The sequence below is a fragment of the Candidatus Methylacidiphilales bacterium genome (assembly GCA_025056655.1).
Classification (GTDB): domain Bacteria; phylum Verrucomicrobiota; class Verrucomicrobiia; order Methylacidiphilales; family JANWVL01; genus JANWVL01.
In genome coordinates, this window is the sequence record JANWVL010000148.1 from 1 (window position 1) to 41,455 (window position 41,455).

A 41,455-nucleotide genomic window follows, 5' to 3' on the forward strand; every position below is an offset into this window, starting at 1 on the left:
GCCATGCCTATAGTAAACATGAGCTGTATAGAACCTTCGCCGAACTCTTTTATAGCCTTACATCCACTCAAATAAGACGCAGACAGCAAGAGCATCAATTTCCATGGCAACTTCATCATACTTGTAATATTATATCACATCCCTGGCGAAGCAAAAAAGATACATAAGTCAATAAATTACAATCTAGCTGTTATTGCGCGTATTTATTAAAAAATAAAAACTAATAAATCGAGGCTCAAATAATAATGAATATCAATTTATAGAGCGATGTTGAATATAAAGCAAATCATGTCGGCATAAAGTGTAAGACGTTTTCACAAAATTACGGAAATATTATTTTAATCTCTGATTTATTATTTTTTATCACAATAAACGACAAGTTATCCTCCAAAAATATACTAATCTCATCCTTGTTTTCTTTTGTACAAGTAAAAGACCTCCCTTTTTCGTCTTTATTTAGCGAGACCCTTTCTTTATATTTACAACTCTCAGGTATTGTGACGCCATCTTTAATTTCAAGTGGAACTGTATACTCTTCTAATTGGATTAATCCTTTATTGCAATCTAAATAAAAAGAAACACTACTATAAAGATCAAAAGGCATCACATATATTTTATCTTCTACATGTATTACATCATAATATACTTCCTTGTTGTTTTTATTCAGCGCGGTTAATTTTTTGTGGCCTTTTAATTTATTACATAGCTCTGTTTTGTAATTTTTGGGATCATCTATTTGTAAAACAGGGGTTAGCTCAATAGGCTGGGATGTCGGAAAGGTATCGGCAGTTGAACGAATTATGGCCATGTGTGATTTGGCTACCGGTGTTTGATCATTATTAATAACATCCTGCGATGAAAAGATATCGGCACTTTCCAAATTAAATGCAGAGGATAAAAAAAGTAGTATAGATAAAGTGATAAGAACCACGCAAGATAAAATAGTCAATAAAGCAACATACCTCTTGTACAAAAACTTATTATCGGTCATGCACTTTCACCTCGATGACTTTACCGTTTTGGCTATTTACATTCATTATACTATTCATTATACCATTATGAACTGCCCAAGTAAGTCGCATTCTGTACTGGCTTGGCGCTTGATACCCGCCATAAGGTATTGCTTCTATAGTCCATATAGAATTTAAATCTATATATGATTGGCTTGATATGTGAATATTAAACATCACCTCTCTATCTATAGCACTACTAGCCCATTCGTATAAGTATACACGTTCTCTGCATCCCTGATGACATCGGAGCGTAATCAGAGTGGGCGCTTCTGTAAACATGCTAATACTATAAGTATAAGTCACTGGTGTCGAAGATATAGGTCTTGTAAGCACAAATTTTGTCCAATCTTTATGACTACCTGCGTATAAAACCAGGTTCTTTGTTTTTACTGTGTCCATAGCTAACGTACTGGCCTGGCTAAAATTATTGTCCGGTTCATACTGATCATGGTATTCACATGTATGACAAATAAGAGGTAAGTATGCTAGCCAAGGCTTAGCTTCAGTTGGTAATGAAAACCATACGTTATCTATATCATGAGCATATCCCATCAAATCATAATATGTAAGTTGCATGATCAAACGAAGCGGATATCCATTTGGATGAGTAAGCAACAAAGATGGAACTTGTATTTGATCTGAAATATAAGTGCTACCTGTAATAATGATTGTGGGCGTATTCTTCCAGTTGCCAATAGGCGGATATAGCATAGATACATTTTGCGGCCTATACCATACCTGAACTGGGATTGCAGTACTGAATGGATAATCGATATGAATAGTAATTGGTGCAGTTGTGTTATACCTGACAAAAGGTTGCTGAATTACTGCCGATAAAGTTAATACTTTGCGTGGATCTATCCCTTGAATATGCCACGGTTCTCCTCCCTCTGCATCTGTGTAATATATACAACCCAAATCGCTGCACAGACGTATCGTCCATGTTACAAGCTCACCTCCTCCAATAGTGCGAATTGCAGATAGCGTATGAGGTGAAGAGTGCTGACATATATTGCGATAGCAAAGCCGAGTATGATGGATAAAGGTGCCATGTGAGGCAGTCATTATCCAGGATAAATTTAGTGATCCGGACGGCACATTTTGCCAATTAATCGGAGACAACCGAGAGATATATGGATATGGAGGGTTCGGTGTAGGTAAACCGGATAGCGCCTTGCCGAAATAAACGGAATGCGATGGTTGGACTGCAGTTAAAACAACTGATTCAGGAGTCGTAGCTGAAAATCCATGTGGTGTCTGTGAAGAAACTGTATAAACACCATGTGGAAGACATCCAAAATGATAAGCAAAATTAGTTCTATTTTGCAAACCATTACTTGTTGTTACTAATACGGATAATGGTAAAGGCTTATCAAAACCATAGACAAATACGCCGTTATTGAGCGTATCTGAATATACGATGCCGCCGATTGCAGAATATCCGCTAGGACAGCTGTGGAAAATTGGTATATCTAAGCGTATCCCGTGGCTGTGATCCGATAGCCATAATGGCATCGGCATTGGAATCAAAGTTTGCTCAGGCCCTGATAAATTTACCATTATTGTGAAATAATTCCCATGAGACAAAGGAAGCAGTAAAGCGTAATACCCGTCATTTCCGCTGGTAGTTGTAATAATATTTCCGATCGGATCCGTTACTGTAATTATGCGCGATAACGGCATATCTGTGGTGGCGTCATAGATCCACTCACCTGGGTTTATTTGTCCATCTTGATCCGCATAGACAAAACCGTAAATCCATTTGAAACCGGATGGGGGTGTTGTGCAATGGATAAGACCTTGGCAAGTAGCGAACCCAAAATGATGTGTATTAGAATTTGAGCTATTGATTGTGAAGCTAATAGGATTTTGTGTTGTCGGCCAGCCGAAGCCAGAAGGAATTGGTGAACTTATTATCACAGTAGTCGAGACAGGTGCAGTTAAAATATATCCGCCGTAAAGATTGGTTGTATATATTTGATTACCCCAAATAGTATGACCTATGAGGGGGGTATCTACTGGTGGATTGTAGTATCCATCAGCGTTTAGGTCTGCAAATGCTGTACCTCTTATGATTCCATAACTAGTAGATGTCGAAAGCGCGTAGAACAATAATTCATAGACATGTCCTGATCTAATCTCATCAAGCAGAATATGAGGACGATCAACGACAATGTATTCATCAGTCAAATATGAGATATAAATCAGAGCACTTTTCTTTTCATTTTCATCCAAAAATTCTACGTAAAACTCTGCCCATCCATCTTCATCAGTAATCCTAGTTTGTGCAGGTGATATCATAGAAACTGGTACACCAGTAATAACAGTATGAGTGTCTAAGGCTAAAACCTTTGCCTTAATCAGTGCATAATGTGAGTTGTTTATGTTACTATGTATACTTGGAGCTTGAGCGACTAGCGTACTACCTGAGTAAAGCAATGCGTTATGATAATGCATAATATGCGGTGAATTTGTTATTCCCATCGTCCAAGTAATATAAACGGTCTCTGATGGAATAATTTGGCCTGTCCAGATTAATTCTTTAGTAGAAAATTGATAGCTTAAAATATCCTTTGATGCAGCATGTTGGCCGGGTAGATAATGAGCATGAGTTGCCAGTGGTGATCTTAACACTAAGACAGGCGAGGTAATTAATCCGGTATTCGTAATTCTTATGAAATAGGTAATCGCACTGGTGGATATCTTCGCTTCTTTATGTAAGATTAGGCCGTAATTACCCTTTATGATGGTATGGGCAAATGCATTTAGTGCTGTTGAACTTCCTATGTGTGTGGCGGTAATATAATTGAAGACTTCGGTAGGTGTGCCAGGTGCTTTAGCAGTGATCACAAATGAAATAACTTGATTAGGAGATAAGTGACCGGTCCAAGTTGCACTATTTGAAAGAATATTTAACCCTCCAGTTGCAGATAAAAATGTAATACTCGAAGGAGCTACGTCGCTAATTGTTATACCTGGCACGTTGAATCCTGAATTATTTTTGATTGTGATAACGTAACTGTAAACATCATTTACGTTCACCTGAGACGGGATGGACTGCTTGATGAGCTGCACAGAATTTAATGGCGATAAAACATTAAGGTACGCACAACGTTGTGTTACTTGATGTCCATCATCTATGTCCGCACAGTTAGTGAGTATCCCGTGACCAGATGTGATAGTGGCATTCAACGTCATTACTCGTCTGCTATGGGGTGGTACTTCTGCGGTTGCTGTCAGTGTCCCGGAAGAAAATAAATATGAAATACCAGCTTCTGCGTTTATCGTATTCAATAACATTGTAGGAGGGATGACATCCGTGATTCGCACAAATGTAGTTATTCCGATGTGATTACTCAAAACGATAGTAAACGTCACGGGTGAACCAATCAATGTGGTTGTAGGGGTCACAGTTTTTACGCTTGATGATAGATTGGGTATTATAAAATTCGCAGATGCGTTTAACTCGAATTCTGGGACACTATTATTTTCAGAAACGATCAGAGCATCTATATTTACACTCGTAGCAGTATTTGTAGTTGCCGTGAATACTAAGATCTGTTGTTGGTTTGTTTCTAAGGGTATACCTAACCATGCAATTCCACCCGGGGGCATTACAATGGAGCCGCCAGTTGCAGATATACCAAGCAAGGATAGATAGGATGGTATGGGGATCTGCACGAATGTTGTCACTGGTGATGTCCCCGTATTGGAAAGTGTGAGTGTCCATTTTACGCCACGACCTACGATCTGATGAAGAGGTGTGGCCGAGAATGTACTATTTTGCAACGCGGGTGCACTTTTAATAGTAACTCCATCTGAGAACACTGGCTCAGAACCTTTACCATCTGTGTATACTGCGATGACTTCAGCAAAATATCGTTCATCGTTAATCAAGTAGCCGAGTATATCTGGGTAACATATTTCTACCTCATAAGAAGTTGCAAAAGTATCCGTGATCATTTTATATTGATTCAACATAGGGGCACCGTAAGCATCGCGCAACATCAGGTTGTAGTGAGAAATAGACTTTGAAGTCAGTGGGCGTTGCCAAGAAGCCTGATAACATAACCGCGATGACTGAATATCAATATCGGAAAGGCCGATGCCATCCTTAAAGTTACGTGGAGAGGGGTAATCGAAACGATCAACGAAATGTAGGCCGAAAAGATCGCCGTTTTGAGTGAGGGCATAGATTTCAGCAATGCCGTCACGATCCAAATCTGCTATGGCTATACGTGCCAAGGCGCTGAATAGTGGATATGAATACAACAAGTCAATCGTCTTCGGAATAGTGGCGTTAACTCTAAAAACATATATTAAGCCGTTAGCGCCTGCGCTGACAATAATCTTATTGTTGTTTGTCGTGGATATAATCACACTTTGTACTACAGGCCGAAATCCACCGATTGCAGCGCATCCAGGGATCTGACGAATATGGTCAGCATCACTTCTTCTTATGATATTAGGCCTTTCCGGATAGCTATATATACAGTATCCGTTCTCGATCAGGAGAGCATAGCCGATATCAAAAGCGATATCACGAACTATTCGTATCCCTTCGGGGGATGAGTCTTGATCTATACGATAAAGAATAAACCCAAATTCAGATGGGACGATAATTTCACCAAGATGTCCGGCGGCTGAGTTGAAGAATAAATCACCAACCGCTAGATCATAATTTCGTATATCATGATCGTAGCGTGAAACAGTCGCAGTAAATGCTGTTTGTATGTTAGCGATGTTAAAATCTATAGCAGATACAGTAGGGGCATCTCTGCGATATACTTGGATTATTCTATTTTTATTTGCCCCTGGATATGGATCAACGATGAAATCTGTATTATATGAAAATAAAACATTGGGGTGGCCTGATGTGAATATGTCAGATCCGGTTAATCCGTTAAGGACGGCAAAATAAGGATGAGGCAGGCCGATACGAATGAGATCAGGGATACCATCGCCACTCCAATCGTGAAGCGGGGAATACAAGATGGTGTTTGCGCCTATTCTTGATCGCCACAACAGAGATCCACTACTGCTGAAAGCGAACATGTTCAGGGCGTCTGGTGATAAAGTAAAGTTTGAGTAAGCATTAGGAAAACCTACGACAAGACGATTTCCTTTAATATGAGCAAGAGGAATGACATTTAGTCCGTATGTGCTGCTATAAGGGTATATTAAAAGAGAAGAGGAGGTCGGTGATAGATTTACAAGGTGTAGAAGAGATAGACCGCTATGATGTGGATTATGTTCTGTGGCAAGATATTCCAAGCGTCCATCTGCGTTCAGATCGGAAATGCTGAAGTATGGTTGCCCTCCTATGTGGTAGTAATATTTCTGTGGTGAATTCAGGAGATTAGCATGGGTCACGCTGATAAAGCCAAAGGGATGAAGAACAAACGCGTCTGATATGACGCGATTATATAAACTATTAACCGCATATATTGGGGCATTATATGCCAGTGTCTTTTCATAATGTTGCCACTCTTCGTCTGTAATGGCATCAACAACACGATTCCCATCAATCAGTGTATGATATCTTCCTGAAAAGGCAGCGAGATGGTGGTTGATTGTGATTGTTTTTGTTTGCGTGAAAACAAAAGAGCCGTGATAACCGATCTCATATATCACGGCTTGCTTACCGGTAGAAATCACCTTGGTCAGCGCAATCACGGGATTAGTCTGACCGCTGACACGGATAGGGAACAAGCTGGCTGATTGTGTTGGCGTGGCGTAATCATGTAGTACATCGATATATTCATTCGCATTAAATGGCATCACTTGTATCAGGCTGGATCCACTCAGATGATATGCCCCTCGTCTTGTGTCAGCGCAGAAAAAGAGTAACCCTGGCCTTCCAGGCCAAAGTAAATAATAGGGAGCGCTTCCATGAACGCGTATGAATTCCATAACAACATGGTCGGGGCATAATCTATTTAAAGCAGCGTTGCTCATGTCTGCATCGGGAATCACCTGTGCCCATGTTGGTGAACCATTCGTTGCATATAACCCTGTATATAGGGTACCGGCAGAGTCTTTGAAAGTAACAAGGATGTCACCGATGCCGTCGGCGTTTAGGTCTGGTGTACCTAAGGATAAACTCGCACCTACTATTTCACCTGTGACGGGGAGGGAATGTATTAATGTGTGACTTAGCGGTGCAAGGTTAATTACATATAATAAAAATGGTGATGGCTTAGCTACGGGGGAAAGGGCAATAGCATCGTGAGTCGAACTTACTTTGATAACAGCAATAATAGGCGGGCCGTACAGCCCGCTGATATTATAAATATTCGGCGTAGCCGACAAATTAGATAAGGGCAATAAAGCAATGCCGGAAGGATGAACTGCATCTGAACTGAGAGCAAATACTAAGTGAGGTGTGCCACTAACTGAAGCTCTAAGCGGGGGTCCTACGATTAAACGGTTGAAATTGACGACATGTGAGTTCAAAGTGCGATCTGGATTAAATTCCACGATGGGGTATTCTGAGGCATAAACAGAACCTTGATATATTTCGCAGTGGTTATCTCCGTCAAAATCAGTAACAAATACGCTACGAATTTCTGTTACATGGGGCGATTTGTAATTATATCTCGCCTCTATCTTTCCGTTGTGAATGCCGATGAAGAAGACATCGAGAGTGTTATTTTGGACTGAAACAGCCGCGATTACAGGATCGCCGTTGTCCCAGCATCTCCCTATGTTAGCTATTTCTGTAATTGGCTTGAGGATGGGCGATCGCCAGAGAACATCGCCAGTATTTATATCATAACGAATGATTCGATCTTGTGTCGCAAGGATAACAGATTTGTAAACATCATCTTCGTAAATATATGCCCTAGGGAAGTTAGAAAAAGCATTTGGGTATACCCATTTTTTAGTTAGCTTAAAATTATTGAAATTGGCAGGAATTTTTGGTGCGGCAGGCTGAACCGCCATATTATTAGAGTTCAGATGATCGTATCTGGGGTACCACCATTCTGATGGAGAGGGAGTATAAGGAATTGGCGATGACGCGAACGCGCCGGTAGCAGTTAAAAATATAAATAATAAACTTATCGCGATTTTAACTTTCACAGGTATCATCTATTTTCCTCCACTACAACAACCGCGTCCCATTTGAATTCTTCGATAATTTGTCGTTGCTGCGGGTTAAAACGTGAGGTTGATTGAATCACTACGCGAATAATTCGCCCATTATGATCTATTGTCCAACCCGTTTTACGAGCGAACTTAAGTTTAGTTGGTGTTAAATGGGCCTTACGATTTTGCTCAGTCTGATTAGGGCGATCATTTTGGGCCCATGCGTTTGCTGGTGATAATATTGAAGAGAGTAAAGATGATAAAAATAGGCACATGAGGATTAATTTTCTCATGGGCGTATTTTATCACTCCATATATAAACATAACAAGAAAGATATGCGACATAATATATAAATTATTCGCTATTCGTGATGTATAAATAATTTACTCTTCGTATAAAAATTGATAGACGGATCTCCTATTTTCATATATTGTTTCGTCGAAAATAATGCCATGATGAATTGCTAATTTTATATTGCGTGTGATAGGAAAGAGGCTATATCCCCAGATATCCTCTTTGAAATCATAATCGCAGTTTATATCAACAACATCATTAAACACTTTCCGATTAATTATATACTCAGAGTTACTGCGGCTCAAATGACAAGTAACCAAAATATTTGTCAAGGGATCATTCGTTTGTAATTTATAATGATAACGGCCTTCTTTATAAACCATGAAAAGACCTTTTGCCTCGAAGACGGTGCCTGAAATAGATCTATAAGAAAAAATGGATAGATTATCTTGCTCATTACAGACAAGAAAGAAAGCCTCATCACCATTATATATGGTAACAGCCCCACTTTTTATTTCATAAGCTACTCGCTTATGAATTGACTCTTTATTTCTATCCCCGTGAGATAAGACCAAGATAGACCGTGTTTTGTCCTGAGGAAAGTATTGCATTAAATCACTACATCTTTCTTTTTTATGAAATGAAGCGCATGATGATAGAGCGAGAGTACATGATAAATATATAGAGATTACAAGTACGGTTATCTTATCTCTTATCAACATAATTGACGTAACTCTTGGCTATACCTTCGAAGTTTCTGGGATATCCATCAGGACGTGATTCTATGAAAACGACACTGACAACTGTACTATGCAAGGCATTTTTAGTCTTTGCGACATAAGTCAAACATAAAATAGAATGATACAACCCATTATTTTTATCTTTTAGGATAGTATAAAAGTAAACACTTTCATTCCCCTTTATCTCTCCGCCCTTTTCTTTAATATACCCTCTATCTATGAATATTTCTATTAATTTATCATGCAAGCCGGATATCACTTTTTCATCTCGATTGATATTGCTGATACTATTGACTATATAACTTAATGTAGCGCTAATTTCTTTCTTCTTGTCCAGTGATATCTGGACTGTATTATATCTCAATTTTCGAGCTATAGCATTCGGAGGGTAGTATAAATCGGCGCCTAATAAAGTAAACGATTTCCATTCTTTCATTTGCATATTAGACGACCAGTGAGAAAGAATGTCCTTAGCATTATTGTCATCATTATCTTTTATTGAGATATAGGGGGTTGGAGAGACAGATGGTGTTTGTTGAGCTTGAGTAGGAGTTGGTGTGAGTGTTGTTTTGGGCTTCTTGACCAATTTAGGTGTTGCCTGGATATTTGCAGAATCTGCAAAAGGATCTTCTACTTGTCTCGGGTTAACACATCCACACAGGATCGTGGCATATATAGATGCGATAATAGTCAAATTTCGTAGGATAAAGCTATCCATACCTCACTTTCAATCAACACATCGATGCCTTTGAGGTTAAATATTCGACTGATGATGTCGCTAATGATAGCGGCGTCATCTTGTTGAATTTTTTGAACAGTTCTCCGACTATACGTTTTCATGAGATCATCCTTGTTTTTATCTTCATATGATTTGATGCCATCCGGCGTAGACAATAAGATTATTTTTTCTTTACCACTACGCGCGACACCTCTTAATAACAGTGTTGGTTTATCTTCATCATAATCCACAACTTCCATCGTTACCTTTCCAGCAAGATATACGCGATGGTCAGATAAGATTCTTTTAATTCCAACCATAAACGATCGCAGGGGGTCTTGCGCTTCTTGTGTAGAGAAATATGTATGTCTTAGTATTAAATATGTAGCGTTGATCAAGTGCCGTATACGTCGTAGGTGCCTAGACAATAGAAAATAAATAATAGCCAACAAAACAATTAATATAATCCATGGCATTATCATAAATATAACCAAATTCTCTAATTCCATCGTTTGACGTTCCGCTGTTTTAGATAAAACAAAATCAACCCGTCCTCCTCCTTCCCTATAGCGTTGACCTTCATATTCGGCAAGGTTTAAGAATATACCGCCGTTTGCAACTATTTCATAATAACCTGCGGCATTTGTTTTCGTTCTGCTCAATTTATAGTCTTGATCAACATATAATATTTCTACATCATTAAGTAATGTGTCATCTTCCTCGCAGGATTCTTTTTGTATCTCGGAAAGACATACGTAGCCATAAGTTTGCATTGTTGGGCATACCGTAATAGTAATTGGAACTAAACGAATGACTGGTTGTTGTGTAATGATTTGCGTCACGATTCTTGTGCTTTCTACAGTGACCGGAAAAGAAAATATAGGAATAACAAAAGGCGTAGGCGTAAATGTAGGGAGCGTATCGGTAGCGCGTATGGGTGTTGGCGTTTCCGTAGCCGTCGAAGTCGGCGATGGGCTTTCTGTCGGATTAGGTGTTTCAGTAGGTTTTTCTGTAGGTGTCGGAGTGGGCGTAAATGTTGGCGTGGGTGTTTCTGTAGGTTTTTCTGTAGGTGTCGGTGTGGGCGTAAATGTTGGCGCGGGGGTTTCTGTCGGTGTTGGTGTTTCAGTTGGAATGACAATAATTATTGGAGTATTAGTAGGAAGTTGATTGGGTATTAGCAAGGATAAATAGGCATTAGGCAAAGGCGCAGATGTAGGATTTGAAATAATTTTGGATGTCGGTGATATCGCCGTTTTAGCTAATTTCTGGATCGAAGAATCATGCGTTTCAGTTTTGGCGACAAATATTGAAGCATAATCATTGGCAAGTGATTTGACATAATATAAATGAGTAATGATCGGAATAACTAAGCCAAGAAGTGTAACCAAAACGTAGCGTTTGCGAATAAGCATCATAGGATTTAGTTCGATATCTGGCAGTAGGCGGTGAAAGATCCTTGCCCTTTTGCGTGATCGCGGGATTGAAAAGCATCTGTATAATATTTATAAGATATATCGTAATTTAGTTTGCCAGAACCCAACATATCTGGCGCACTTCCTTTTGCGTTTAAAGTAATGATATTTTTCCTTTCGTCTCTTAATAGTCTATATCTTATTTCTTGATTTTCAAATCTTCCCATGTCTATTTGCTTAGATCGATTATAGGCTATGGTACCTGTGCGGCAAGCATTGACGCTATTAAGATTGAGAATTGACCATCTCATGGCTGATGAGATAGTTTCTTGTACACGAATATGATACTGGGTGGTAAACTGAATCCTCAGTATCATATACGCAAATATCATCATTATTAATATAAAGACAGGTGGGACAATAAAAGCAGCGGTTCCTTTTCTTCTCATGCACATCATTGTATCATATTTGTAGAAGAGAATGTAGTATTGGGCTAATCTTACATAGAAGCTCCCTGCGCAAATTCATCTAGAAAATCATTATTATTATTTAGACGGCTTTGTTTTTTATTCAACCGATTAGTTTGATTATCGCGCATGTCCTGCGTATGAAGTGTAATGCCTTCATATTCTTTGATCTCATGATTGCGCATACCTGTGCCACAAGGGATCATTTTGCCGATAATCACATTCTCTTTCAGGCCGGACAGAAAATCTACTCTTCCCTCTATGGCTGATTGTATAAGCATTTTTGTTGTGTGCTGGAAAGATGCTGCCGATAAAAAAGAATGAGTCATTAGAGCAACTTTAGAAATACCCAATAATACCGGCACGCCAACAGCAATATTCTGTCCTTCATTCTGCAATTTCTTGTTTATTTCATCCAGGACAAAATAATCTACATAATCGCCGGGCAAAAAGGGAGAATCGCCAGGGCTAACAACCTGAACTTTAGAGGTCATTTTTCTAATAATAACCTCGAAGTGTTTATCATGTATATTCACGCCCTGAATCCTATATATCTTTTGTATTTCAGATAGAATATGTAATTGGCACGCTACTCGCCCTTTATATTTCAGAACAAGATGGGGATTTTTAATCCCATCTGTAATGGCATCCCCCGCTTCGACATATGTATTTTCTTGGACGGTCAAACGGACATGGGCAGGAATTGGATAAGTGGCCGTGCGTAGCTCCTGCGAATGAACACGTAAGATTCGCCCTACTCTTTCGATGATTCCGGCATGCTTAGTCGTAATCCTACGTGCGCCGGATGTAGCTAGAAGATCGCCAGTCGTTACTTTTTGTCCTTCCGTGACCTTGATGGAATACCCATTAGGTATTGGATAATCATAAGACCCACCATGGCTTTCTACTACGACATATAGTTTATTATTTGGTTCTTTCTTGAGTGTAATATTTCCGGATATCTCGCTTATAATTGCCTCACCCTTTAGGTTTTTACGAGCTTCGAATATCTCTTCAACACGGGTTAGGCCTTGCGTGATATCGCTGCCCATAGCTACGCCCCCCGTATGGAATGTACGCAATGTAAGCTGAGTTCCTGGCTCACCTATAGATTGTGCGGCGATAATACCGACGGCTGCACCAATAGCAACCATATTGCCCCTTGCTAGATCCATTCCGTAGCATTTCTTGCATATACCATGCTCTGCGCGGCAAGTAAGCGGCGATCGCACATGAACTTCTTGGATATTCAAGCGCTGGATCTCTTCTGCCTTTGAAGCATCTATAAGAGTTCCGGCCGGATAAATAATGCCAAGCTGAGGATGTACAACATCTGAAGCGAGCACTCTGCCGAAGAGACGATCGCGCATCTTTTGCCCGAATGCGTCGGTAGCTCGGATGTAGATGCCCTGATTTGTGCCACAGTCATCCGTGCTAATGTACACATCTTGTACAACATCAATGAGACGACGGGTGAGATAGCCAGCATTTGCTGTGCGCATAGCCGTATCGACCAAACCTTTACGCTGGCCATGTGTGCTAATAAAAAACTCTATACTACTCAATCCTTCTTTAAAGTTTGACTGTATCGGCATCGGGATAATCCGTCCGGATGGATCAGCCATGAGGCCTCGCATACCTGCGATTTGCGTAATAGGCACAAATCCGCCCTTTGTTGCGCCGGAGACAGCCATCATGCTCAGATCATCATCAGCCGCCATCGATCTTTTTACAGCAGCGGCGATTTCGTCCTTAGTCTCGCTCCAGACACTGATAGTTTTGTTTTCGAGTTCTTCTTCAGTCATGAGCCCTCGGCGATATTGTTTGTTTAAATCATCTATTTTCTTATTTGCCTCAAAGATGAGCTTTTCTTTGTCAGTTGGTGTTTTGATATCGCCGAGTGAAAATGTAATGCCGGATTTTGTAGCGAAATGAAAGCCCATGTCTTTTACGGCGTCGGCAAATTGCACCATACGATCCCGTTGTTCTAATCCAAAAATACGATATGCTTCGGTTAGTAGTACCTGGAGGTCGCTCTTATTCAGCGTCCTATTGATATATTGAATTTCCTTAGGTACGATATCGTTAAAGATGGCACGGCCTACGGTTGTTTCGATAATTCTTTTCCTTGGCTTGTTATCTTGGTAGCGAACATTGTTTTCATCATAATAAGTCTCGGTATAAAGTTTTATGCGTGCGTGGATATCGACTTGCTTGAGATGATAGGCCGCAATAACCTCATCTATGCTAGCAAAGGCGCGATTATCTCCTTTGTGAGGTTTTTGGTCATGAAAAGTAAGATAATATATGCCCAATACCATATCTTTAGTCGGATTGACAATAGACTCACCATCAGCAGGCTTAAGCAAGTTATTAGTGCTCATCATGAGCTTCCGCGCTTCTTCAACTGCTTTCTGGCTTAGTGGGACATGCACAGCCATTTGATCGCCATCGAAGTCAGCATTAAAGGCTTGACAAACTAGCGGATGCAATTGAATTGCTTTTCCTTCAGTGAGGATTACGTCAAAAGCTTGTATGCCGAGGCGATGCAATGTGGGGGCGCGATTGAGCAAGACGGGTCTTTCCTTGACAACATCTTCCAATATATCCCATATATATGGGTCACCTCGTTCTATAATTCTCTTGGCGCCTTTAACGTTATATGCGTATTCACGCTTAATTAATTCCCTGATGACAAATGGCTTGAACAATTCAATTGCCATGACTTTCGGCAGACCACACTGATTGAGCTTAAGGTTTGGTCCGACGACGATGACTGATCTACCGGAGTAGTCTACGCGTTTGCCGAGCAGATTTTTTCTAAATAAGCCCTTCTTTCCCCTTAACATGTCACTGAGCGATCGGGGGGTTCGTTTTATATCTTGTGTGCTTCTGCGTACTGTGCTACTATCGATGAGTAGATCAACGGATTCCTGCAGCATGCGCATTTCATTGCGCAAGATGATTTCCGGGGCACCGCTTTCGATGAGTTTTTTCAGTCGGTTGTTTCTATTAATCACTCTTTTATAAAGAACGTTGAGGTCAGATGTTGCATAACGCCCGCCATCCATTGTTACCATTGGGCGCAAATCCGGAGGGATCACTGGTAATACAAACAAGATCATCCATTCAGGGCGCGCATTTGACTTTCTGAATGCTTCTACTATGCGCAATTTTCGGATGCATTCTTTTACCTTGATTTTGTTTTTACCCTGATCTATCTCTTGTCTTAGGGACTTAGCCATTTCATCGAGATTACATCTTTTCAATATTTCATATATTGCATTGGCTCCAGATCCTGCCTTGAATATGTTACTATATTTTAAACTTAATCTTTGATACATAGATTCTGTAAGTATTCTGCCGGTATAGATCTCATTAATCTCCTCGATTTCTTTATTGTAATTTTCCTCCAATTCATCGGCTTTTTTACTGAGATCTTCAAGAGATTTTCTGAGTTCTACATTTACCTTGAGTTGCAAGTTATTGATTTCTTTCTCTATTGGAGCGATCAATTCATCTTTATCCCTCTTCATCTTCTCCTCTATATTTTTAATTATCTCATCACACGTTGTTTTAACTTTATTTAAACATTCCCTAGTAATTTCTTGACCTCCTTCGACAATGACACTATCAAACAAGACGAGGGGAGTATTAATAGTATGGCCAATATTCTTTTCTATTTCTTGTTGTACAACTTGTGCCTGACCCATGAGGTGATTAACCTCATCTATTAATTTCTTATCATACAAAGTATTAATCTCTGATATTTTTCTTTTCAATTCCAATATCTTATCAAAATTCCGGCTACCTTTCCCTTTATTATACCGTTTGGCCTCTTCTTTAATCTGTTCAAGTTTGAGTTTGTATTCATCGTTTAGTCTTTTAATTTCCTTTTTCCTCTGATTTTCGTCTATGTCATATATAATATAGCGTACATGATATATTATTTGCTCTATATATTTCTTTTTTATTCCCAATAATATACTGATTGGGCTGGGTGTTCTTTTGAAATACCAGGGATGAACAACTGGAGCTGCTAAGCGGATGTGGCCCATGCGCTCACGCCGCACGCTATTATCGTTTACTTCAACACCGCATTTATCACATACAATATATTTATATTTAGGACCTTTGTACTTTCCACAACTGCATTCATAGGGCTTTACCGGCCCGAAGATGACCTCATCAAATAATCCTCCCCTTTCCGGCCGCTGGTTACGATAATTAATTGTTTCTGCGCTTGTCACTTCGCCGTGTGAAAGTGAAAGGATGCTTTCTGGGCTAGCTAAAGATATCCTTAATCCTCGTATATCTCTCATACCAATAATATTATATGCTACTTCTACGCTAGATCAACCTAGAGGAGAAAATCTTCCGCTATTTTTTTGAACAAATACTCCTCCAATTCATTGAAGGTATACAAAGTATTATATTGCTTCCATGCTGCTTGTAATACTGGTATCGGTTAGGGCCTCAGAGCTTACGAATCACATAAGCTGATAATCCGGCACGAGTGACGAGATACCTCCAGCTATCAAACTGCTCTTCAAACACACCAGGCCGATCCAAGACTTTCGCCGCGACCTCAGCAAGCGCACTATCCGATGTGGCATATGGCCATCCTTATCGTCGTCGGCAGCGCTGATCGTTGACTGGGCGTCGCTGCCTTCTGGCAAGCTTGCCCTACCTTGAGTCGGCAGCTGTTTGGGCACGACCCAAGACACCCTTGACCACGACACCTTTCGGCAGGTGTTTGTGCTGTTGCCGTTTGCTAGCATTCAGCGCTGTTTCAGGGACTGGCTGGCAGCGATGCAAGCGGCTAGCGTCTGCGGCTGATCGATGAAGAGGGGCTTGCCGCCGACAGCAAGGTGCTGCGCGGCAGTCGTGAGCAGAGCACAGGCAAAGCCGCCTTGCAGAGGGTGACCGTGTATGGCCTGTATAGGCCATGTATGCCACTCAGACAAGCGTGGTGCTAGCGCAGGAAGTGGCACGCGCGGAAGCAGCCAGCAACGAGATTGCCACGTTGCCCAGCGTGCCAGCACAAGTCGAGCTGCTCGGTCACGTCGTAGTGACCGATGCGGCGCACGCCAGAAGCACAATGCCCGTGCCATCACCACGCGCGGGGGCAAATATGTGTTTGCCTTGAAGCACAATCATGCGCGGCTGTTTGAGGCACTGCAGCAAACCTAGTAGCGCGAGCAGCCGAGGGGTTTCGTCAGGTGCAGCATGAATACTCGCACACCGAAGAGCACGAGCACGGGCGTTGTGACCGACGCGAATGCTGGCTGGTTGCTGATGTGGAGTATCTGAGCTATTTCGCTCCGCAGGTGGATGCCCGGCCGAATCTTGGCGCGGTTGGTCTTGTGCGCCGCTGGCGACGGGTCGGGGAGAACGAACGTGAACGGGTGAGCTTCGACCAGTCTGAAGCAAGAGGTCAAGCGTTTTGCGCGCGCCGGAGCGCGCCTACTGGCGGATTGAGACCAGCCAGCACTGGGCGTTAGATGTGGTGTTTGGCGAAGCTCTGAGTCGGGTGCGCACTAGGCACAGCGCAGAGCACTTTGCCGCGTTTGCGACGGGTGGCATTAAACATTCTTGGCAGTGGGCAGTCTGAGGATGAGGAAGGGGGAGTCGCCATCAAAGCAAGGCGCTTGCGCGTAGCGACGACTTCTTGCTCACGGTGCTGGCTTGCACCGCGCAGAACCTTAAAATTCTTGATGCGTAAGCCATGGTTAGGGCCTTGTTACAGAATTGATAAAGGACAGTGTGCCTAAAGCCAAATATGTGCCTAGTCCTGCAGGTAGCTCGGATAACTCGGAGGCGCTTAGTTGAGGCGCTGCCGTCGGTTTCAGCAGCCCAACCGATCGTGGCAACGCTTCCACACCGGTGTACCGTCAAGCACTCGGGAAGAGCAAGGGCTGGATTCGCTAGCGCTACATTCTTTAATCGCCTAGCAACTGCCTAAGCAGCCTGCCTTGCTCTGCAAGGAGCGCCTGCTGTTCTTGAATGAGTACCTGCTGCAGTCTGGCGAGCCGGTCATAGCTCTGCAAGATTAGCTGGTATTTCCTCTGCAGCGCTTCAGCCGCCTGTTGTTGCTGCTGCTGCAGACGCCGCAGCACCAACGCAGGACGAATGAGTTGTAGACGGCTGATGGTGAACGATCCGGTTAGGGTCAGCGGATACAGCAGACCGTCTTCTCCTTCGAAGAAGTGATGCCCGGCGAGCTCGGCGCGTGGGTTCCATAGATGGGGGTCATTAGGGCTGATAGGAGCATAGTCGCCATTGTAACGATTGGGACATGAGCAGGAGTAGACCAAGTTTTCTGGATCGTCTGTCCAGCCTGGCTTTGCAGAACGAAGGGGTCAATTGTGAGGTTTCCACATGCTTCCAGTTCGCTGACACCACAATACTCATACCGAAAGGCGGCGCGACGACGAACAAACTCTCGCTGCGATGCTGTCAACGCCATGCACGTTCAGAGGCCAGATAGGCCCAGCCATGGTGAACTTCATGCAGTTTGCTGCTGAGCAATGCGTTTGGCGAGTTGCGCACGCAAGTGCGCGTTCTCTTGCCGCAGCGCTGCGTTCTCTGCCTCTAGCCGATCAATCGTTGTCAGCAGCTCCGCCAGCTGCTTCAAAGTCCGGCGCACTTGGTCCTGCAACGCGACGATATCGGGCTGAGGGCTCAGATTCAGCGCATGGAGCTCATCCTGTTGCTCCTGCACATACCATGCTTGTAGGGCTGCTTGCTCTTCTGGTGTCAGACTCTCGCCGCGCGTAAAACGGTCGTGAAGTTCTAATCCGATCTGCGTCACTTCACCCGAACGCATTCTCAATCTTAATACTACCATGCTTTCACTCCGCAAGGAGTTAAAAAATCCAACATGAGCGAGCTTTCGACGCGGCGGGCAACATCGAGTTGTGTCTGGCAAGTCGCAGCCCTGTTCGGTTGAGGCAGATCTCGCCGAGTTGCTGCACGATCTACCACGCTTAGCCCGACGAACGCGGTGCCTTTCACGGTGTGTGGAAGAGTTGCGGCGGTCGGTTGCGTCCTTTGTTCCATGCTGGAATCAGCAGCAGCTGTTAAAGCGTGCACATCTGGGTTATGCGAGCTATCCGCGGGACTACGCAGGTACTTGGTTCTAGGCATTCCTGTAAAGGAGGCACGCAGATTTGACACTATCATCGCACTCACCAGAGATGTTAACTTCTAGAAGTAAGGTGTGTTTCTCCAATAGAGTGTGGGATAACTGCGTAACCTGCCTAGTGATAGAGAAGTATGGGAGTATGTCGTGATGATACTGCTATGCCGAGATAAGTTGTCTGTTATTTATTTCATGATGAAAAATCATCAGCACATACTGTAAATTTTCCAGACTGGCCATATTTCTAGGCAGCTTCATTGGCTGCAAAAACATCATTCAGTAGGATCTGCGCCTAATTACGTGGTGCATAATATAGAAAATTCGGGTTAGAGACAGGGTGGATCTAATCTCAAATACTTTTTGGATCGTTTTACTTCTATATTGCTATTTTGATTTATGGGGTAGTATAATATGCCTATGCTTAAATTTTGGAGAGCCTTCTGTCTGATTATCTTAACATCTTTTTTACTATATCATGATAGGGCATTTGGACAAGGAAATGTTGTTTTCTATGTTAATGTAAAGAGGTTGAATTTTAGAAAACAGCCAAATCTCAATAGTCCAATTATAGGCGTATATCAATGTGGAGAAGAGGTTAGTGTGACGGGAGTGACCTCTGATGGATTATGGTATCAAGTAAAAATAGGAGGTAAAACAGGATTCATGTATTCTAAGTTTTTGTCTTCCATACCAACGTGTGATGGATCTTATCATACTCTCACATCGAATAATACTAAAACAGAAAATACGCAATATCCTATAATAAAATCAGTTGTAGCTAAGCTTACGGTCTATCAACTACCAGATAACAGAAGCAAGATTGTAGGTTTTATCATGCAAGATGATAAGATGTCGGTCACGGGATACACACACGATTTGCGATGGGCGCGTATCTTATACAAGGATCAAACGGCATTTGTATACATCCCACATACAAATTTGATGGATCTGGGAATTATTCCAGTAGTAAACAACAGAAAATGAGCGACTCAATCAACATGACAGGTTCAATTAGGAAACTCTATGATTATTATCAAGGATTATTAATTGACGAGGGAGAGGATCGATCTCTACAGAAAAAATATCATGATTTTACCATCGAAAGCGTGATATCTTATAATAATCATATTCAAAGGTTAACCATGCAGATGCCACCGATATGGAGATATCGAGGGGCGCGCTACTGGTTGCATGATTACCAAGATTATCTGAACCTATTATCATGCATGACGCCTGAAGAACAAGTGCTAATTCTACCGATATTATCGAGGATTTATCCACACATTGTTGATAAATATATTTACTCCATTCCATTATTATATCGCTTTTCTGCATATCTCTTCTCGCCGATGACGATCAAGATAGATTATATTGACGAGCTCATTCAAGACGTAATCAAAATCAGCGCCTCATCTGATCGTAAAAATGATCTTGCCGATATCTGCATTCGTTGTGCGATAGAAAGTGCCGATCTATTATCTGAAGAAGCTGCTGAATCTGTGTGGATCCATTTAGTGAGAGACAGTGAAGATGCTGTCATCTTTTTAAATAAACGCGCTCAAATAAAAAGAGATTTTTTGCTTAAAAAAGCGCATGACTTCATGGCCGAAAATAAAGTAGTGGATGCTATCTTTTTAGAGCTTATCGGTGGATACGAGACATCATTTTTGAATGAAAATATGCCGCGTATTATGAATATGAGATTAAGTCCAGATTTCTTAATACAAAATTATAATATAATCAAACCAATCATTGAGCGTAAAATAAGTGGAGAATACGATGATGATTTTTTATTTAATCAGATCGATGGTCATGTAAGAGATTGGTTAAGAAAAGCAGGAGTAGTAACAAAAAATAAAATTGAACACGATTATACTAAAGGAGGACTAACTCAAGATATTTATCTTGTCAAGGAAAATGGCATAGATGAAAAAGGTTTGATCGAGTATATATCTAATGATATAGAGAGATTAGATGAGGTCAGTGAAGAGATGTATCGGCATGGGTACTTACACGATTGCCCTGAAGAGTTAATCATAGAAAACATAGATAAATTAAAGAATATTTATTATTTAATAGGCAGTGCCATTTCAGTTGGAAGAGATTTCATTGAGAGATATGAACATATAGTAGAACGGCACTTAATGCGAATGCCAATTGACGATATGGCAGAGGAAGTGGCTCGAATTCTTCAGGGTGGGTATATGCCTTATTCACATATCAATCAAGGGCGAATGTCTTATAAAACGACACGTTGGGCTGAAATAAAGCCTTCTACGAAAGTAAAACTATTTATATCGAAACCTGTGAGTATAGAAACCAGGAGGTTATGTTATCGTATCATTTCAGAAGAGCTTATGAAAAGTGGCATCATTTTTGACGACATTCTATATTCATCTATCTATCAATACAATCAAGACAAAAGAGAGCCCTAGGATGACAAAGAAACAAGTTGAAACCAGAAATGCCACATAAGGATCAAAGCTAATTTCTTTCTCCGGATATAATTTAATATTTTTATCCGCATAGGCTACAGTAGCAGACACGTCAGCGGTATTTTGATGAGAAGTGTGGGGTTTCTGTGGCTGAGATGAAGGTGCTGGCTGTTCTTCTGCAATATACTGGGTTTCTGGGAAAGCTGTTTTGTGAATATATTTCCTCGGTTTTGTTCTTGATCTTAAATATATAATTATAAAATGCTCTGCATGATAACCACGTATGGGGACTAATGCAATTAAAAGCGCAGAAACAGCTATTCCGACTACAATCAATCCGGTTATAAAAAATCCAAGAATATCTTTTAAGATAAAGAAAGAGACAAAGCAAAAAAATAAAGCTCCACCTAGAATAATAATTTCCCTGAGGCTGATATCCTTTGTTAATCTGAAAGGACTTATTTTCAGCCTCTCAGGGAATGGGATAGTTTCACGATTCATTTAATTTAACCCTATAAGAATGCGTCATGGTTTCATGGGATTATAGAATTGAATATTACCGCTGCCAGTAGATATCTCTCTAGCAACGTCTGGTATGACGGATGGCCCGATGATGGCAACGGCAAGGCCGACGATTGCGATTCCGATGGACATGATCAGCCGAGCGATGGCTTGGCTGTTGTTCAGCGCGCTCTGTGCGATTGTGGTGACACCCTGATAGGTTACCACGACGGCGGTCAAGACACCAGCCACGAAGATCATCAAGCGTATGCCTTGTATTGCGAACTGCTGGATGATGTTCTCGATTCTTGAGAAGCATCCGGTTAGCATGAGCGCGCTAACCAGAAGAAATACAACTAAAGCAATTCTTCTGCCGTTCATACTTTATATTATACCCATCAATGTGGCATTTCTCAAGCTTTAGAATTTAAACATAACAAGAGATTGCTTTTATCTGCAACATCCACAACTTAAATCCATATTATCGCACTCAGCGCCTATTTTATTCTGCTTATTAATGATATCTGACAAGGATATCAATAACAGCTCGATTTCATAGTCTATAAGTGAATTAGAGTTTGGGTTGAAAGCATCCGGATTGTCAGCAAGAAAGACTAGGCTATCTCTGATTTCACAATTTTCGCTGATCAATTGATGTACTGCGTTAGAGACAATAACATAGACAGTATATGGATCTGCATTTTTAACGTATCCATTATTAATCAATATCTCACATAAAGCTTCGATAATTCTCTGGATCTTTTCATGTGAGAGGTAATGCATTTCATATTCTTGACCTATATCTAATGGAGAATGGTATAAGTTACGCTGCGTTGGAGGAGCCGAATCCATAATATTATGCGTATTCGCGTTCACGATCATATTCTTGCTCATATTTATATTTTAAGCTTGGCTAGACAAATTATCGCGCGAATAAAGTTATGTTTAATATTGTATGCTAGATACTAGCATTATGCCGAGTCAGAATTGATATCGTTAATAAGTCTGTCCTATCACTTTTCTAGTTTTGGACCCAATGCCCTTGAGCATATATCCAACTCCCTTGTCTGTTAATAAATATTGAGGCTTCGAAGGGTCGGGTTCAAGTTTTTTTCTGAGATAAGTCACGTATAGACGCACATACTCGGGTTTATCTGTTTTTAAATATCCCCAGACGTTAGCTAAAATTTCCTCTATTGGGACATACCTGTTAGCATTTTTCATTAGATAGAGTAACACATCTCTTTCTTTACTTCTTAGCGGAAGAGTGACGCCGTCTTTTATCACGATATTTTTGCTTATATTAATAGCGAGATTATCACTCAACCGAATGATATGATCTTTAGCTTGATGTTCGATTCTGGATCTTCGAACTAACGCTGAAATTCTTGCCAACCATTCTTGGGCGCTGATATCTCGTTTAAGATATAAATCAGCGCCTGAATTAATAGAAGATATCATCTCATCCTCATTCGTTACATCGTTGTATGCAATTAATGGCGATAATGTTTCTTTTCTTGTTTCGTGGACGGCTGCGATATTTTTAATCTCCGGATTCCCTAAATCTATCAGAATGCAAGACGGGATAATATCTAATACCTTTTTTGCTAAATCATGATAGTTCTTGGCGAATAAAATCAACGTCTTTTCACAGATATTAAGTTTGAACAAGGGATGTGTTTTGGGATTACGATCTAAAGCCACAACGGTAATTTTATCGTTCATTTCCATGGTACTATTATAACAAACATTAGCGCGCCATTTTTTATTTCAAGCCATGAATAGTTAACAGAAGCTTAAATATTTAAATAAAAAAGTATACGCCTAAACTCATTATATTCATTTGCAACGTGAAATATATAATCAAATCAAGTACTCGACAGATCAATAAGTTCTTACCTCATGATTATTTCTAAAACGGATTTTCTTATTGTTATTTCAGGCATGTTTTGGATAACCCAGTACAAGAAGGCGCTCATTTTATGAGGCACAAGATATTTAAAAACCTCCAAAACATCATAGAACCTCTCTTGATTTTGTTTAATAAAAACACAAGAGGCAATTAAAAAAGCATTATCATCTATTAAACTGTCATTGTCTTTTATATAGTCGTATTTCTTGATGTAATCTAAAAACTTGTCTGTGTTTTTTAATATAAAAAAATAAGCATCTCTATTTTTAAGACAAATAAGAAATTCGAGGCATGCTTGCATAATTAAAGGAAAGTGTTTATTCTGATTAACGATAGCATCAATAAAAGGCAAAAAATCATTAGACATGAATTCGGTTAAATATCGGATGAGATTCGCTCTGATATCTTCTTTATAATCTTGATCTAAAATGATTTCTTCGATAAAAAGCAATGCTTTTTTAGCATCAAGGTAAATCATAGCGTCCAAACATTTCAATATTATGTCCTCATCGTTCCTATACACAAGCGCGATGTGCTTGATTATGTCATGATATATCTCTTTATTTTCTTTATTTATTTTGCTTATCAAGTAAGATACATCTTCCCTTTTGAATATATAATCACTCTTTTCTCCTTCTTTGCCGGATATGGAATTAGATATACAGCATCTTATGAGCTTTGGGTTAAATTTACATAGTATGTCAATTGATCTTCTTCTTTCAAATTCATCGTGAAGTGATAGTCGGCTCAGAAGAAATTCATCTATGATCTTCTTATATTCTGGATTGATCTTGTTATAAATTCTCAAGATATGTGGATACCAATCCCCGTATTTTCCAAGAATTAGGGCATCAAGAAGCGGTGCCAATGGATGATTCATTAAATTATGTATTATTAAGTCAGCATAGAATCCATTATTATGTGGATCAACTTGTTTTATTTTATTCAGATATGGTATTAACCATAGCTCTTGTGTTCGATCGGCTAATTTTACAACATAAGAACAAGTCCTCGGTTTATCTTTAAATTCCATAGATGATAAAAGCGATGGTAAGAGCTGGGGATATTTCCTCACGAACAGTTGAAGAATTAAGAGTTGAGAATGATCTGATTTATTCTGCTTTGCTATTTCTATAGCTTCTTCCGGGGTGATTAAATGAAAATGCAAAAGGGCAAAAAGTGCAGCTGATCGAACCTCTTCATTATGATGATTGATAAACTGCTTTAATTTATCTATATTATTTAATCGTTCGAAACGACATAGCGATCGTATGGCTGCTACCATTACACTTGTGTGCTCATCTTCTTTTTCTAAAATACGCTCAATCTCGTGTAACTTTTTGTAGTATTTAAGCGCGCCGATATATAAGATCGCAAATTTTCTTATATTTTCATAATCATCGCGGATAGCGATATCGATTAATTGATCTGCCATGCTCTTATCCAGTTTCAGGGCGCATCTCATTGCAAAAAACCTGACGGATCGGTTCTCATCGCGAAGCATGGATAATACAAAATCCATGTGGCGCAATAAATTAAGATCTGATATATGCGACAAAAGAATTATTTTTATATCTTCGCTCTCTGCTTTTATATTTTCTACGCATCCGTAATATTCAAAAACATCTTGAATACATGTGCGGCTCAATATATAATCTATGATGTTATATCTAGTATGTTCGTCACAACTTTTAATAAGGTCAAAGAGTTTATGCTTGCACTCTAAAACACCAGATTTATATAATTCAACATAAGCTTTAGCCCTCGTTTCATTATCATCATAAACAGAGTATTTTGAGAATATGTTAGGAACAGGTGAAGCTTTTAAGCCTTTCAATCGTTTGAACAACTCTGTAGCCAAGTCAACGGATAACTTCTCCTCATATAACATTTTGAGGAGGTAAAAAAGAATTATTCTATATTCCGCCGAAGACTTTTCATGTGAAAAATATCTGTCGGCGATAAAATTTAAATAATGCTCATCTTTTTCGGCCATGAGTAAACTTCCCATTAACGTGCGCATACTATGACAGATTATATCACTTATTGAATATAAGGCAAAGCAAAGGGGTAAATAAACTAGGCATGGCGCATCAGCGTAAGGCACATCAACACCTTCAGAACCACTATCTGCTTGGCTTCACCAGTGAAATCCTGCTTATCGCGAAAAGCGTTCAGCTCCTGCTGCAGGATGACGATGCGCTTCCCGTAGCCCTGCGTAAAGTATTCCGACAGGTTGGAGTTGTAAACGGTTGTGGCGATGTCGTGCGGGCCGGTGAAGGTCGCCGAGAAATTGAACAGGAAGCCATTGCGAGAGAGCATGGAATAGATGTGCTGCCGTTTCGACTCAGCTCGGTCTCCTCGGTGCGCTTCGTCCAGCAACACATACCACTGCCCATCGTTCTCATATGTGCGAAAGTCAATTATCTTCTCCTTCTGCTCGTCGCTGAGGTTGTCTACGCGATAGTAGAACACTGTCACCTCGACCTGTGTAAACAGTGATGGGTACATCCGTTTAGCAAGGTCGTATTCGCTCAGGTTGTACAGACTGATGCGAAAGTTAGTTTGCGCCGCGTTGAACTCGTCGATATGGCGGTGAAGCTGCTCAATTAAGTCGTCGCGGTGCGTCAGGAACAAAATATCGTGGGGGGGTATCTCGCCGTGCTGGATGATCGTCCAGAGCATGTCGATAAGCTTCACAATCACCAGCGTTTTGCCGCTGCCTGTCGCCATCCAGATATTCATGCGGTTGATGAACGGTTCGTAGGAGTCACCTTTGAGGTCATAGCGTTCGCGGAGTAGCTGCAGGAAGCGTGGGTTCAGTTTGCTCGCTTCGAGGCGCATTGTGTGTTCGTCGACGCCGTTGTCTCTGTACCACTGCCAGAGAAGCGCTTTGCGCCATTCGTTGGTTGTAAGCAGCTAGTCGCGCTGATTGTCGCGCTGATAGACGACGAAGTCTTCTTAGTACTTCCACAAGATGTTGCGTGCATTGCGCAGGGCGGCTTGCTGATACTTGCGCATCGCTTTGGTGTGTGAGAAGGTCTCCACGTCCAGATTTGTCCATGTTTCGGGCAAGCTCGACGAGTGTATAGCTTCCGCCATCAGCTGCAGCAGAATCGATACAACGGCAAATCAGCTCCGTTTGTGTCGTCGTCGCGGCATTAGGGGCGACATTCGGACGCCTGCAGTTTTATGACCCCTTTCTTCCCCTATCTCTGCCTTAGTAAGTGTAAATGGCAGCGCAGCTCCTTATCGCACCAATGAGCTCACCACCAAATAAGCGGTTTAATAAGACGCCAATCTGGATTTTGTAAATCCACTTCGCTGCCGTCTGTAAAGACCACCTTTCCATGACGAGTTGGGTCAGTGAGGTCAGGAACGATCCGCTGGATCGGCTTGCCTTGCAGGTTGGAGAGGGTCTCAGCAAGGTCGATATTTGGGTATAACCGATCCAGATATATCTGCACGGCGTTGTCCTTTATTTGAAGCACATTCGTTTGCTTGGTATCGCGCAGGAACAGGTAGCACAGTGGTTCGTTGGGCGTGACCGGGTCATAGTCTGCATAGTGCGTGCGCCGCAGCGTGTCTTCAAACTGTTCGAGTTCGTAGTATTTGAAGAAACCTCCGCCCTTCCAACCTGGTTCCGCAGATACACCTGATTGTTCTTTGTACACAACAGACTTCATGCGCCTTAACAGCACAGTCTCGGAATGATTTCCAAACTCAATCGCTATATACCGACGCATCATTTTGTGGGCGACTGCTGCGGTTGTTCCAGAGCCAGCGAAGAAATCAAGGCAAACATCTCTCTGCGAGGCAATGCCGACCACGCGATACAGGAGATGTTCGGAGTTCTCTGTCTTAAATCTCCACTTGTTCGAGTAACCCTTTATGTCTAACCAGTTGTTGTCCACAACCACTGTTTCACGAGGCGGTATCCAGTACTTGACAGCTCCAATCCCCCAATCCTCTTTCTTTATGAACTCTAAACGCTTACCCGTACGCTCCCAGTAGTTCTCTAAGCTCTACCCCGTTGCCTGCGCCATTTTTAAGTACTCTTGGTAGTTTTCTACCGCGCGCAGTGCACGGTGCTTTTCCCACATCCATTGCCCTTTTTGTGGTAGCTCTCCAAGCAACTGATATCGCAATGTCGGACGATCCTCTGCTTTCCAGAAGGAGTGCCACTGAGCTTTAGCATGCTTACTACTCGCAGGTTTGACAATGTGAGGGAACCTTGTCTCCGCGTTCTTGGAGTACCAATACAAGTTGTCGTAGTTAACAGTGAGTCCTTTGATACTATCAAATTGCTTAGTAAACTCTCCTTTCGATTCTTCTGCACGACGAACTATTATTTCGTTTCTGTAGTTTTCGCGCCCAAAGACCAAGTCCATTAACAATCGTACAAGCATGTTTCCGTCATGACCAACCCTAAAGAATATCGAGCGTGAGACTGACATCATTTCGCCAGCGATCATCAGCCTGTTTTCAAGCATGGTTAGCCAAGTGGAATCCTTGTAATTCACTTCGTAGTCATACTCAGCTTTCTTGCCCAGATTGAATGGCGGATCGATGTAAATACATTGCACCTTTTCCCTCCATTTCGGCAAAATCGTGTTCAACGCCTGATAGTTCTCACTTTTGATGAGCCAGCCGTCCAGCGCATCATCAAGATTGTCAAACAGCCCCCGAATCCACAGCTCCAAATCTTTGAAGTAGCGCGTGTCAACTGGCAAATACTGATAGCGCGGGTTGAGCCAACGCCCACACATCAGGTCTTGCTCAACAAGCTGCACAAGCGTAAAGGTGTCATCCACCATGCCCAGCTCGCGCCACTCCTGCACCTGCCGATCAATATTCTGGTGCTTTAAAAGCTTATCCAGCACTTTCCAACCCCCTTCACGCGCCACAATCCTGTCCAGCGTAATCACATAGTGGCTGTTCAGCACAAACTTGGGCTTTTCCCAGATTTTGACCAGGTCATCCTCAAACGCAGCAATGTAGACGATCACGCGATACGCAACGCGCTTGAGCGCTTGCAGTTGCTTGAGACGCGCTTCTGTCCATTCTGTGTTCGGCTCCTCGCCTGGCTTGCCCAGCAGGTACTGCCACAGCCACAGGTCAAACTGCTCGCGCAGGAAGCCTTTCGCGTCCTTGCAGAGGAAGTAGTCCACTTCACTTTGCCGCTCGAACACGCGGAATGCCCGCTCCAGCGTTGCCTCGGAAGGCACAGCGTCGGTGTAGCGCGTGAGTCCAAGTGCGTTGCGGATTTGGCGGCGGATTTCAACTAGGTCAGTTTGCCTACCGCGTTCCGAGTAAGTCATTGTGAAAACCAGCGCGCCATCGCTCTGGCGTATCTCCTTGAACTCAAATACTAGCTCGCGTTTCTCGTTCGCCTTCTTATGCTCCAACGCAGAGGCATCAAAGTAGAACTTGAAGCCGTCAACTTGGGCTTCCATACTGCGGAACAGGCGATCGGTCTTCGCGTAGTAGAGGCGTTGCGTCTTCCAGAAATGGCAACTTGACTAACGCCACGTCTAGCTGCCTCGCCATGCCGCCTGTGTTTGTCAGCGGCAGAGGGTGATAGGGCATCATCTCCCATGCGGGGAGGCTGTCCCTCAACCCGAATTGTTGAGACATGCTCCAAAGGCTGACTTTAAATTAAATTAGGCTCGGTAAAGCACAATCAAAGTGGCAGAAGGTGATGAGGCTTTTGAAGGAGATGGCGGAAGTCTAGGACGCAGCGATGGGCAAAGAGCAGCAGATGATCGTGTCGAGCCTGTTCGAGCGTGTGATTGTAGGTCCAGACGCATAGCAGATTGTCGAGGTTGTGCCGGTGGAAGACTGCTCCGTCTTGCTCAAGGCGGCAAGTATGCCAACTGAGGAAGCGATGGGTGGATCATACACTCCATTCGCGACAAGCCTCACCCTCTGCCGAGAGCAAATCTGCCTTGTCAACGATTGATAACACTGCCATTTGTCGTTCACGAGAAACGCCATGACCGACACCTTATCGATCACCCATCATCGCCCGCAGATCCCACCCTGTGCGCCCGGCTCGAACGCTTCCTCTTCGCCTCCAAAGCCGATGCCACCCACCGCGCCTACGCCACCGCCTGGCGCGAATTCGACACTTTCTGCCGGGCCAACGGCTACGAAACCCTCCGCGTCCCGAACCCTGTCAAGCTCCCTGTCATGCGCACCACCATGGCCGGCATCCGCCGCGCCCTCGGCACATACTCATACGGCAAGGCGCCGCTCCTGCAAGGTGTGAGTGTCGAGCAGCACCTTCATCACATGTATGGCTCAAAGTCCTCCAGCGGCGCATCAAAATCGTCGGGCATCCAAATCATGTCCTTGTCGCTGCCGAATCGTCGGCGGTGCTTCCTGACCGACAAATGCAGCGCAGTGCCGTCCTCGGTCACGATGACGGCCTCTTCTCCCTCCGTGCCGCCTCGACCAGTGCAGGCAGATTCGCCTAGGCTTCCTCAAGCACAACTTGCACCATGTGCCTTCACCTCTGCCCTCTGTATATCACCTCGTTGCCACCCCGTCGCAGCAATGTAGCTACACTGACGCCCCAACCCATCGCTTAGTGCTTGCGGCTGTTCGGCTCTGCCCTGCGCGACGACCTTATCCCCCACCAGCGACGTTGACCTACTGGCATCGTTCATCCCCCAACGCTCGCCGAACCCTGCTCGACCTTGTCGCTGCCGAGCAAGTACTCGGCCACTGGCCTAACTGAAAGGCTGCGCCGTCCCAAGCAGGACGGCGCATGCGACGACTGCGGAAGCGACGGGATTCGAACCCGCGGTCTCTGCCTTGACAGGGCAGCGTGGTAGGCCTCTACACCACGCCTCAAGGCTCAAATTGAGCAACGAGAAATCTACCCTATCTCCGTCTTTTGCTTGCGCTTCATCCACATCAGGCCAGGGCTTAATCAGGCCAGGGCTTACGCACCACATAAGGTGATCATAAGGTCTAAGCGACGAGACCCCTTTGGCTATCGAGCTGCTCGCGGAGCACGCTAAGCAAATCCAGGACTTCCGCCGCGACCTCGGCAAGCGCTACCCGTTGTGGTATGTGGTCGTCCTCGCCGCCATGGCCGTTGTCGGTGGCGCTGACAGTTGGCTGGACATTGCTGCCTTCGGGCAAGCCCGCCCTGCCCTGCGTCGGCAGCTGTTCGAGCATGAATACGGCACGAACAGCCCACGACACCTTTCGACGCGTCTTTGTCTTCTTGCCGTTTGCCAGCATCCAGCGCTGTTTCAGGGACTGGCTGGCGGCGATGCAAGCGGCTAGTGTCTGCAGCTGAGCGAAGAAGAGGTGCTTGCCGCTGACGGCAAGGTGCTGCGCGGTAGCGCTGAGCGGCGCACAGGCCAAGCCACCCTACAGATGGTGACCCTGTATGGCCTGTACAGGCCATGTACGCCACCCAGACGGGCGTCGTGCTAGCACAGGACGTGGTGCGCGCGGAAGCAGCCGGCAATGAGATTGCGGCATTGCCCAACATGTTGGCGCAGGTTGAGCTGCGCGGTCACGTCATGGTGACCGATGCGGGACACGCGCAAAAGCCCAACGCCCGTGCCATTACTGAGCGCGGGGCGAGTATGTATTTGCCTTGAAGCGCAATCATGCGCGGCTGTTTGAGACGCTGCAGCAGACTTGGCAGCGTGAGCAGCCTGAGGGGATTCGTCAGGCGCAGCATGAATACTTGCACACCGAAGAGCGCGGGCACGGGCGTTGCGACCGACGCGAATGCTGGCTGGTTGCTGATGCGGAGTATCTGAGCTATTTCGCTCAACAGGTGGATGCATGGCCGAAACTAGGCGCGGTTAGTTTTGTGCGTCGCTGGCGACGCTCTTGGGGAGAGCGAGCGTGAACAGGTGAGCTTCGATTAGCCTGAAGCAGGGGGTCAGCCCCTTTGCGCGCGCGGTGCGTGCCTACTGGCGGATTGAGAACAGCCAGCACTGTGCCTTGGATGTGGTGTTTGGCGAAGACCTCAGTCGGGTGCGTAAGTGGTACAGCGCAGAGGACTTTGCTGCGTTGCGACGGGTGGCGTTGAGTATTCTGGGGAGTGGGCAGTCTGGTGAGGAGGATGAATGCGCATCAAAGCGAGGCGCTTGCGCGCGGCGCGCAGCGACGACTTCTTGCTCACGGTGCTGGCTTGCACCGCACAGAACCTTAAAATTCCTGATGCGTAAGTCCTGGTAAATAAACTACAAAAATGAAATTACTGGCGACATCCATTAAACGATAATCACCAAAATTAACTAGACGATGTCTACCGTCATTATTTAATTTCTTATATATATAATTATCTGTAAGCTAGAATTACGATAAAATAGTGAACACAGAGCATTTCACGTCGGTATTCTGCACACAATATAAATATATCATTGCGTCTAGCAAATGCTATTGTCTTTTAACTTAATTAAATAACCAATCCATTCACTGATCAAACGATAGTACAGATATTAGTGATGGAGGAGATATAGATATTTTATGGTAGCGCTAGTTTTAATGGATATGCTGCTTGCAACAATCTTTAGCATGAGCCAAAAAGCAAGCTTGATCTTGAAGAGGGACTTCAACGGAAGAAATGAAGTTAACTGAATAGATTAATTTATATTACGATGAAATATAAGATATAAAAATACTTTTTTACGCCCACATCTAATAGGAGAATTATTTATTTGTTAAGCATGGCAAGCTGTTTAAAGTAAATTGATTTAATAGACAACTATCGAGAAACCATTCACTACTCGATGTACCATAAGATACACAAAGATATCTCCTCTATCTCCTCGAACAGGGCTCGAACCTGTAACCCCTCGGTTAACAGCCGAGTGCTCTGCCTATTGAGCTATCGAGGAATGCTTCTATATTATTATACAGCAGCAAGATTAGAAAAAAATTAAAGAGGCTGGGGTATATTACTGATCGAATATTTCATTATTTTAATGGCGTGATAGATAAACGTTGCATGTTTAAAACAAAACGAGAGGATTGGATATAGATTTATAGAACTAATCATAATTTTCGGCAGTGAATAAAATAGAATACATGAAGTATCCAAAGAGACATAAGCGAATTGGTGGTCAAATGAAGCAAGAATCACAGCAACAGCCAGCGCTACCTGTGCAAGGTCTGTAATCGTCATTTCACCCCTCAGCCCAACCCAATCGGCTACTCGCTTAGAATCCTGGCCAAGCCGTCGAGATGTATCTAGATGGCCACCGCTTCCGACGCATCGGGCGCCATCGGCGTGTCAAGTGCGTAATCGGTAGCCACCTAGGTCAAGTGCGCCGGTGAACGTGCCTTGGCTGCCCTCATCCCACAGCCCCCAACCGACGACTAACCCATCGTCGAGCTTGAGAGCAGTTCACATTCGTCGGGAGTAAAAAACGCGCCGATCTCATCACGCAGGTCGATCGCCGGCGCGCACTGCGTGATGAGCTGGTAGATGCTCTATCCCGCGATGAAGGGGTGTTGCAAGCAGTGGTGGATCAAGCACCATGCGCATGTCAGTATTGCACTGACGGCTTCAGTGGGTATGCCGCTTTGAACTACCGTGGCGGTAGTCTCTAGTTGCGCCGGGCAAGTCGCAGACCTATTCAGTTGAAGCAAGTCTTGCCGAATTGCGGGGGCTCTCGCTCACTTAGGCCGACGGACGCGGTGATTTTCGCGGTGTGTGGAAGCGCTGTTGCAATTGGTTGTGCCCTTGTGCAATGTTGGAATCGGCGGCATCCCTTCAAGCAAGCGCATCTGGGTTATCAGAGCTATTCGCGGGACTACGCAAGTATTTGGATTTAGAAACTCCCTAATTTTTCATAAGCGCAAAATAATCGACATAATTTTATATTTACCCATAGATATTGAATTATGCAATAATACAAGGTATTATTCGCGTGATATCTGTTACATATCACTACAAACATTTAAAGGACAGGTATATCTTCTTAAGATATAAGCATGGTGATACTAATGAATTCTTCTATGATGCCTGAGCCTGATTTAGCGTACTATCCCGCAAGAATATCGCGAGATAAATTTGTGGAATTAGTACGTCAAGCTCATGAGATGGGTTTGTTAGAATCTTATATCGGTTATGAAGCGACGTGTAAGCACATTGAGGATATTAGCCAAATTAAAGTCGCACTTAATCGTGAACCGGTCTCGCTGAAACATGGAGATATGATTTTAGTGTGTAAGCTAAAGTATAGGCTTGCAAACGCCGATATGAAGAATGATAAATCTTTTCAGGACACGATAAATGCAGATGATTTTGAGTACTGGCAAATTGATGTTCGCGATTATGATTATTCAAACTATTCTTCTTCTTCAGCTATTCCGTAGGAGAGAGTTGCTGGGCTGTAACCTACCACAGATCCGCCAAACCATCTTAGACCTAATGGCGTCACCGATCTAAATGGCAGAACAACGTATATATCATATCCGGTGTGTCGGCTTTTCTCTCTTTTGATATCTTTTGTAACTGGCCGACAGATTACCCTGATCTCCTGGTCATTACAATTTACATTCATGCATATGGCGCGCGTAGCTTCGCCACAACTATCATAGATGGCCAGACCATTTCCGTCGAATTTAGCGCCCTGGCTAATGCTAAGCGCGCCAGTTAACGCGATGTTATTTGCGATCCTAGTCTGGATGACATAGGCAGAAGATTCTAACGCTCCTATAGCCGATAGCATAAATAACAAGACTACGCCCATAGCTAATATGCTATGGCCTTCTCCTCTTCTGCCCTGCATTGTTTTTTATGGTATTGTGCCGAAGATATTTTCGACCTGTGATGCTCTCCTATTAAAGAGATTTATAAATCTTACGACAACCACAGCGATTATTCCTGCGACAGCTAGACCGAGAATATACATCAAGATCTGGAATAGATCCCCTGCAGCTTTTCTGTTCATGCCTATGATTGTAGCATTACAGGAAAAAGAATCAAGGGTTATTCGGAGTACAGCACGAAATTGTAACTAAAATGTTTATTTCGCCTGTGATATAGTTATATTAATTTCATCGTAGGGAGCATTGTAGTTATCGCTCATGTATACCGTAAAGCCAAGTTTAACTTATAAAAGTATGGTCGGGAATAGCCGTAATAGTCTTGACATAGGTATATTTCTGTATTATCATGAGTATGATGGAAGATAAAATGAAGACTAACAAATACGCATCCCAGCGTGCATTCGCCATGTTAGTTCATGCAATGAGAGAGCATGGTGAAATAAATGATACGATCGAAAGCATCAAGAATGAAGCTCGTGAAAATGGCGTCTCAGAAAAAGAACTCAACACCATTATCACACGGGCCAAGGCTTACGTGCGAAGATGTCCAACAAAGACTCGAGTTTCATCGCTTGATCGCGAACGGATCTTAAACGAAATAATTGCAGAAATGGAGCGTGGCCATGATCGCGTTGATCGTGGAGTAACATGGGTGATGAAAACTTACGGTTTGAAGCCCCCCACTGCTTATCGCTACCTGCGACTAGCAAACATGATAGCGAAAAAAGAAGTTGAGCTAGATGAGATCGTCTGGGGGGGAGTGTCCAGGCGGGGTCGTCCTAGGAAAAACAAAGTTATCCAAGCCAGTGAATCTGATGAGATCTCTACCTCGGACGATACTCCTATCAGTGAACCCGACGAGATCTCTACCTCGGACGATACTCCTATCAGTGAACCCGACGATACTCCTAGCAAACTAGAGCATGCGTGAATTATTCTGCTGGGCAATCTTTAAAAATGATTGCCCAGCAGGGATATTATAAAAAACTATGAAAAAGCCCTCTATTTTATCAATTCTCGGCGTTTTCGTCATACTGCTCTTGTCTGCATGTGAGCAGACAACTTCAATAAGAAAACCGGTTTTGGCCTCAGAAGCTAATAGGATTAAGACACAAAGCAATCCAATCAATACGGTTTGTAATGGTATTCCCTTAGGTCATTCCATCAATGTCTCTAGCTATGTCATATCTCCTTATTTAGTTGGACCTTATAAATTCGGTCCTTATGAAAGGATTAATATAGAGAAAGAAAATAATTCCATCAGATGGATATCTGATAGTACAATCCTGTTACAAATGCATTGTACCAAAGATGGTATTCGAATGGGGGATGATATATGGTTTATAAAATATAATAAAGATGAGGTATGGCCATCTTTGCCTATTTATACCTTCCTCGTCGCAGATCGCTTGAATTGTAAAACGGTTGCAATTAATTCTGAGGAAATACATGTAAATTGCACAAATAAAGGAAAAATTACAGTTTCGCGTTATCTCTATTTTACAGGAGTTATATATGAAATAGTATACAGAGATCAAGAACAATACGAGATTTTACTTTACAGGTAATTCGTGAAGTAAAATAGTTTAGTCCGAATAGGGGGTTAAATAAAAAGATATAAGTGAATTTGTGAATAAATTAAATAAAATATAATTTAAATGCCCCCCACACATACAAACTATCATGCTTACCTGAGCAAGCTCTGTAAGTGACATTTCATAAGTCAAATGCACCGATAGCCGTGATTCATCAATTTTCACTCCAAAGCTCTTCCTAAATTTAGACTATCCTGATATTTCCACCATGCTATGTTAGACCAACTGCATGCTTATTCGGCTTAATTAAACCTTATCGAGTTGCATCTGTACTATAGCTAGATAGGCCGAAAAGCGCCTACTTGTTGAAATCATGGGAGAGTTGCAAGGCTCGTTGCGTCTTTTGTGCAATGCTGGAATCGGCGGCATTCCCCCCAAGCAAGCGCATCCGGGTTATCAGAGCTATCCACAGGAAGATATAAGTGTGTTGGTTTATACACTCGATATAATTTTAGCTGCGTTTTACATATGGTATAATAAAAACAAGCGGGGTGATGGCGGAAATGGCAGACGCGGATGACTTAAAATCATCTGTCTAATGACATGTGGGTTCGAGTCCCACTCACCCCACTATGGGTATCATGAAAAGATTATCCCTTATCTTTCTGTTTTTTATATGCGCTATACTTTGCAGCGGTTGTGGCCGTGGAAAGGACGCTGCTATAAGGATGATAGATAACGTTTTTGGGCAAATTAACAGCGCATTGTTTGATATATTGGTTTATATAATAATATTCATAATTATGTATAAAGTTATTTCTACGATCTTAGACGAAGCGATCAATAGTGATGTTTTCTTGAGGAATTCAATGGCAAAAACTGACCTTATTATGACGACAATCTCTGCTTTAATATCTTTATTATTAGCCTTCATGGCAAAAACAATCGTAAATACCATCGCTAACTTAGCTATTCAATCATTGCGCCAGTAATATAAAGTATTCAATCAATAACAGGACTGAACTATGGCCCAGAACCTAGTCTTGGCTGTCGCTTTATTAATATTAACAATCTTATCTCAATATTATTCTTGTAAAGGATTGTTTGAGGCGATACCCTTAAATATATTCATACGTGATGTATTTATCATACTTATCTTACTATCTCATAATCCTTATCCCCACGTAGATTATTTATCTCAATTCCTATCGTCTCTACTTTTGTTTACATCGGCATTTATCTTGTATTACTCAAACTTTATTATTATTCGTGCCAATGAGATATGTGCTTCTTTTGTTGGACCAAAATCTTTCTTAAAATTATAATATGAAAGAATTGCCACATAGAATAATGAATTTTTTAGATGATTATAGATATAGAAATATCTATCGTAGTGACAATATAGCCATCTATCAACCCTTTAGTATAGACCACCCTCCATGGTTCGTGTATGTCATAGCATATGATGATGAATTATACATAAGTGATCTATCATATGAGTACAACAAGATTTTATTGTTCTCTCCTCTTCCATACTATTTTAAAAAAAATAGAATATCTAAACAACTCAATCTTGTCCTTAAGTCTATTACTAAAGATTTAACTGAAAACCTTTCCCGTGAAAATAATCTAAAAAAAGATGTATTGGAAGCAGGCCTATGTTTTATTGCGTGCGAAAATGATTCATATCTACTAGGCTTTTACGCTATTGTTATAGAAGAAATAGAAGAGGATATATTCAAAAAAGTAATACACAAATTAATCATAGCAAGTACGAAAGGGCAAGCTGAGATAGATAAAAACTACTAGCATATAAGTAAAGCATTGCAGCTATCTAGAATGACTTTGTATAAATTTAAACGCAATCTTTAAATTCAGCATGATTTATACAATCTAATCAATATAATGTTAGAGAAGTCATCTTCTGCTTTATATTAAAATTAAATTTATAATATTACAAATAAATTGTACTGATAAATTATGTTGTTGATATAATGATAACGAATGGGTGAACTAATAAGTATGCCTAAAGATATAGATTGCTCTAGCCAATTCTTCCGCCTGTTTCTAGTGTGTGCATATTTCCAATTGTTACATGTTGACGATGCTTCATGTTTTATATGTGTTTATAAGATATACTCCTCACGAACTGTTATGTATATAATACCATCGGTAAATAATTAGTATTGTCACGTAAATCCCAGCTAAAGTGCGCTCGCTGCCCTGCTCGGCAGCGAGCGCAAAGCTGGAAGGATTTGGGGCGATAAGGAGAGAGGTGAGGGAAATGAACCCAAACCCTGGACTCATTATACCTATCTACACCATCCCATCAAACGGCCTCGTAGAGAACGGCGCTGAGGTCGCGCCGTTCGCCCTGGCAACTCCGGCGTCACCATCGCCGCCAGCTTGATCGGCTAGGACGGGCGCGGGCGTGAGCTCGGTGTCTTGCCCGTCGAGGGCATTGACCCGACACCGATCAAGGACGACAGCCCATGGAGCTATCCACGCCCGCCGCGCGTGTACCGTGCGCGGATCGGCACGACCCGCTCGGGTCGCCCCAAGCTGATCGCCGCCGACGGCGAGCCAACGCAGGACGAGGCGATCGTCGTCCTGCGGACGGGGATCGGCTTCCGCAGCGGAAAAGCTCACACCGACGAGAGCGGCGGCGCGTGCTCGTGCGCGGCGTGATCGCGCAGGGTCACGCCGGGCGCATAGGCAGCGGCGGACCGCTCGTCGCCGTCATTCCCCGCGGCGTCGTCTTCCGCATTGCCTACAGCGGGCGGATGTATGGTCGCCCACGCGAGTACTTCTGCCTCTACGACGGCTCGCGCGTCATCACGGCGACTCGCGACCAGCGCGAGTTGGGCGACTTGTTCTGAAATGAAAATGACCGACGCCAGCGCGCCGCACACCCGCCGCGCCTACGCCAGCGCCGTGCGCGCCTGCCTGCGCTGGCTGCGTGAGCGCCTCGGCGAAGAGATCGCGCCCGAGGCGCTCACCCCGACCGACCTGCGCGCGTACGTCGAGCACCTCACGCGCAGCAGCAAAGCGCCGCGCACGATCAACGTGCACATCGCGGCGCTCAAGGCGCTCGGGCGTCAGCTCGTCGCCCAGGGTAAGCCCGACCCCGCCGCGACCTGCGCCTGATCCGCGTGGATCAGCCCATAGCCCCGCGCGCGCTTGACGAGCGCGCAGCGCTGACACGCCAGCATCCCGAACGCAACCCCGCTTGGCCGATCCGCGACCGCAGCTTCGTGCTGATGCTGCTGCACACGGGGCTGCGGCTCGGCGAGGCGCTGGCGCTGGACGTGGGCGACGTTGTCCTCGGCGAGCGCAGCGGCAGCGTGCGCGTGCGAGCGGGCAAGGGCAACCGCGCGCGCGCAGTGCCGCTCAACCGCACCGCCCGCGCCGCCCTGCGCGAGTGGCTGGACGCGCGCGCGGCGCTGCAACCAAACACCAACGCGCTGTGGCTCTCGCAGCAGCGCCGACGATGGAGCGCCAACGGAGTCGAACACCTGTTCCGCGAGCTGTCCGAGCGGGCAGGGCAGCGCATCACCCCCCCCACATCCTGCGGCATACCTTCGCCACGCGCCTAATCGCCTCAGGCATCGGCATCGAGCGCGTGGCAACGCTGCTCGGGCACGCGCGGCTGGACGCCACGCGCATCTACACCGCGCCGACGTGGGATGACCTCGCCGGAGCAGTGGAGCACCTCGGCTAGAGCCACTCAGCCGACATTTCACTACTACCCCAAAAAGCGGACCACGAGGCCGAGGCCAGGGGAAAAGGCAAAGCTAACCGCAAACACGACGACAGCTTGACCCAGGGAGAGTAGCACCTGCTCGGCGACGGTCAGCGGTCTGCTGACCATTGTGCCTTGAAAATCCTGGGTATGCACGAACGCCCCCAACACCATTGAGAACGTCAGCGCCATTATGTAATCATACTGCGATATCCCGCTGCGAAAACCGTTCAACGCCACGTCGAGAGCAACGACCGCGGCGCTCCAAGCCAAGACGATCGAGGAGGGGATAGACGATTTGACAAGCCTGCCCTGCTCGTGGTCGGCGCGCACAAACGCCGACGACAGCACAGCACGTACAGCGCCAGAAGGCACAACAAAGAGCGCCAGAGGCTCGACGGATAGATAGTCCACCAGCGCCAGCCCCATGCCCACCGCGCCGATCACGGAGGATGCGGCGACAAGCACAACGCTTGCCCAGGCGATCCAGTCGCGCGGCTCGCCACCCCCACTTTGGATCAGCCGAAAGGTAAGGCCAGTCGGAATCAGCGCGGCGAATATCAGAGCGACCGAAGTGATAGCCGGAAAGAAGGCAGATAGCCATGTCCGATTAGGAGGAGGAAATAGCGCCCCGTATGCGCCGACGACGCCTAGCGTAACTACATACATCGCGGCGATGATCAAGCCAGACCTGCGAATCCCCTGCACGTCCTCGCGAAGCTTCTGATCGTATAGGGTAGAGCTTTCAAATCTGTTCATCACATCAACACCCCCAACGCCACCGCAACGCCCAACGGCGCGAGCAGCGGCGCGCTGCGCTCGCGATCCGCGCGCGCCCACACCTCAGCAACCAGCAATGCAGCGATCAAGACCGGCACGCGCTGCATATCGCCCAACGACAGCACAGCTATAGGCAGCGCGATCACATCGCCCAACCCGACCCCGCCGCGCGACCAGCGCAGCACCAGCGCCGACGCCAAAGCCACCATCACGCCCAGGGCGAGCACCATGCCATCGCCGCCCCGCAGCGGGAGCGACAAGGCGGCAAACGCGCCGAGCGGCAGGATCGCCCAATCGTGCACGGTTCGGCGGGCGTAATCCACCCAGCCCAGCGCCAGCCAAGCGCAGGCAAGCCCGACGCGCCACGCCGCACCCCAACCCAAGCCGTGCATGCTCAGAGCGACGAAGGCGTAGCCGACCATCGCGCCAGCGAGGACGTGCAGCGGCAACCGCGACACGCCCGCGCCCCTAGCATGCGCCCAATACACGCCGCCCACGCCAACGGCCAACGCAGGCATGATCAGCTCTCCGATCATGACTGCCCTCCTGATGACTGCCCTCCTGATGACGATTGCGCCACGTCAGGCGTCTGCTCCGTCGGCTTGCGCTTCAGCAGCACTTTGCGCCGCTGCCCAGCAGCGCCGTTGTCGTTAGTAGCAGTAAGCCGCTCATCGCCATCGCGTTCCTCACCGTGGTGGACGGCGAAGCTCAAGGCAACAACCTCGGTGACGACCTGCTTGACCATCGTCCCGCCGATGCTGCCGAGCGCCTTGCGCGCTGCAGCATCCTCGATCAACGAGGCGAGCGAGACCTGGATATCCCGGCTGGCGATCAGCCCAACCAGCTCCAGCGTCCGCCCG

The 41,455-nt window shown here is 44.2% G+C and carries 47 protein-coding genes and 3 tRNA genes; 20 read left to right on the forward strand and 30 right to left on the reverse strand.

Features of this window, described 5'->3' with window-relative positions:
• Positions 1–322: 322 nt before the first annotated feature.
• From NZM04_09525 to NZM04_09595, 15 genes are all read right to left on the reverse strand, one after another.
• A complete protein-coding gene (locus tag NZM04_09525; protein ID MCS7064259.1) occupies positions 323–991 on the reverse strand; it encodes a hypothetical protein in 669 nt (222 codons plus the stop codon).
• Positions 981–7,958: a DUF11 domain-containing protein gene (locus NZM04_09530; protein MCS7064260.1), complete on the reverse strand. Its 6,978-nt coding sequence runs from the start codon at positions 7,956–7,958 to the stop codon at positions 981–983. Before NZM04_09530 ends, NZM04_09525 begins: the two co-directional genes overlap by 11 nt.
• Positions 7,959–8,101: 143 nt before the next feature.
• Positions 8,102–8,395 (reverse strand): hypothetical protein, encoded by a 294-nt coding sequence (locus tag NZM04_09535; protein ID MCS7064261.1) that lies wholly within the window; start codon positions 8,393–8,395, stop codon positions 8,102–8,104.
• Between the two features lie 91 nt (positions 8,396–8,486).
• Positions 8,487–8,972 (reverse strand): hypothetical protein, encoded by a 486-nt coding sequence (locus NZM04_09540; protein MCS7064262.1) that lies wholly within the window; start codon positions 8,970–8,972, stop codon positions 8,487–8,489.
• A 130-nt stretch (positions 8,973–9,102) separates the two neighbouring features.
• The gene (locus tag NZM04_09545; protein MCS7064263.1) at positions 9,103–9,855 is read right to left on the reverse strand and encodes a hypothetical protein; all 753 of its coding nucleotides are present in this window, start codon (positions 9,853–9,855) and stop codon (positions 9,103–9,105) included.
• Positions 9,828–11,270 carry a hypothetical protein gene (locus NZM04_09550; protein MCS7064264.1) on the reverse strand — a complete coding sequence of 481 codons (1,443 nt, stop codon included), beginning with the start codon at positions 11,268–11,270 and terminating at the stop codon, positions 9,828–9,830. Before NZM04_09550 ends, NZM04_09545 begins: the two co-directional genes overlap by 28 nt.
• 5 nt (positions 11,271–11,275) lie before the next feature.
• Entirely contained in the window at positions 11,276–11,716 is a 441-nt protein-coding gene (locus NZM04_09555; protein ID MCS7064265.1) for a hypothetical protein, read from the reverse strand.
• Positions 11,717–11,766: 50 nt separating this feature from the next.
• Positions 11,767–16,056, reverse strand: a complete 4,290-nt coding sequence (gene rpoC / locus NZM04_09560) for a DNA-directed RNA polymerase subunit beta' (GenBank protein MCS7064266.1) — start codon at positions 16,054–16,056, stop codon at positions 11,767–11,769.
• A 168-nt stretch (positions 16,057–16,224) separates the two neighbouring features.
• On the reverse strand, positions 16,225–16,515 hold the full coding sequence (locus NZM04_09565; GenBank protein MCS7064267.1) for a hypothetical protein: 291 nt from the start codon (positions 16,513–16,515) through the stop codon (positions 16,225–16,227).
• Positions 16,516–16,728, reverse strand: coding sequence for a hypothetical protein (locus NZM04_09570; GenBank protein ID MCS7064268.1), 213 nt, complete (start codon positions 16,726–16,728; stop codon positions 16,516–16,518).
• 67 nt (positions 16,729–16,795) lie between these two features.
• Positions 16,796–17,167 carry a hypothetical protein gene (locus tag NZM04_09575; protein MCS7064269.1) on the reverse strand — a complete coding sequence of 124 codons (372 nt, stop codon included), beginning with the start codon at positions 17,165–17,167 and terminating at the stop codon, positions 16,796–16,798.
• 67 nt (positions 17,168–17,234) lie between these two features.
• The gene (locus NZM04_09580; GenBank protein ID MCS7064270.1) at positions 17,235–17,372 is read right to left on the reverse strand and encodes a hypothetical protein; all 138 of its coding nucleotides are present in this window, start codon (positions 17,370–17,372) and stop codon (positions 17,235–17,237) included.
• A 304-nt stretch (positions 17,373–17,676) separates the two neighbouring features.
• Positions 17,677–18,051, reverse strand: coding sequence for a hypothetical protein (locus NZM04_09585; GenBank protein MCS7064271.1), 375 nt, complete (start codon positions 18,049–18,051; stop codon positions 17,677–17,679).
• A 191-nt stretch (positions 18,052–18,242) separates the two neighbouring features.
• Entirely contained in the window at positions 18,243–18,584 is a 342-nt protein-coding gene (locus NZM04_09590) for a hypothetical protein (protein MCS7064272.1), read from the reverse strand.
• On the reverse strand, positions 18,578–18,829 hold the full coding sequence (locus NZM04_09595) for a hypothetical protein (GenBank protein ID MCS7064273.1): 252 nt from the start codon (positions 18,827–18,829) through the stop codon (positions 18,578–18,580). Before NZM04_09595 ends, NZM04_09590 begins: the two co-directional genes overlap by 7 nt.
• A gap of 460 nt (positions 18,830–19,289) precedes the next feature.
• Here NZM04_09595 and NZM04_09600 point away from each other — a divergent pair, with 460 nt between their 5' ends.
• Positions 19,290–19,862 carry an SH3 domain-containing protein gene (locus tag NZM04_09600; protein MCS7064274.1) on the forward strand — a complete coding sequence of 191 codons (573 nt, stop codon included), beginning with the start codon at positions 19,290–19,292 and terminating at the stop codon, positions 19,860–19,862.
• On the forward strand, positions 19,859–21,313 hold the full coding sequence (locus NZM04_09605; protein ID MCS7064275.1) for a hypothetical protein: 1,455 nt from the start codon (positions 19,859–19,861) through the stop codon (positions 21,311–21,313). Before NZM04_09600 ends, NZM04_09605 begins: the two co-directional genes overlap by 4 nt.
• On the opposite strand, the gene NZM04_09610 is transcribed toward NZM04_09605, so the two are convergent.
• The 9 genes from NZM04_09610 to NZM04_09650 all read right to left on the reverse strand — a co-directional run bounded on the left by NZM04_09610 (position 21,272) and on the right by NZM04_09650 (position 29,363).
• On the reverse strand, positions 21,272–21,814 hold the full coding sequence (locus tag NZM04_09610; GenBank protein ID MCS7064276.1) for a PrgI family protein: 543 nt from the start codon (positions 21,812–21,814) through the stop codon (positions 21,272–21,274). The two genes, NZM04_09605 and NZM04_09610, sit on opposite strands and share 42 nt — an antisense overlap.
• A 24-nt stretch (positions 21,815–21,838) precedes the next feature.
• A complete protein-coding gene (locus tag NZM04_09615) occupies positions 21,839–22,195 on the reverse strand; it encodes a hypothetical protein (protein MCS7064277.1) in 357 nt (118 codons plus the stop codon).
• 69 nt (positions 22,196–22,264) lie between these two features.
• The gene (locus tag NZM04_09620) at positions 22,265–22,666 is read right to left on the reverse strand and encodes a hypothetical protein (GenBank protein ID MCS7064278.1); all 402 of its coding nucleotides are present in this window, start codon (positions 22,664–22,666) and stop codon (positions 22,265–22,267) included.
• Between the two features lie 144 nt (positions 22,667–22,810).
• On the reverse strand, positions 22,811–23,545 hold the full coding sequence (locus NZM04_09625; protein ID MCS7064279.1) for a response regulator transcription factor: 735 nt from the start codon (positions 23,543–23,545) through the stop codon (positions 22,811–22,813).
• Positions 23,546–23,709: 164 nt separating this feature from the next.
• Entirely contained in the window at positions 23,710–25,749 is a 2,040-nt protein-coding gene (locus tag NZM04_09630) for a HEAT repeat domain-containing protein (protein MCS7064280.1), read from the reverse strand.
• 56 nt (positions 25,750–25,805) lie between these two features.
• Positions 25,806–26,570, reverse strand: a complete 765-nt coding sequence (locus NZM04_09635; GenBank protein MCS7064281.1) for a DEAD/DEAH box helicase family protein — start codon at positions 26,568–26,570, stop codon at positions 25,806–25,808.
• 422 nt (positions 26,571–26,992) lie between these two features.
• Positions 26,993–27,640 (reverse strand): DNA methyltransferase, encoded by a 648-nt coding sequence (locus NZM04_09640; GenBank protein ID MCS7064282.1) that lies wholly within the window; start codon positions 27,638–27,640, stop codon positions 26,993–26,995.
• Positions 27,641–27,751: 111 nt separating this feature from the next.
• Positions 27,752–29,182 carry a site-specific DNA-methyltransferase gene (locus NZM04_09645; GenBank protein ID MCS7064283.1) on the reverse strand — a complete coding sequence of 477 codons (1,431 nt, stop codon included), beginning with the start codon at positions 29,180–29,182 and terminating at the stop codon, positions 27,752–27,754.
• Positions 29,166–29,363, reverse strand: coding sequence for a hypothetical protein (locus NZM04_09650; protein MCS7064284.1), 198 nt, complete (start codon positions 29,361–29,363; stop codon positions 29,166–29,168). Before NZM04_09650 ends, NZM04_09645 begins: the two co-directional genes overlap by 17 nt.
• Positions 29,364–29,414: 51 nt before the next feature.
• On the opposite strand from NZM04_09650, the gene NZM04_09655 reads away from it, so the two are divergent.
• From NZM04_09655 to NZM04_09665, 3 genes are all read left to right on the forward strand, one after another.
• Positions 29,415–29,606 carry a hypothetical protein gene (locus tag NZM04_09655; protein ID MCS7064285.1) on the forward strand — a complete coding sequence of 64 codons (192 nt, stop codon included), beginning with the start codon at positions 29,415–29,417 and terminating at the stop codon, positions 29,604–29,606.
• Positions 29,607–29,684: 78 nt separating this feature from the next.
• The gene (locus NZM04_09660; GenBank protein ID MCS7064286.1) at positions 29,685–30,290 is read left to right on the forward strand and encodes a hypothetical protein; all 606 of its coding nucleotides are present in this window, start codon (positions 29,685–29,687) and stop codon (positions 30,288–30,290) included.
• A gap of 28 nt (positions 30,291–30,318) precedes the next feature.
• Entirely contained in the window at positions 30,319–30,468 is a 150-nt protein-coding gene (locus NZM04_09665; GenBank protein MCS7064287.1) for a hypothetical protein, read from the forward strand.
• A 42-nt stretch (positions 30,469–30,510) separates the two neighbouring features.
• On the opposite strand, the gene NZM04_09670 is transcribed toward NZM04_09665, so the two are convergent.
• Together NZM04_09670 and NZM04_09675 are read right to left on the reverse strand one after the other, a co-directional pair.
• Positions 30,511–30,583, reverse strand: a tRNA-Asp gene (locus NZM04_09670).
• Positions 30,584–30,704: 121 nt separating this feature from the next.
• Positions 30,705–31,106, reverse strand: coding sequence for a hypothetical protein (locus NZM04_09675; GenBank protein ID MCS7064288.1), 402 nt, complete (start codon positions 31,104–31,106; stop codon positions 30,705–30,707).
• 41 nt (positions 31,107–31,147) lie between these two features.
• Between NZM04_09675 and NZM04_09680 the strand changes: the two genes are divergently transcribed.
• Together NZM04_09680 and NZM04_09685 are read left to right on the forward strand one after the other, a co-directional pair.
• A complete protein-coding gene (locus NZM04_09680; GenBank protein ID MCS7064289.1) occupies positions 31,148–31,348 on the forward strand; it encodes a transposase in 201 nt (66 codons plus the stop codon).
• Positions 31,349–31,437: 89 nt separating this feature from the next.
• Positions 31,438–31,605 (forward strand): hypothetical protein, encoded by a 168-nt coding sequence (locus NZM04_09685; protein MCS7064290.1) that lies wholly within the window; start codon positions 31,438–31,440, stop codon positions 31,603–31,605.
• A gap of 921 nt (positions 31,606–32,526) precedes the next feature.
• Here NZM04_09685 and NZM04_09690 read toward each other — a convergent pair.
• Positions 32,527–32,599: transfer RNA gene (locus NZM04_09690), tRNA-Asn, on the reverse strand.
• A 1,111-nt stretch (positions 32,600–33,710) separates the two neighbouring features.
• On the opposite strand from NZM04_09690, the gene NZM04_09695 reads away from it, so the two are divergent.
• The 12 genes from NZM04_09695 to NZM04_09750 all read left to right on the forward strand — a co-directional run bounded on the left by NZM04_09695 (position 33,711) and on the right by NZM04_09750 (position 39,794).
• A complete protein-coding gene (locus tag NZM04_09695; GenBank protein MCS7064291.1) occupies positions 33,711–34,082 on the forward strand; it encodes a DUF1874 domain-containing protein in 372 nt (123 codons plus the stop codon).
• Between the two features lie 823 nt (positions 34,083–34,905).
• Positions 34,906–35,469 carry a hypothetical protein gene (locus tag NZM04_09700; GenBank protein ID MCS7064292.1) on the forward strand — a complete coding sequence of 188 codons (564 nt, stop codon included), beginning with the start codon at positions 34,906–34,908 and terminating at the stop codon, positions 35,467–35,469.
• A gap of 58 nt (positions 35,470–35,527) precedes the next feature.
• Positions 35,528–36,106: a hypothetical protein gene (locus NZM04_09705; protein MCS7064293.1), complete on the forward strand. Its 579-nt coding sequence runs from the start codon at positions 35,528–35,530 to the stop codon at positions 36,104–36,106.
• 340 nt (positions 36,107–36,446) lie between these two features.
• Positions 36,447–36,653, forward strand: coding sequence for a hypothetical protein (locus NZM04_09710; protein MCS7064294.1), 207 nt, complete (start codon positions 36,447–36,449; stop codon positions 36,651–36,653).
• Positions 36,622–36,703, forward strand: a tRNA-Leu gene (locus tag NZM04_09715). Before NZM04_09710 ends, NZM04_09715 begins: the two co-directional genes overlap by 32 nt.
• 11 nt (positions 36,704–36,714) lie before the next feature.
• Positions 36,715–37,065 (forward strand): hypothetical protein, encoded by a 351-nt coding sequence (locus NZM04_09720; protein ID MCS7064295.1) that lies wholly within the window; start codon positions 36,715–36,717, stop codon positions 37,063–37,065.
• 334 nt (positions 37,066–37,399) lie between these two features.
• The gene (locus NZM04_09725; protein MCS7064296.1) at positions 37,400–37,882 is read left to right on the forward strand and encodes a hypothetical protein; all 483 of its coding nucleotides are present in this window, start codon (positions 37,400–37,402) and stop codon (positions 37,880–37,882) included.
• A gap of 475 nt (positions 37,883–38,357) precedes the next feature.
• Positions 38,358–38,483, forward strand: a complete 126-nt coding sequence (locus NZM04_09730; GenBank protein MCS7064297.1) for a hypothetical protein — start codon at positions 38,358–38,360, stop codon at positions 38,481–38,483.
• Between the two features lie 35 nt (positions 38,484–38,518).
• A complete protein-coding gene (locus NZM04_09735; GenBank protein MCS7064298.1) occupies positions 38,519–38,761 on the forward strand; it encodes a hypothetical protein in 243 nt (80 codons plus the stop codon).
• Positions 38,749–38,952 carry a hypothetical protein gene (locus NZM04_09740; protein ID MCS7064299.1) on the forward strand — a complete coding sequence of 68 codons (204 nt, stop codon included), beginning with the start codon at positions 38,749–38,751 and terminating at the stop codon, positions 38,950–38,952. Before NZM04_09735 ends, NZM04_09740 begins: the two co-directional genes overlap by 13 nt.
• A gap of 1 nt (position 38,953) precedes the next feature.
• Positions 38,954–39,220 carry a phage integrase N-terminal SAM-like domain-containing protein gene (locus NZM04_09745; protein MCS7064300.1) on the forward strand — a complete coding sequence of 89 codons (267 nt, stop codon included), beginning with the start codon at positions 38,954–38,956 and terminating at the stop codon, positions 39,218–39,220.
• Positions 39,221–39,302: 82 nt separating this feature from the next.
• Positions 39,303–39,794, forward strand: coding sequence for a site-specific integrase (locus NZM04_09750; protein ID MCS7064301.1), 492 nt, complete (start codon positions 39,303–39,305; stop codon positions 39,792–39,794).
• 24 nt (positions 39,795–39,818) lie between these two features.
• On the opposite strand, the gene NZM04_09755 is transcribed toward NZM04_09750, so the two are convergent.
• Positions 39,819–40,262, reverse strand: coding sequence for a hypothetical protein (locus tag NZM04_09755; protein ID MCS7064302.1), 444 nt, complete (start codon positions 40,260–40,262; stop codon positions 39,819–39,821).
• Here NZM04_09755 and NZM04_09760 point away from each other — a divergent pair.
• A complete protein-coding gene (locus NZM04_09760; protein MCS7064303.1) occupies positions 40,243–40,542 on the forward strand; it encodes a hypothetical protein in 300 nt (99 codons plus the stop codon). The two genes, NZM04_09755 and NZM04_09760, sit on opposite strands and share 20 nt — an antisense overlap.
• Positions 40,543–40,573: 31 nt before the next feature.
• Here the strand turns inward: NZM04_09760 and NZM04_09765 are convergent, their stop codons facing one another.
• A complete protein-coding gene (locus tag NZM04_09765) occupies positions 40,574–41,131 on the reverse strand; it encodes a hypothetical protein (protein MCS7064304.1) in 558 nt (185 codons plus the stop codon).
• Positions 41,128–41,455, reverse strand: a 328-nt coding sequence (locus NZM04_09770) for a hypothetical protein (protein MCS7064305.1), incomplete at its 5' end; no start/stop codon positions are given. The genes NZM04_09765 and NZM04_09770, both read right to left, overlap by 4 nt.

Excerpts from the sequence above, each read along its gene's own strand:
- NZM04_09680 (MCS7064289.1), top strand. The coding sequence starts at position 31,148 with ATGTACGCCACCCAGACGGGCGTCGTGCTAGCACAGGACGTGGTGCGC.
- rpoC (MCS7064266.1), bottom strand. The coding sequence starts at position 16,056 with ATGAGAGATATACGAGGATTAAGGATATCTTTAGCTAGCCCAGAAAGC.
- NZM04_09720 (MCS7064295.1), top strand. The coding sequence starts at position 36,715 with ATGAAAAGATTATCCCTTATCTTTCTGTTTTTTATATGCGCTATACTT.
- NZM04_09535 (MCS7064261.1), bottom strand. The coding sequence starts at position 8,395 with ATGAGAAAATTAATCCTCATGTGCCTATTTTTATCATCTTTACTCTCT.
- NZM04_09645 (MCS7064283.1), bottom strand. The coding sequence starts at position 29,182 with ATGGAAGCCCAAGTTGACGGCTTCAAGTTCTACTTTGATGCCTCTGCG.
- NZM04_09550 (MCS7064264.1), bottom strand. The coding sequence starts at position 11,270 with ATGATGCTTATTCGCAAACGCTACGTTTTGGTTACACTTCTTGGCTTA.
- NZM04_09590 (MCS7064272.1), bottom strand. The coding sequence starts at position 18,584 with ATGGTAGTATTAAGATTGAGAATGCGTTCGGGTGAAGTGACGCAGATC.
- NZM04_09555 (MCS7064265.1), bottom strand. The coding sequence starts at position 11,716 with ATGAGAAGAAAAGGAACCGCTGCTTTTATTGTCCCACCTGTCTTTATA.
- NZM04_09525 (MCS7064259.1), bottom strand. The coding sequence starts at position 991 with ATGACCGATAATAAGTTTTTGTACAAGAGGTATGTTGCTTTATTGACT.
- NZM04_09565 (MCS7064267.1), bottom strand. The coding sequence starts at position 16,515 with ATGCTAGCAAACGGCAACAGCACAAACACCTGCCGAAAGGTGTCGTGG.
- NZM04_09600 (MCS7064274.1), top strand. The coding sequence starts at position 19,290 with ATGCCTATGCTTAAATTTTGGAGAGCCTTCTGTCTGATTATCTTAACA.
- NZM04_09625 (MCS7064279.1), bottom strand. The coding sequence starts at position 23,545 with ATGGAAATGAACGATAAAATTACCGTTGTGGCTTTAGATCGTAATCCC.
- NZM04_09710 (MCS7064294.1), top strand. The coding sequence starts at position 36,447 with ATGGGAGAGTTGCAAGGCTCGTTGCGTCTTTTGTGCAATGCTGGAATC.
- NZM04_09760 (MCS7064303.1), top strand. The coding sequence starts at position 40,243 with ATGCCCACCGCGCCGATCACGGAGGATGCGGCGACAAGCACAACGCTT.
- NZM04_09545 (MCS7064263.1), bottom strand. The coding sequence starts at position 9,855 with ATGGATAGCTTTATCCTACGAAATTTGACTATTATCGCATCTATATAT.
- NZM04_09530 (MCS7064260.1), bottom strand. The coding sequence starts at position 7,958 with ATGGCGGTTCAGCCTGCCGCACCAAAAATTCCTGCCAATTTCAATAAT.
- NZM04_09615 (MCS7064277.1), bottom strand. The coding sequence starts at position 22,195 with ATGAACGGCAGAAGAATTGCTTTAGTTGTATTTCTTCTGGTTAGCGCG.
- NZM04_09580 (MCS7064270.1), bottom strand. The coding sequence starts at position 17,372 with ATGGCGACTCCCCCTTCCTCATCCTCAGACTGCCCACTGCCAAGAATG.
- NZM04_09725 (MCS7064296.1), top strand. The coding sequence starts at position 37,400 with ATGAAAGAATTGCCACATAGAATAATGAATTTTTTAGATGATTATAGA.
- NZM04_09630 (MCS7064280.1), bottom strand. The coding sequence starts at position 25,749 with ATGCGCACGTTAATGGGAAGTTTACTCATGGCCGAAAAAGATGAGCAT.
- NZM04_09705 (MCS7064293.1), top strand. The coding sequence starts at position 35,528 with ATGAAAAAGCCCTCTATTTTATCAATTCTCGGCGTTTTCGTCATACTG.
- NZM04_09650 (MCS7064284.1), bottom strand. The coding sequence starts at position 29,363 with ATGTCTCAACAATTCGGGTTGAGGGACAGCCTCCCCGCATGGGAGATG.
- NZM04_09610 (MCS7064276.1), bottom strand. The coding sequence starts at position 21,814 with ATGAATCGTGAAACTATCCCATTCCCTGAGAGGCTGAAAATAAGTCCT.
- NZM04_09745 (MCS7064300.1), top strand. The coding sequence starts at position 38,954 with ATGAAAATGACCGACGCCAGCGCGCCGCACACCCGCCGCGCCTACGCC.
- NZM04_09730 (MCS7064297.1), top strand. The coding sequence starts at position 38,358 with ATGAACCCAAACCCTGGACTCATTATACCTATCTACACCATCCCATCA.
- NZM04_09695 (MCS7064291.1), top strand. The coding sequence starts at position 33,711 with ATGAATTCTTCTATGATGCCTGAGCCTGATTTAGCGTACTATCCCGCA.
- NZM04_09605 (MCS7064275.1), top strand. The coding sequence starts at position 19,859 with ATGAGCGACTCAATCAACATGACAGGTTCAATTAGGAAACTCTATGAT.
- NZM04_09620 (MCS7064278.1), bottom strand. The coding sequence starts at position 22,666 with ATGGATTCGGCTCCTCCAACGCAGCGTAACTTATACCATTCTCCATTA.
- NZM04_09700 (MCS7064292.1), top strand. The coding sequence starts at position 34,906 with ATGAAGACTAACAAATACGCATCCCAGCGTGCATTCGCCATGTTAGTT.
- NZM04_09765 (MCS7064304.1), bottom strand. The coding sequence starts at position 41,131 with ATGATCGGAGAGCTGATCATGCCTGCGTTGGCCGTTGGCGTGGGCGGC.
- NZM04_09635 (MCS7064281.1), bottom strand. The coding sequence starts at position 26,570 with ATGCGCCTCGAAGCGAGCAAACTGAACCCACGCTTCCTGCAGCTACTC.